The sequence below is a fragment of the Bradyrhizobium sp. SZCCHNR3119 genome (assembly GCF_032487775.1).
Taxonomy (GTDB): domain Bacteria; phylum Pseudomonadota; class Alphaproteobacteria; order Rhizobiales; family Xanthobacteraceae; genus Bradyrhizobium.
On the sequence record NZ_JAUEUV010000001.1, the window covers coordinates 3,518,741 to 3,573,539 of the forward strand.

The 54,799-nt window shown below is 63.7% G+C and carries 56 protein-coding genes, 2 tRNA genes and 1 pseudogene (2 of these 59 cut by a window edge); 33 read left to right on the forward strand and 26 right to left on the reverse strand.

All coding sequences use genetic code 11. The features are described from left to right. Nucleotides 1–582 carry the 3' portion of an NnrS family protein gene (locus tag QX034_RS16375; protein ID WP_315730139.1) on the forward strand. The gene continues 615 nt to the left of window position 1, outside the view, so only the last 582 of its 1,197 coding nucleotides appear in the window; its start codon lies off the left edge, out of view; the stop codon is at nt 580–582. Here the strand turns inward: QX034_RS16375 and QX034_RS16380 are convergent. After that, complete coding sequence (locus QX034_RS16380; RefSeq protein ID WP_316195569.1) at nt 574–3,534, reverse strand: PAS domain-containing protein; 2,961 nt, start codon at nt 3,532–3,534, stop codon at nt 574–576. The two genes, QX034_RS16375 and QX034_RS16380, sit on opposite strands and share 9 nt — an antisense overlap. 399 nt (nt 3,535–3,933) lie before the next feature. Between QX034_RS16380 and QX034_RS16385 the strand changes: the two genes are divergently transcribed. From QX034_RS16385 to QX034_RS16395, 3 genes are all read left to right on the forward strand, one after another. Then, nucleotides 3,934–4,314: a phasin gene (locus QX034_RS16385; protein ID WP_315767481.1), complete on the forward strand. Its 381-nt coding sequence runs from the start codon at nt 3,934–3,936 to the stop codon at nt 4,312–4,314. 207 nt (nt 4,315–4,521) lie between these two features. Further along, nucleotides 4,522–4,956 carry a phasin gene (locus QX034_RS16390; protein WP_315701516.1) on the forward strand — a complete coding sequence of 145 codons (435 nt, stop codon included), beginning with the start codon at nt 4,522–4,524 and terminating at the stop codon, nt 4,954–4,956. Nucleotides 4,957–5,178: 222 nt separating this feature from the next. Next, a tRNA-His gene (locus tag QX034_RS16395) sits at nt 5,179–5,255 on the forward strand. A gap of 232 nt (nt 5,256–5,487) precedes the next feature. On the opposite strand, the gene QX034_RS16400 is transcribed toward QX034_RS16395, so the two are convergent. Both QX034_RS16400 and traA read right to left on the reverse strand, forming a co-directional pair. Beyond that, the gene (locus tag QX034_RS16400; RefSeq protein WP_315744651.1) at nt 5,488–5,739 is read right to left on the reverse strand and encodes an AlpA family transcriptional regulator; all 252 of its coding nucleotides are present in this window, start codon (nt 5,737–5,739) and stop codon (nt 5,488–5,490) included. A 126-nt stretch (nt 5,740–5,865) separates the two neighbouring features. Further along, on the reverse strand, nt 5,866–8,877 hold the full coding sequence (gene traA, locus QX034_RS16405; protein WP_316195571.1) for a Ti-type conjugative transfer relaxase TraA: 3,012 nt from the start codon (nt 8,875–8,877) through the stop codon (nt 5,866–5,868). A 172-nt stretch (nt 8,878–9,049) separates the two neighbouring features. On the opposite strand from traA, the gene QX034_RS16410 reads away from it, so the two are divergent. Both QX034_RS16410 and QX034_RS16415 read left to right on the forward strand, forming a co-directional pair. Beyond that, a complete protein-coding gene (locus QX034_RS16410; RefSeq protein ID WP_315744649.1) occupies nt 9,050–9,376 on the forward strand; it encodes a conjugal transfer protein TraD in 327 nt (108 codons plus the stop codon). 1 nt (nt 9,377) lies between these two features. Next, nucleotides 9,378–9,623 (forward strand): conjugal transfer protein TraD, encoded by a 246-nt coding sequence (locus QX034_RS16415; protein WP_315767736.1) that lies wholly within the window; start codon nt 9,378–9,380, stop codon nt 9,621–9,623. 96 nt (nt 9,624–9,719) lie between these two features. On the opposite strand, the gene QX034_RS16420 is transcribed toward QX034_RS16415, so the two are convergent. From QX034_RS16420 to QX034_RS16430, 3 genes are read right to left on the reverse strand one after another with little or no spacing between them, the layout of a single operon-like run. Beyond that, nucleotides 9,720–10,949 carry a pyridoxal phosphate-dependent aminotransferase gene (locus QX034_RS16420; RefSeq protein ID WP_315701513.1) on the reverse strand — a complete coding sequence of 410 codons (1,230 nt, stop codon included), beginning with the start codon at nt 10,947–10,949 and terminating at the stop codon, nt 9,720–9,722. A 12-nt stretch (nt 10,950–10,961) separates the two neighbouring features. After that, nucleotides 10,962–12,515, reverse strand: coding sequence for an aldehyde dehydrogenase family protein (locus QX034_RS16425; protein WP_315701512.1), 1,554 nt, complete (start codon nt 12,513–12,515; stop codon nt 10,962–10,964). Nucleotides 12,516–12,568: 53 nt separating this feature from the next. Beyond that, nucleotides 12,569–13,972 carry a VOC family protein gene (locus tag QX034_RS16430; RefSeq protein WP_316188762.1) on the reverse strand — a complete coding sequence of 468 codons (1,404 nt, stop codon included), beginning with the start codon at nt 13,970–13,972 and terminating at the stop codon, nt 12,569–12,571. Between the two features lie 154 nt (nt 13,973–14,126). Between QX034_RS16430 and QX034_RS16435 the strand changes: the two genes are divergently transcribed. From QX034_RS16435 to QX034_RS16500, 14 genes are all read left to right on the forward strand, one after another. Continuing rightward, nucleotides 14,127–15,029: a LysR family transcriptional regulator gene (locus QX034_RS16435; RefSeq protein ID WP_315744642.1), complete on the forward strand. Its 903-nt coding sequence runs from the start codon at nt 14,127–14,129 to the stop codon at nt 15,027–15,029. A 101-nt stretch (nt 15,030–15,130) separates the two neighbouring features. Next, on the forward strand, nt 15,131–15,571 hold the full coding sequence (locus QX034_RS16440; RefSeq protein ID WP_315701509.1) for an Lrp/AsnC family transcriptional regulator: 441 nt from the start codon (nt 15,131–15,133) through the stop codon (nt 15,569–15,571). Between the two features lie 190 nt (nt 15,572–15,761). Further along, nucleotides 15,762–17,543 (forward strand): thiamine pyrophosphate-binding protein, encoded by a 1,782-nt coding sequence (locus QX034_RS16445; RefSeq protein WP_315701508.1) that lies wholly within the window; start codon nt 15,762–15,764, stop codon nt 17,541–17,543. Between the two features lie 13 nt (nt 17,544–17,556). Further along, nucleotides 17,557–18,687, forward strand: coding sequence for a saccharopine dehydrogenase family protein (locus QX034_RS16450; protein WP_316175087.1), 1,131 nt, complete (start codon nt 17,557–17,559; stop codon nt 18,685–18,687). A gap of 65 nt (nt 18,688–18,752) precedes the next feature. Continuing rightward, entirely contained in the window at nt 18,753–19,604 is an 852-nt protein-coding gene (locus QX034_RS16455) for a transporter substrate-binding domain-containing protein (RefSeq protein WP_315701506.1), read from the forward strand. A gap of 109 nt (nt 19,605–19,713) precedes the next feature. Beyond that, nucleotides 19,714–20,430, forward strand: a complete 717-nt coding sequence (locus QX034_RS16460; protein ID WP_315701505.1) for an aspartate/glutamate racemase family protein — start codon at nt 19,714–19,716, stop codon at nt 20,428–20,430. A gap of 5 nt (nt 20,431–20,435) precedes the next feature. Further along, the gene (locus QX034_RS16465; RefSeq protein WP_315701504.1) at nt 20,436–21,095 is read left to right on the forward strand and encodes an amino acid ABC transporter permease; all 660 of its coding nucleotides are present in this window, start codon (nt 20,436–20,438) and stop codon (nt 21,093–21,095) included. 36 nt (nt 21,096–21,131) lie between these two features. Further along, a complete protein-coding gene (locus QX034_RS16470) occupies nt 21,132–21,923 on the forward strand; it encodes an amino acid ABC transporter ATP-binding protein (RefSeq protein ID WP_315701503.1) in 792 nt (263 codons plus the stop codon). A gap of 22 nt (nt 21,924–21,945) precedes the next feature. Then, nucleotides 21,946–23,229: an FAD-binding oxidoreductase gene (locus tag QX034_RS16475; RefSeq protein WP_316195573.1), complete on the forward strand. Its 1,284-nt coding sequence runs from the start codon at nt 21,946–21,948 to the stop codon at nt 23,227–23,229. Between the two features lie 263 nt (nt 23,230–23,492). Next, nucleotides 23,493–23,753 carry a hypothetical protein gene (locus QX034_RS16480; protein ID WP_315701501.1) on the forward strand — a complete coding sequence of 87 codons (261 nt, stop codon included), beginning with the start codon at nt 23,493–23,495 and terminating at the stop codon, nt 23,751–23,753. Between the two features lie 359 nt (nt 23,754–24,112). Continuing rightward, on the forward strand, nt 24,113–24,298 hold the full coding sequence (locus QX034_RS16485) for a hypothetical protein (RefSeq protein WP_316195575.1): 186 nt from the start codon (nt 24,113–24,115) through the stop codon (nt 24,296–24,298). Nucleotides 24,299–24,770: 472 nt separating this feature from the next. Continuing rightward, on the forward strand, nt 24,771–25,388 hold the full coding sequence (locus QX034_RS16490; RefSeq protein ID WP_315701498.1) for a DUF5343 domain-containing protein: 618 nt from the start codon (nt 24,771–24,773) through the stop codon (nt 25,386–25,388). Continuing rightward, nucleotides 25,385–25,954, forward strand: coding sequence for a Swt1 family HEPN domain-containing protein (locus QX034_RS16495; protein ID WP_315701497.1), 570 nt, complete (start codon nt 25,385–25,387; stop codon nt 25,952–25,954). Before QX034_RS16490 ends, QX034_RS16495 begins: the two co-directional genes overlap by 4 nt. A gap of 118 nt (nt 25,955–26,072) precedes the next feature. Next, nucleotides 26,073–26,750, forward strand: a complete 678-nt coding sequence (locus QX034_RS16500) for a transposase (RefSeq protein WP_315701496.1) — start codon at nt 26,073–26,075, stop codon at nt 26,748–26,750. Between the two features lie 254 nt (nt 26,751–27,004). Here QX034_RS16500 and QX034_RS16510 read toward each other — a convergent pair whose 3' ends face one another. After that, nucleotides 27,005–27,472 (reverse strand): MarR family winged helix-turn-helix transcriptional regulator, encoded by a 468-nt coding sequence (locus QX034_RS16510; protein ID WP_315701495.1) that lies wholly within the window; start codon nt 27,470–27,472, stop codon nt 27,005–27,007. A gap of 65 nt (nt 27,473–27,537) precedes the next feature. Here QX034_RS16510 and QX034_RS16515 point away from each other — a divergent pair, with 65 nt between their 5' ends. The 4 genes from QX034_RS16515 to QX034_RS16530 all read left to right on the forward strand — a co-directional run bounded on the left by QX034_RS16515 (nt 27,538) and on the right by QX034_RS16530 (nt 30,136). Then, complete coding sequence (locus QX034_RS16515) at nt 27,538–27,828, forward strand: DUF1330 domain-containing protein (RefSeq protein WP_315701494.1); 291 nt, start codon at nt 27,538–27,540, stop codon at nt 27,826–27,828. Nucleotides 27,829–27,873: 45 nt separating this feature from the next. Then, nucleotides 27,874–28,044, forward strand: coding sequence for a hypothetical protein (locus QX034_RS34040; protein ID WP_409977525.1), 171 nt, complete (start codon nt 27,874–27,876; stop codon nt 28,042–28,044). Between the two features lie 766 nt (nt 28,045–28,810). Then, nucleotides 28,811–29,158: a hypothetical protein gene (locus tag QX034_RS16525; RefSeq protein ID WP_315726824.1), complete on the forward strand. Its 348-nt coding sequence runs from the start codon at nt 28,811–28,813 to the stop codon at nt 29,156–29,158. Nucleotides 29,159–29,458: 300 nt separating this feature from the next. Then, complete coding sequence (locus tag QX034_RS16530; RefSeq protein ID WP_315701492.1) at nt 29,459–30,136, forward strand: ParA family protein; 678 nt, start codon at nt 29,459–29,461, stop codon at nt 30,134–30,136. Between the two features lie 121 nt (nt 30,137–30,257). On the opposite strand, the gene QX034_RS16535 is transcribed toward QX034_RS16530, so the two are convergent. The 4 genes from QX034_RS16535 to trxB form a co-directional block, all read right to left on the reverse strand. Continuing rightward, a complete protein-coding gene (locus tag QX034_RS16535) occupies nt 30,258–30,392 on the reverse strand; it encodes a hypothetical protein (protein ID WP_315701490.1) in 135 nt (44 codons plus the stop codon). A gap of 189 nt (nt 30,393–30,581) precedes the next feature. After that, complete coding sequence (gene dapA / locus QX034_RS16540) at nt 30,582–31,496, reverse strand: 4-hydroxy-tetrahydrodipicolinate synthase (protein ID WP_315701489.1); 915 nt, start codon at nt 31,494–31,496, stop codon at nt 30,582–30,584. 423 nt (nt 31,497–31,919) lie between these two features. Beyond that, nucleotides 31,920–32,843: a LysR family transcriptional regulator gene (locus QX034_RS16545; RefSeq protein ID WP_315701487.1), complete on the reverse strand. Its 924-nt coding sequence runs from the start codon at nt 32,841–32,843 to the stop codon at nt 31,920–31,922. Nucleotides 32,844–32,851: 8 nt separating this feature from the next. Beyond that, entirely contained in the window at nt 32,852–33,817 is a 966-nt protein-coding gene (gene trxB, locus QX034_RS16550; protein WP_315701485.1) for a thioredoxin-disulfide reductase, read from the reverse strand. A 287-nt stretch (nt 33,818–34,104) separates the two neighbouring features. Between trxB and QX034_RS16555 the strand changes: the two genes are divergently transcribed. After that, nucleotides 34,105–34,584: an Lrp/AsnC family transcriptional regulator gene (locus QX034_RS16555; RefSeq protein WP_315701483.1), complete on the forward strand. Its 480-nt coding sequence runs from the start codon at nt 34,105–34,107 to the stop codon at nt 34,582–34,584. Nucleotides 34,585–34,736: 152 nt separating this feature from the next. Here QX034_RS16555 and QX034_RS16560 read toward each other — a convergent pair whose 3' ends face one another. The 5 genes from QX034_RS16560 to QX034_RS16580 form a co-directional block, all read right to left on the reverse strand. After that, nucleotides 34,737–35,135, reverse strand: a complete 399-nt coding sequence (locus QX034_RS16560; RefSeq protein WP_316175092.1) for a DoxX family protein — start codon at nt 35,133–35,135, stop codon at nt 34,737–34,739. A 314-nt stretch (nt 35,136–35,449) separates the two neighbouring features. Next, a complete protein-coding gene (gene greA, locus QX034_RS16565; protein WP_315701480.1) occupies nt 35,450–35,926 on the reverse strand; it encodes a transcription elongation factor GreA in 477 nt (158 codons plus the stop codon). A 211-nt stretch (nt 35,927–36,137) separates the two neighbouring features. After that, on the reverse strand, nt 36,138–39,602 hold the full coding sequence (gene carB, locus QX034_RS16570; RefSeq protein ID WP_315701479.1) for a carbamoyl-phosphate synthase large subunit: 3,465 nt from the start codon (nt 39,600–39,602) through the stop codon (nt 36,138–36,140). 227 nt (nt 39,603–39,829) lie between these two features. Then, nucleotides 39,830–39,906: transfer RNA gene (locus QX034_RS16575), tRNA-OTHER, on the reverse strand. 10 nt (nt 39,907–39,916) lie between these two features. After that, nucleotides 39,917–40,681 (reverse strand): class I SAM-dependent methyltransferase, encoded by a 765-nt coding sequence (locus QX034_RS16580; protein ID WP_315769056.1) that lies wholly within the window; start codon nt 40,679–40,681, stop codon nt 39,917–39,919. A 110-nt stretch (nt 40,682–40,791) separates the two neighbouring features. Between QX034_RS16580 and QX034_RS16585 the strand changes: the two genes are divergently transcribed. Next, nucleotides 40,792–41,313, forward strand: a complete 522-nt coding sequence (locus QX034_RS16585) for a DNA starvation/stationary phase protection protein (protein WP_315701477.1) — start codon at nt 40,792–40,794, stop codon at nt 41,311–41,313. Nucleotides 41,314–41,354: 41 nt separating this feature from the next. Here the strand turns inward: QX034_RS16585 and QX034_RS16590 are convergent, their stop codons facing one another. The 4 genes from QX034_RS16590 to QX034_RS16605 form a co-directional block, all read right to left on the reverse strand. Next, nucleotides 41,355–42,152 carry a sulfite exporter TauE/SafE family protein gene (locus tag QX034_RS16590; protein WP_315701476.1) on the reverse strand — a complete coding sequence of 266 codons (798 nt, stop codon included), beginning with the start codon at nt 42,150–42,152 and terminating at the stop codon, nt 41,355–41,357. Nucleotides 42,153–42,242: 90 nt separating this feature from the next. Next, complete coding sequence (locus QX034_RS16595; RefSeq protein ID WP_315701474.1) at nt 42,243–43,136, reverse strand: MBL fold metallo-hydrolase; 894 nt, start codon at nt 43,134–43,136, stop codon at nt 42,243–42,245. Nucleotides 43,137–43,138: 2 nt separating this feature from the next. Further along, nucleotides 43,139–43,600, reverse strand: coding sequence for a DUF6691 family protein (locus QX034_RS16600; RefSeq protein WP_315701473.1), 462 nt, complete (start codon nt 43,598–43,600; stop codon nt 43,139–43,141). Between the two features lie 14 nt (nt 43,601–43,614). Continuing rightward, nucleotides 43,615–44,037, reverse strand: a complete 423-nt coding sequence (locus QX034_RS16605) for a YeeE/YedE family protein (RefSeq protein ID WP_315744637.1) — start codon at nt 44,035–44,037, stop codon at nt 43,615–43,617. Between the two features lie 56 nt (nt 44,038–44,093). Between QX034_RS16605 and QX034_RS16610 the strand changes: the two genes are divergently transcribed. Then, a complete protein-coding gene (locus tag QX034_RS16610) occupies nt 44,094–44,420 on the forward strand; it encodes a metalloregulator ArsR/SmtB family transcription factor (RefSeq protein ID WP_315701470.1) in 327 nt (108 codons plus the stop codon). Here QX034_RS16610 and QX034_RS16615 read toward each other — a convergent pair. Both QX034_RS16615 and carA read right to left on the reverse strand, forming a co-directional pair. Then, a pseudogene (locus QX034_RS16615) lies at nt 44,408–44,934 on the reverse strand (hypothetical protein). The gene QX034_RS16610 and the pseudogene QX034_RS16615 sit on opposite strands and share 13 nt — an antisense overlap. 154 nt (nt 44,935–45,088) lie before the next feature. Next, nucleotides 45,089–46,285, reverse strand: coding sequence for a glutamine-hydrolyzing carbamoyl-phosphate synthase small subunit (carA, locus tag QX034_RS16620; protein ID WP_315701469.1), 1,197 nt, complete (start codon nt 46,283–46,285; stop codon nt 45,089–45,091). A 184-nt stretch (nt 46,286–46,469) separates the two neighbouring features. Here carA and QX034_RS16625 point away from each other — a divergent pair, with 184 nt between their 5' ends. The 3 genes from QX034_RS16625 to QX034_RS16635 all read left to right on the forward strand — a co-directional run bounded on the left by QX034_RS16625 (nt 46,470) and on the right by QX034_RS16635 (nt 49,605). Beyond that, nucleotides 46,470–46,925, forward strand: a complete 456-nt coding sequence (locus tag QX034_RS16625) for a GatB/YqeY domain-containing protein (RefSeq protein ID WP_316175095.1) — start codon at nt 46,470–46,472, stop codon at nt 46,923–46,925. Nucleotides 46,926–47,055: 130 nt separating this feature from the next. Continuing rightward, on the forward strand, nt 47,056–48,663 hold the full coding sequence (locus QX034_RS16630; RefSeq protein ID WP_316196076.1) for an acyl-CoA synthetase: 1,608 nt from the start codon (nt 47,056–47,058) through the stop codon (nt 48,661–48,663). Between the two features lie 159 nt (nt 48,664–48,822). Continuing rightward, the gene (locus QX034_RS16635; RefSeq protein WP_315701467.1) at nt 48,823–49,605 is read left to right on the forward strand and encodes a DUF2189 domain-containing protein; all 783 of its coding nucleotides are present in this window, start codon (nt 48,823–48,825) and stop codon (nt 49,603–49,605) included. 156 nt (nt 49,606–49,761) lie between these two features. On the opposite strand, the gene QX034_RS16640 is transcribed toward QX034_RS16635, so the two are convergent. The 3 genes from QX034_RS16640 to QX034_RS16650 are packed head-to-tail and all read right to left on the reverse strand — an operon-like array spanning nt 49,762 to nt 51,046. Then, a complete protein-coding gene (locus tag QX034_RS16640; RefSeq protein WP_316165997.1) occupies nt 49,762–50,274 on the reverse strand; it encodes an SRPBCC family protein in 513 nt (170 codons plus the stop codon). 3 nt (nt 50,275–50,277) lie between these two features. Beyond that, the gene (locus QX034_RS16645; RefSeq protein ID WP_315701465.1) at nt 50,278–50,739 is read right to left on the reverse strand and encodes an SRPBCC family protein; all 462 of its coding nucleotides are present in this window, start codon (nt 50,737–50,739) and stop codon (nt 50,278–50,280) included. Then, a complete protein-coding gene (locus tag QX034_RS16650; RefSeq protein WP_315701464.1) occupies nt 50,732–51,046 on the reverse strand; it encodes a metalloregulator ArsR/SmtB family transcription factor in 315 nt (104 codons plus the stop codon). The genes QX034_RS16645 and QX034_RS16650 overlap by 8 nt, the downstream gene beginning before the upstream one ends. 125 nt (nt 51,047–51,171) lie before the next feature. Here QX034_RS16650 and QX034_RS16655 point away from each other — a divergent pair, with 125 nt between their 5' ends. The 3 genes from QX034_RS16655 (at nt 51,172) to QX034_RS16665 (ending at nt 53,967) form a co-directional block, all read left to right on the forward strand. Then, nucleotides 51,172–52,614: a hypothetical protein gene (locus QX034_RS16655; protein ID WP_315701463.1), complete on the forward strand. Its 1,443-nt coding sequence runs from the start codon at nt 51,172–51,174 to the stop codon at nt 52,612–52,614. Nucleotides 52,615–52,623: 9 nt separating this feature from the next. Beyond that, nucleotides 52,624–53,196, forward strand: coding sequence for a hypothetical protein (locus QX034_RS16660; RefSeq protein WP_315701461.1), 573 nt, complete (start codon nt 52,624–52,626; stop codon nt 53,194–53,196). Between the two features lie 150 nt (nt 53,197–53,346). After that, entirely contained in the window at nt 53,347–53,967 is a 621-nt protein-coding gene (locus QX034_RS16665; protein ID WP_315701460.1) for a LysE family translocator, read from the forward strand. Between the two features lie 262 nt (nt 53,968–54,229). Here QX034_RS16665 and QX034_RS16670 read toward each other — a convergent pair whose 3' ends face one another. Next, nucleotides 54,230–54,799, reverse strand: the 3' portion of a protein-coding gene (locus QX034_RS16670) for a PhzF family phenazine biosynthesis protein (protein ID WP_315763105.1). The gene runs 279 nt beyond the window's last position; the window shows 570 of its 849 coding nt (coding positions 280–849); its start codon lies off the right edge, out of view — the gene reads right to left on this strand; its stop codon occupies nt 54,230–54,232.

The window sequence follows — 54,799 nt, forward strand, 5'->3', positions numbered from 1 at the left end:
AATCCCGGACGCCTGCCGGTGCCGTTCGGCCGCTTCGATGTCGTGGTCATGCTGATCAGCGCGTTTGCGCTGCTCGGCTGGATCGTGATTCCCGACAGTGCATTCACGGGTGCTGCGCTGGCATTCGCCGGCTTGCTGCACATCGTTCGGCTGGCGCGCTGGGCCGGCGACCGCACCGTGCGGGAGCGGCTGCTCGTCATCCTCCACGTCGGCTATGCTTTCGTGCCGCTCGGCTTCTTGATCAATGCGGCCGCGAGCTTTGGGATCGTGCTGCCGAGCGCGGGCCTCCACGCCTGGATGGTGGGAGCCGCCGGCGTGATGACGCTCGCGGTGATGACGCGCGCAACCCTCGGCCATACCGGCCAGCAATTGACGGCCTCACCCGCGACACAGGCGATCTATGCGGCGATCGTTGTTGCAGCGGTCACACGCATCTGCGCCGCGGTGGCGCCGGCGCATGGCGAGATCGTGCTATACGTCGCAGCCTTCGCCTGGGTCCTCGCCTTCGCCGGATACGCGTTGGCCTATGGTCCGTTGCTGCTCGGGCTGAAGCGGCGCGCGCTTGCAGTCCATTCAGCCTAGGCTCTGATTCCGCGCCATCGCGCGCGAGAACACCACTTCCATCAGCGTGCCGGATTTCGGCGCTGGCTTGATGTGGAATTGCGCGCGGTTGGCTTCGACCAGCGCCTTGGTCAGCGACAGGCTGAGACCGGACGTCTCGGACGCCTGATCCGATGGCGGGCGCGAACGGAACGGCTCCAGCGCTGCCGCGACCTCCTGGGCGTTGAGTGCGTGGCCGGTGTCGCGCACGCGCAGGACCACCTCGCCGAAATCGGAGAGTGCGGTGGAGACGATGACCTGGCCGCCGGGATTGGCCAGCGAAATCGAGCTTGAGATCAGGTTGAGCGAGATCTGGCGCAGCGCGCGTGCATCCGCCACCACCGGCGGCAGCGCATGCGACAGCGAACTGCGGATGATGATGCGGGCCCGGTTGGCCTGGGGCTGCATCACGGCGACGCAATTCTCGACCAGTTCGTTCAGATTCTGATTGCTGAAGCTGAGCTCGATCCTGCCGGTCTCGACGCGCGAGAGTTCGAGCATATCGTCGATCAACGCAACCACCCGCTCGCCGGAAGTGCGGATGTCCTTCAGATAGTCGACGTAGCGCTTGTTGCCGATCGCGCCGAAGCGCTCGCCGATCATCACTTCGGCAAAGCCGATGATCGCGTTCAGTGGCGCGCGGACCTCGTGGCTGATCCGTGCCAGCATGTCGGCCTTGGCGGTGGCCGCGCGGTCGGCGAGCCGGCGCGCCTGCAACAGTTCGTTCTCGCCGCGGCGGGCCTGCGACAGATCGCGAACCACGGCAAAGAAATTCGGGCCGTCAGGCCGCGTTCGCCCGATGGTCATCGTGAGCGGAACGATGCCGCCCTGGCGGAGCCGCCCAAGCACCTCGCGCGGCTGCTCCAGGACGGTGGTGGCGCCGGCTTGGCGCACTCCGTCCAGATAGTCCAGCACCAGCCGCGTGCTGTCCGGCGCAAACAGTTCAATGAGATTGCGACGCACGAGTTCGGGGCCGTCATAACCGAACAGCGCCTCCGCGCTGCGGTTGCAGGCGTGGATGTTGCCGCCGGCATCGAACATCAGCACGCCTTCGGCCGTGACGTCGAGAATGGCGCCGAGATCTTCCGCATCCGCATGGCCGGCCTCGGGCGGCGTCATCACCAGCGGAGGCGGCGGCGCCGGCGCAGCTGGCGGTTCGACCGGTGCGGTGTTCTGGGGCGGCGGAGAGTTCGCAGGCGGCGCAAAAACCAGGGCGTGCGCGATATCGCCATCCCAGGCGATCGTGAATAGCCGGGCTGCGGCTTTCTGTCCCTCGCTCGCCGGCCCGTCGGCGACCGAGATCGTCACCGGCGTGCCGGCCCCGGCCGTGCTCGCGCTCGGCGATGCGCCCAGCTCGACATAGAGCGCATCGAGCCCGCCGGCTTGCTCCAGCGCAGCCAGATCGGGATAACCCATCTGCGCGAGAAATGCGCCGTTGGCATAGAGCAGCCGGTCGAGCCGATAGATCAGGACGGCGGTCGGCAGCAGGTCCAGCAGGATGCGATCGCGCTGACTGTCGCCTTGCACCGGCGGCGGCTCAGGGCTCAGCCAGTCGGCGTGGCTATCGGCCGCGCGCGCGTCGGCTGCGAACGGATCGAGCGGGGAGGTGTCACCCGATGACTCGAAAGGCGGCTCGCTCACGCGCTGGCTGCTCTCCATCTCGGACATTGCCGTGAGCAGTTCCGTGGGCGCCGCGCGCATTTCGCCTTCGAGCCGGGCCGACAATTGCCGTGCAAGTTCATGGAAGGCATTGTTCTCCACCGCTGTCAGCGCCGGAAACCTGCTCTCGCCGGGCGGCCGGAACGGCACGACGTTGCCGGCCGGCTCCGCGCCATTGTCAGTGGTTGCCGAAATGGCCGGCGACACTTGGTCGTGGGGCGCACCGACCAGGGTGGACGGCGAGGACGGCACATCTTGGGCGGAGGCGTGTTCGGCTTCCGCGGCAACGATTTTGCTCGAAGGGGCAGGTGCCTCGACATCTGCCGCACCCGAATGTTGGTCGGTATGACCGTCGCCGATCGGATTTGGCTCGGCCGCGGCCTCGATCGAATTCGCCGCGTCAGCAGGCGCCGCCGCCTCGGCGGCGCGATCGATCAGCAGGACTTCGGACGGCGCCTCGTTGGAGAGCTCGGGTGCTTCATAAGCCGGTGGGGCCGGCGTCTCGTCGCTTGTCATCGTGCTTGTAAGCTCGCTCGCTTCTTCCGGCATGGCAGCCGCGTCGTTCGTTTGCGGCAAGGGCGGCTGCTCTGCATCCGCCAGCGGATGCGCGTGCGGGGTTTCGCTCCTGCCGGGCGTCCGCGCCAGGACGAGCCCGATCTGCTGGCCGCTGCCGACGCGGTACAGCACGGCCCGCGCAGGACCGAACTGAACCTCCGCCTGGCCGTCGGCAATCGCCAGGTCGCGCGCGCCCGCAAGACCCCCGTCGGCAAGATCGCGATAGCCGAACATGAGCCGACCGGCGGTACTGGCGCCTGCGAACAGACCATCCCGCGTGAAAGCGATCAGCGCGGCCTCGCTGTGCGCGACCAGCCGCTGCAGGCGCTCCACCAGCGGGATGCTGCGGCCGGCATTGTCGGTGCTGGTGATCAACACGGCATGGGAGCCGTCGGGGAGGTCGATCCTGGCGCAGCCGCAGGTCGCCAGCGTGCCGAGCGGAGCGCCGAAGCCGCGCAATCGCTCGAGCCGCATCGCGCCGTTCTCGGGCAGTCGGCGCCACAGCTGGACGATCTGACGCCGATGCACGTCGGCCGGGCCGAACGACCTCGCGGCCAGGGCCGTGGTGTCCGTCGCGCCGAATGCCTTGGCGCCGATCGGATTGGCCCACAGCACCCGGCGGCCATCGGCCGACCACAGCCACGCGGGCAGCGCGCCCACGGCATGAACGGCCAGCCGGGGATCGCTCAAGCCGAGCAGCTGGAGATCGGTTTGACTCATATCGGTCGTCGAACGGCTCTTTGGGGTGGTCGAAACGGACGCCGCGGACGGCAAGCTTAACGAAAGGTTACTATCGCCTGTTTTCGGAGGCGAGGTCCACGGCCGGGCCGCCGGCAGGTCCGGCGAAACCTTGGATAACCTTAACCTGTCCCGGATGTTCCGGCGGTACGGCCTTGCGCCCGGGCACTTCCGCAAAAGTTGCATGTTGCAATTTGACCCCGGACGTCCACCATGCCGAGGGGAGGCACGTCATACCGGCGCAGCGATCGCAGGGTAGATTGGTACTGGTCCGCTCGGAGCGGGCAAGCTCCGCGGATATCAGAAGGCGGGTCGGCGGGCCGGAGGGGCGTAGCCGGCCGATCCGAGTACAGCAGAAGTCCAGCAGAGAGGAATGGGACGATGACTGAAAATGGTCGTGCATTCGAGATGCCCAAGGAAATGCGGTCGATGGCCGAGGCGAGCTTCGAGCAGGCGCGCAAGGCCTTCGAGAAATTCCTCGCCAGTGCGCAAGCCACCGCCGGCACGTTGGAAGAACGTGGTGCCACCGTTCGCGCCGGAGCCAAGGATATCGGCGCCAAGGTGATCTCCTATGCGGAGAAGAACGTGCAGTCCTCGCTGGACTACGCGCAGTCGCTCCTGCATGCGAAGGATCTGGCCGAGGTGATGCGGCTGCATAGCGAGTTCGTCCAGGCCCAGATGCGGGCGCTCGCGGAGCAGGCGAACGAGATGGGCCAGGCGGTCAGCAAGGCCGCGATGGATGTGGCCAAGCCGAAATCTTAAACTGTATCAGTGGCTTGGGAATTCATCCAAGCGCTCCCAGTTCGATGCCTCTGTGCAGCGCCATAAAATTGCTTTGCGTTGCACAAAAACGACATTATCTCTTTCTACGGGAGGTTGCTCTCAGGGGCACTTCCTCTGCGTGATCCGATTCGACCACCCGGCCAACCGGCCGGGCAACCGTGCTGATTGCTTCGAAGGATACATGCCATGACCAACGCCACCGATCCGTTCTCTGCCTCCATCATTCCGTTCGAGGTCCCTGAGCAGATGCGTGCATTTGCTGAAAAGGGCGTCTCGCAGGCCCGCGAGAGCTACGCCAAGTTCAAGGACGCGGCGGAAACCCATAACAGTGCCATCGAGGCCTTTTTCGCCAACGCCAGCAAGGGCGCCGGCGAATATTCGGCCAAGGTGATGGAATTCACGAAGGCCAATACCACCGCGAACCTGGACTTCGCCCAGCAGCTGCTCGGCCTCCGCTCGCCGTCGGAAGCGTTGGAGCTGTGGAGCTCGCATGCGCGCAAGCTGGTCGAGACGTTCGCCGTCCAGGCCAAGGAACTCGGCGAGCTCGGCCAGAAAGTGGCCACCGAGGCCGTCGAGCCGATCAAGGAAAGCGCCTCGAAGCTGTTCAAGACGGCCGCCTGAGCCTGCGATCCGCGGTCCCCGGCATCGGGACCGCAACGCATGAATCGAGCCAAAGAATCAACCCGAGCCCGGGCTCTCCGCCTGGGCTCGGTCGTTCCGGAGAGCGGTTGAAAAATCGCTTCCCTAGGCGGGGGACTTTGCTTCGCCCGGCCTTGCCAAAGCCGCGCATTGCACCTAGTTTCCGCCCCGTTCGGCGCCCCTTTGCAGGCGCCAATTGCGGATGCAGTTGTAGCTCAGTTGGTTAGAGCGCCTGTCTGTGGAACAGGAGGTCGGTGGTTCGAGCCCACCCAACTGTACCAGTTAAATCAATAGCTTACGCGAAATTCGGTTAGCAGGCTGTTCGAGCTAGCTACCATCTAGCAACCACAGGCTAGCGAACCATCGCCGTGGCAAAGTCCGTCGAAAAAAATTTCGGACACATGATCCGAGCTTCGCAGCAACCGCTCGGTCTGCGGGCCATAGGCGGCGAACCGCAATTGTGGGATCGGCACGCCCGCCGGGGGCACGTATCTGGATTACACTCGGTCCCAGCTATTTCGTGTTCATCACGAACTCGAGCTTCTGGTCGTGGCCGGAGTTGAGGAATCGGTCTTTGGGTCGCCATCCGACCGGATCTTCAATCCAGCGGCTGACCTCAGATTCATGCCAGCCTGAGCCGTTGCTGCTGATCTTGAGCTGGGCCGGGAACGTGCCCTCGGCGATCTTACGGTAGATGGTGGACCGGGACAGCCCGGTCCTGGCGAGGACGGTTTTCAACCTGATGATACGGTCTGGCTCGCGCATGGCCGTGATGCCCCTCGCTGGTCGCTTCTGACGTCTGGCGGGACCAGAGGCCAAACAGGTGCAGGCGGACAATAGGAGTTTGCGCGTTGCCAGGTGTGGCGTAGAGCCGGCGGCAAACGGGATGGGTCAAATTCCAAGGCCTCTGCCTCTGCCGAGATCGATGCCATGGACGAAGGCCAGATCCTGGCCGAGCCGGCGGCCTGATTCGAATGCGACGCCGAGATCGTTCTTGCGGCCGGCGAGGATGGATTCCAGTTGCGGGTCGCGTTCGAGGCTTTTGGCCATGTCGCCCATTGCCGAGCGCGTGGCCTTGTAGCCGGACAAGTCGCCCGCCTGGTATAGGCGATGGCTGGTCTGGTCGAGCTTCCGCCATCGCTCAACGAAATGGTCGGCGCGACGGCCTGGATCGCTTCGGAGTTCGGTTTCGAGCTGGAGCGCGCGGATGGTGCGATTGACCCGGCCGTCCGCCGCTTCGCGGGCGAGTTCCGGGTTCTTCTTGTAGGCGGCCTCGGCGTCGTGCGAGCCAAACGGGCGCACCTTTTCGAAGGCTTGGCGCGCTTTCTGCAGCTCTTTCACCTGCTCGGGACTGGCTCTCCCGCCTGTCTCCTGCGCCTCGAAGATTGCGTCCACCGCGCGGGCATGGCGCACGAGCGCCCGGGTCCTGACCTGACGCGCTACGGCTTTGGGATCTTGCGCCACGTTCGTCGCCGCCAATTCGGATTCGCGGCGGTCGGCTGCCGTACCGCCGCCTTCCCTTTCGGGAGTCGCCAACTCGGGCCTCCGTCGGCCATCCCGATCGGGCACCTCGCCAGGGCCGCGAAGGCCGTCGAACATGTCACGTAGCTTTTCCGGCACGATCCTGCGCACGATCTCGGCCACGCGCTCGCGGAAGGTGATCCCGCGCCGTTCGGCGTAGCTCCGAACCGGATCGACGCTCTCGTAATCCGACGCCATGTCCTTGGCGCGGTCACGCGACAGGGGGCGGGCGAGCCGATCCTGATTGGCAAAATCGTTGCGGCCATAATGCAGCTTCACCCCGTCTCGGTGCCGCGACAGGGCGACATAGCTGCTGTGGGCGTCCATGCCCGGCGTCGCCAGCACATGGACGCGGTCCACAGTCATGCCCTGCGCCTTGTGGATCGTCGCGGCATAGCCATGGTCGATCCGGTTGTAATCCTTGAGGTCGAAGCGCGCGTATCGGCCATCGCCGGTCTGCATGGTCATGGATTGAGCGCTGACCTTCTCAATGGTTCCGAGCGTGGCGTTCTTCACGCCAAGACCGCGCTCGTTCTTCAGGAACATGACGCGATCCCCGGTTGCGAAGGATCTCGCGCCGCGCTCGACCGTCACGCGCACCTCGTCGCCCAGATCGCCCGCAGCCCGCATCCGCTCGCGCGCTGCCTCATTGAGCATGCGAACTTCGTCATTGGTGTGAGTGAGAATGATCCGGCCCCGATCCGGTGATGCCTGCCGGTCCCGGTCCCAGCGCTCGATCAGATCGCTGCGCGCCTGCTCGCGAGTCGCGGCCTCATGGACCACCCCGTGGGCGCGGTAGGCCTCGAGCGCATGGCCGACTTTGCCGGTCGCCAGATCGCGCGTGGCGTCGCGTTGCCAACCCTCGCGCTGACGGCGCACCTCGCCGATTTCCACGCCGCCGTGACGCTCATAAATCGATCGGAATGCCGCGCCCGCCTCTATTGCCTGCAGCTGCTGCGGATCGCCAATCAGCACCACCTTTGCGCTAGCTCCGGCAGCACGGGACAGCACGCGTTCGAGCTGGCGCGTGCCGACCATGCCTGCCTCGTCGATGACCAGCACATCGCGGGAAGTGAGCGCGTCGCGTCCCTGTTCCCAACCATGCTCCAGGCTGGCAATGGTGCGCGACGAAATGCCCGATCCGCCTTCGAGGTTTTCCGCCGCAATACCGGACAGCGCCACGCCCCGGACCTCGTAGCCTGCTGCCTCCCAGGTCTCCCGCGTCACCCCCAGCATCGCGCTCTTTCCCGTCCCGGCATGGCCGACAACGATACTGAGATCGCGCCCGTCCGTGACATGCGCCAGTGCCTCGGCCTGCTCGCCCGAAAGCACCAGGCCGCGCGCTTCCGCTCGCGCCAAAGCGGCTCGGCGGTTCACGTCGCGAACCTGATGGCGCTCCCGTTCCGCCATCCGTTCAGCAGCCCGGTGTAGCCACTGTTCGGCTTCGATCATTCCGCGAGTGGTGAACCGATCCTCGCCGCGGGCGTCCTTGCCGAGTTCGACCAAATCCGGTGCTCCCTGCATCGCGCCCATGACCTCGTTGAACTGGTCGAGTCCGTCACTGTGCCGGTGCGCAAACCTTGCTAGGTCGCGGCGTGTGAAGGTCGATTGCTGCTGGGTGATGGCGTCCAGTCCAAGCGAGGGATCGGCGATAATCCGCGCGCCATTGTTCCGTGCGATCTCGCGGTGCATCTCGGCGCGGTCGGCTTCCACCCGTTCGCCATCAATGCCCCCAACCTCGATGCGTTTGGCGGGCGCGCCGATCTGGCTTTGCGGCTCCAGTGCGATGCCCTGGGCTTCCTGACTCCGATGGTCGATCCGCGCATCGATGTCGAGCTCGGCTAGCCGCTCATTGGCGAGCTCGGACCAGCGTTCGCGCCAGCGCTCGACCATCTCGGTGCGGTTCCAGTCCCGCACCTTCCGGCCAAAGCCGTTCTCGTCGACCGAGCGCATGGTCAGCATGACATGGGCATGGGGCTTGGGCATGCCATCCTCGGCCCTGTCCCAGTGCACATTGAGATCGGCGACCATGCCGAGACCCACGAACTCGCTCCGAACGAAGTCCTGAGCCAGCTCGATGCCCTGCGCCTTACTCATCTCGCGCGGAAGCGCGAATTCGAGCTCGCGGGCAAGCTGGGCGTCCTTGCGGACTTCGAACGCTTCGACATCGTTCCAAAGCCGTTCGCGATCGCGCCATGCCTCGGGAGCACTCTCAGGCAGAATCACCTCGGAATGGACGACGTCGCGCTTTCCGGAAAAATCCTGATCACGGCCAATCCGCTCGTCACGCAGCCGCGAGCCCGAACGGTAGGCCGCCGATGCCACCGCACTGCTCCCGGCCTTCCGGCCAATGACCTTGACGTGAAGGTGATAGATCGCCATCGCGATCCAATCACTGGCACAGGGAAGCGCACGTCGGAACGACGTATAAGCGCGCCCTCCCTCGAAAAAATCTCGGGAGGGATCGCACCGTCCCAGCTCGTCCTGATGACCCTACAGCATTGTCCTGGCTGCCTAGCTATCATTTTCTCCATCAACACTCATGGAGACAATCATGCGCAAACCAAGAGACTTTGATGCGGACCTGAAGGCACTCGAAGACAAAGCGCGCGGACTGAAAACTCGCAAAGTGCGTCAGCTCGGCGAACTGGTTATCGCGACTGGAGCCGACACCCTCACTGCTGAAGAACTGGCTGGCGCGCTGATTGTGTTAGCCGAGACGAAAGATGCCGGAAGGAGGGAGGCATGGGCCAAGCGCGGGGGCGCGTTCTTTCAGAGCCGGCCGCGGCGAATTGCAGCAGCAACTGATCGCAGCATGGACGGCGCTCCAGCGCCACCGAGCGGCGCGCAACCGGCATCAGGCCGCAAAGGCGCGGCATGAAATGCGCAATTGGCAGGTCGAACGCCGCAAGCGCACGCGGCATCTCATCGAGCTCGGTGGACTCGTCGTCAAAGCCGGCATCGTAGGGCTCACCGGGGATGATCGGGCGACGATCTTAGGGGCATTGCTCTGGGCAGCCGATAAGCTCCGCAGCGACAAAGGCGAAGAGGCCCGCAAGCTGTGGGCGACAAAAGGCCGGCCCGAATTAGAGGCGATCGCGGCAAAAGGTCACGAGCGAACTGTGTAACCAGTTCGTCGCTGATGCAACGCGATATCTCATTGCGTCAGTATTCGCGCAAGAAAATGGGTGAAATGCGAGCGGCTCACAAGTGTTCCGCGCAATCTACAAAAGTCGAGCCGATGCGGCAGCGATGCGCTGGCAGGCGTCGCGAAGCTCGGCCGCTGAGGTGGCGTAGGAGATCCGGAAATAGGGCGCGAGGCCGAAGGCCGAACCCGGGATGACGGCAACGCCGGCGGTGCGCAGAAGATAGTCTGCGAACAGGGTATCGTCTTCCACGACGCGGCCCTCCGGCGTGGTCTTGCCGATGAGGCCTGCACAACTCGCGAACGTGTAGAAGGCGCCCTCGGGGACGCGACAGCTGATGCCTTCGATGCTGTTCAACGCGTTGACGACGAGGTCGCGCCGCTGCTGAAACGAGCGGCAGCGGTCGGCGATGACATCCTGCGGTCCTGTCAGCGCCTCGATTGCGGCGGCCTGGCTGATGGACGAGGGGCAGGAAGTTGATTGGCTCTGCACGACGGCCATGGCCTTGATCAGCGCGCTGGGGCCGGCGCCGTAGCCGATGCGCCAGCCGGTCATCGCATAGGCCTTTGAGACCCCGTTCACCGTCAGCGTGCGGTTGCGCAGCGCCGGCTCGATGGCGACTGGCGTCACGAAGCGAAAGCCGTCGTAGACGATGTGCTCGTAGATGTCGTCGACCATGAGCCAGACATTGGGATGCTTCAGCAGAACGTCGAGGATCGGCCGATACTGGTGCTCCGAATAGGCCGCTCCCGACGGATTCGACGGCGAGTTCAGCATCAGCCAGCGCGTCCGCTGCGTGATGGCGCGTGCAAGATCCTCGGCCGAGAGCCGAAACCCGTCGGCTTCCGAGCACGGCACGAGAACGGGCGTCCCGCCGGCGATCGCCACGATGTCGGCGTAGGTCACCCAGAATGGCGTGGGGATGATGACTTCATCGCCGGGGTCCAGCGTTGCCATCATGGCGTTGAATAGCACCTGCTTGGCGCCGGCCGAAACCGTGATCTCGTCCTGCGCGAAGTCGAGTCCGTTGTCGCGCTTGAACTTGGCACGGATGGCGGCCTTCAGCTCGGGCGCGCCGTCGAGAACGGTGTACTTGGTCGCGCCGTCCCGCATCGCCCGCGCCGCGGCCTCCTTGATCGGCTCGGGCGTGTCGAAATCAGGTTCGCCCGCGCCGAGGATGATGACATCCCGCCCCTCGCGCTTCATCTGCGCGGCGAGCCCGCTGATCTTCAGAATCTCCGACACGCCGATGGTGGACAGCCGCTGGGCCGGCTTGAACGGAGATGGCGACTTGGCGATCACGTTCACGGGCGGCTCCTCTCAGGCGATATCGAACTTGACACCCTGGGCGAGCGGTAGCGTGCGTCCGAAGTTGATGGTGTTGGTCGCGCGCCGCATATAGGCTTTCCAGGCGTCCGAGCCCGACTCGCGTCCGCCGCCGGTCTCCTTCTCGCCACCGAACGCGCCGCCGATCTCGGCGCCGGAGGGGCCGATGTTCACGTTCGCGATTCCGCAGTCGGATCCGCGCGCTGACAGGAAGGTTTCCGCCTCGCGTAGATCGTTGGTGAAGATCGAGGACGACAGACCCTGCGGGACGTCATTGTGCAGCTCGAGCACCGCGCCGAGATCGCGATAGGTCATCACGTAGAGAATTGGCGCGAAGGTCTCGTGCCTGACGGGACCGGTCTGCGCGGACATCTCGACCAGCGCCGGGCGCACATAATAGGCCTCGTCGGCTCCCGCCAGCGCAACGCGCTCGCCGCCGAGCACGTGGCCGCCAACGGCACGCGCCGCCTCGAGCGCTTTCTGCATCGCCGAATAGGCCAGTTGATCGATCAACGGCCCCACGAGAGCGTCGGTCTGGAGCGGATTGCCGACCGTCACGCTCTGATAGGCCCGCTTCAGACGCGGTACGAATGCGTCGTAGACCGTCTCGTGGACGAAGAGACGCCGCAGCGTCGTGCAGCGCTGGCCGGCCGTCCCCATGGCAGCAAAGGCGACGCCGCGCAGCGTCAGATCGAGGTCCGCCGTCGGCGTCACGATCGCGGCGTTGTTGCCGCCGAGCTCGAGGATCCCCCGCGCAAATCGATTGGCGAGCCGCGGGCCGACTGCACGGCCCATGGCTGTCGATCCCGTCGCCGAGACCAGCGGGACCTTGGCGTGATCGACCAGGATCTCTCCGATGTCACGCCCGCCGAACAACACCACGGACAGCGCGTCGGGGGCTGATCCGCCATCCCGCCTGAAGCGTTCGAGCGCGCGCGCGAACAGCGCCTCGGTGGCGAGGGCGGTCAGCGACGTCTTCTCCGACGGCTTCCAAACGATGCTGTTGCCGCACACCAAAGCAAGCGCCGCATTCCAGCACCACACCGCCACGGGAAAATTGAACGCGGAGATGATGCCGGTCACACCGAGCGGATGCCACGTCTCCATCATGCGGTGCGCGCTGCGCTCGGTGGCGATGGTCAGGCCATAAAGCTGGCGCGACAGGCCGACAGCGAAGTCGCAGATGTCGATCATCTCCTGGACCTCGCCCAGGCCCTCCGAGGCGATCTTGCCGACCTCGATCGAGACCAGCCTGCCGAGCGCCTCCTTGTTGGCGCGCAACTCCTCGCCGAGCAGCCGCACGAGCTCACCGCGCTTCGGCGCAGGGACCTGCCGCCATTCCAGAAAGGCGGCGTGCGCCTTGTCGATCTCGACGGCCGCCTGGGCGGCGCTGACCTCGTGCACGCGCCCGGTGATCTCGCCAGTGATCGGAGTTCGTGCCACCAGCGTGCCGCCTGTGTGCCGACTCGGCTCGACGCCGAGCTTGGCGAGCAATGCGTCCACTTCGCCGGCGAGCGATGTGATGGAACGAGACGGCGTATCGGTCATGGCAAACGGCCTTTGAACGGTAGATTGGATGAGTTGTTGCGATCTGCCCGCTGCTAACCGGCGACCGCCGTGCGTCCGAGATTTGATGATGTCAGCTGCAGCAGAGCCTGCTGCAGCGAATCCTGCTCCGCCCTCGCGTATAGCTCCATTTCATCGCAAACCTTGGCGCCGAGAGCGGCCTCGAATGCGGACCGGTTGGCGTTGGACGCGTAGGTCTTCTGGTCCTCGGAGCCGAGATTCGACTGGAAGATGCCCGCGGCGCTCACCGGCAGAAAATCCTCGTAGACGATCGGATCGAAGCGCAACAGCCCCTCGGCAATTAGATCAGCGACGGAGGACGTCCGAGCGTGGCCCGATCCGGCCCCGGCCTCGGTCACCGAATAGCGGAAGAAGGCCAGGCCTTCGCGTCGCAGCGTTGCCCAGTCGTCGGGAAACGCCTCAAAACGTTCGGCCAGTCTTTCGGAGTAGCTGCGCGGGCTCGCCTCGCGGCCGCCAGTCTCCCGTGCCGACGCAAGCAGCGCGTCGTAGAGCGCGCGTCCTTTCGGCGTCAAGGCCACGCCGCGCTGCTCGATCTCGCCGAAGCGCGCGGTATGTGTTCCGGGCGCGGATGTGCCGTCGGCTCGCTTGAAGATGATAGGTTCCTCAAGCGCCTTGAAGCTGGTCTGGCGCAGCAGGATCGGGCAGTTGCGGCGCGGCGGGCCCTCGATGACGGCCTTCGGGGCGATGCCGCGTCCCGGCATTGCGGCCTGGACGGCATCGATGTCGAGCGTGCGCGGCGTCAGATGATTGATGTGGGGACCCCTGAAGCTCACCACGTCGGCAATCAGCCGATGCGCATCGTGCAGCTGCTCGTAGACGTCGAGGCTGACCGTCGCCTCGCTGTGCCAGCGGAAGGTCTCCAGCGCTTCGCCGACGAACTCCTCGGCCTGCGCGACGGTCAGGTAACCCCGCGTCTCGAACACGTCCACGAGGTCCAGGGTGCGCGGCGTGAAGATGCTGCGCTCGCCAAGGATGCGCTCGGCGTCCGCGCGTAGCGCGTCGTCCTCGATCAGCTCCAGGCGCAGCAGCGAGGTGAAAACCCGAAACGGATTGCGGCGCAGAGCTGCATCGTCGATCGGGCGAAACGCCGTCGCATGCACCGGCACGCCCGCGGCCGACAGGTCGTAGTAGCCGACCGGGTGCATGCCCATCACGGCAAACACGCGGCGCACGTTGAACAACTCCTCCGCGCGTCCCAGGCGGATCGCGCCGTGACGCTCGAGGCTCAATCGCTCGAGTTCGTCGCTCCGCTCGAGGCTCGCGCGCAACTGCTCGCTCTCTTGCAAGGTCGCCCGATTGACCTCGCTCACCAGCTCCATCAGGGTTCCGTATTGCGGCACCTCGGCGCGGTACATGTCCGACATAGCGCGCGAAAACAAGGTGCGGATGTCGTCGGCGTCCGCGTGCAGTGCTCGCATCGGAGATCTCCAGTGGGGCCGGACCAGCCTGATCGTGCGAGGCCCTGATCGCTCAGTCATGCAATTTGATCATGACATCTGCAGATTAGACTTGCCGCTGGGGCCGGTTCAAACAATGTTTGCTCAGAAGATCATTCTGAATTGGAATGACCAAATGAGCACCCAGACACCTCGCCGCTTCCTTCCCTCCACCGCGGTTCTCGCCGCCTTCGAGGCGACGGCCCGCACCGGCAGCATGACCATGGCGGCGCAGGAGCTTCAGCTGACGCAGAGCGCGGTCAGTCGGCAGATCAAGATCCTGGAGCAGCAGCTCGAGGCCGAGCTCTTCATTCGGGAACGTCAGACGGTGCGGCTCACCTCCGCCGGCGCGTCCTATGCGCGCGAGATCCGCGACGCGCTCCACAAGATCAGCTCCGCCTCGTTGAACCTGCGGGCCAATCCGGGCGGGGGAACGCTCAACCTCGGCATTCTCCCGACGTTCGGGACGCGCTGGCTGGCGCCGCGGCTGCCGCAATTTCTCGCGGCCAATCCCGGGATCACGATCAACCTCGCGACGCGGCTGTCCTATTTCGATTTCGGCGCGGAGGCGCTGGATGCCGCGATCCATTTCGGCCAGGCGGAATGGCCGGGCGCAGAAATGGCCCTCCTGCGCTCCGAGCAGGTCATTCCGGCGTGTAGTCCCGGCCTGAAACGGGAGTATCGCTTTCGTGCCGCGGGCGATCTCTGGCGGGCGCCGCTGCTCAGCATCTCGACTCGTTCCCAGGCCTGGACGCGCTGGTTCGCGATGCACGACGTCGCAGCGCGGCCCACTCAGGGAATGGTGTTCGATCAGTTTGCCACCGCGGCGCAGGCCGCGATGGCCGGCCTGGGCGTGGCCTTGTTGCCGACGTTCCTGATCGAGGAGGAGCTTGCGAGCCGCAAGCTGGTCCGGGCCATCAATCTGCCAATGGAAAGTCCCGAGCGCTACTACCTGGTCTGGCCGTCGGAGCGTGCGGCCTATCCGCCGCTTCGAGCGTTCCGGGAGTGGCTCATCGCGGTGACCGCGCCTGATCGATAGACAGGCCGGGGCTGACTGGAAGAAGTGCTGGACCGTTTTGGCCAGAACGTAATAATTTCCCTTCGTTCTGCTCAGAAACGATCAATTCGGAGAGGTAAGATATGGCCCGCCCCGCGGACGCCAGGAAGGATCAGGACCTCATCAACATCCTGATGGTGAACGCGCGGACCTCCATTTCCGATCTTGCGAAGGCGCTCGGCGTGTCCCGGGCGACCGCGCAGGGGCGATTGGCAAGATTGGAAAAGGACGGAACGATCGCCGGCTACACCGCGATCCTGGGCAAGCAGGCGCATGTGACCTCGATCTCGGCGATCATCCTGATCGAGCTGGAGGTGAGGCAGCAGGGCAACGTCATTGCCGCGCTGCGCAAGAAAGCTGAAGTCGTCGACTGCTACACGCTGAGCGGCCCGTTCGATCTTTTCGTCAAGATCAACTGCGCGACGTCGGCGCATCTCGACGAAATCATCGACTGGATCGCCGAGATGGAAGGTGTTCGACGCACCACGTCATCGATTCTTCTCGCCAGAAAATTCGAAAGGTGAACAAGGCCTGGGCAAAGCCTGCCTCATTGCCGTCCTTCTTGCTTCGATTGTTAGCAAGATGTCTCGTTTCCCGTCGAAACGAGTCTTAGTCCGGCGGTTTGCAACTATATTCTTCGTATAACCGGCGGTTTGGATATTTATGCCGCGCCTATGCTCCTGAATAACAACTGAGAACAAGGAGCATTTGAAAATGAACGGTGCAACCGCGCTGGTGAGCATGCTGTCCGGATATGGCGTCGACGTCATCTTCGGCGTCCCGGGCGATACCAATGTCGCGCTCTATGAGGCTCTCAGAACGACGAAGGGCGCGCCCCGCCACATCCTGTGCCGTGACGAACGTTCGGCGGTGTTCATGGCGGACTGCTATGCGCGCCTGTCCGGAAAGCCGGGAGTCGCGGAGGTGCCGAGCGGGGCCGGTGCGCTGTACGGTCTGCCCGGCGTCGCCGAAGCCAACAAATCGTCGGTGCCCCTCATCCTGCTGGTCAACGACATTCCGCAGCCCGGCGTCGGGCGCGGCACCCTGACTGAGCTGCCCGTCCAGGATCTGTTCAAGCCGATCAGCAAGCGGGCCGAGACGCTCGCTCATGTGCGCAAGCTGCCCGAGGTCGTGCGCCGCGCCTTTCGCGAGGCGACTGGCGGTCGGCCCGGCGCCGTCGTCCTCGCGCTGCCGGAGGACATTCTCTACCAGGATCTGCCCAGCGAGGGCGTCTCGCTGCATGTCGAGCCGCAATGCAGGCAGGCGCCGTCCTACAGGAGCAGGCCCGCCGACGCCGATCTCGACAGCGCGCTGGGCGCCATCCTCGCCGCCGAGCGTCCGCTGATCGTTGCGGGCGGCGGCGCCAATCGATCCGCAGCGGCGGAAGCCATCACCGCCTTTGCCGAGCGTCTCGGCATTCCCGTCGTCACGACGATCACCGGGCAAGGTGTCATTCGCGACGACCACAGGCTCGGGATCGGAATCATCGGCGACAACGGCTTCCATCCGCACGCGGTGTGGGCGCTCGGGCGTGCCGATCTCGTGATCTATGTCGGCTGCCGCATGGGCTCGGTGGCCACCATGAATTGGCAGTGGCCGGTGCCAAACGGGGAGACCAGGATCGTTCAGGTCGATCTCGAGCCGGAAATCATCGGCAATACCTACGCCATCGATTTCCCGCTGGTGGGCGACGCGCGCGCGGTCGTCGAGGCCCTGATCGCCAAGGCCCCCGCCGATCGTGCGTCGGTGACCGCCGGGTGGGTCGACGACATCAACAACCGTCGCGCCGAGTTCTGGGACGTGATGGCGCCGCATCTGCAGAGCGACGAGGTACCGCTGCGGCCCGAGCGGGTGATCGAAACGCTCAACCGGTGCCTGCCGATGCCGTGCAACGTGGTGTCGGACGCCGGTACGCCGACGCCCTATGCGACGCGCTTTCTCCGCCTGCGCGATCCGCAGTCCAAGCTCGTGATCCCCCGCTTCTATGGCGGCCTCGGCTACGCCATTCCGGCGGTGATCGGCGCCTACTTCGCAGCGCCCCATCTGAAGCCCGTCGGCCTGTTCGGCGACGGCTCGCTCGGCATGTCGGCCGGCGAGTTGGAGACGCTCGCGCGCCTGCAAATTCCGGCTGTATTGATCCATTTCAACAATGCCTGCTTTGGCTGGATCAAGGCCCTGCAGCGGGTCGTCGATCGGGATCGCGCCCGCAAGGCGTCCGCGCCGGGCGCGGCCGTGCCGGCCAACGACCCGACATTCAGCGTCGACTTCGGCAAATACGACATGAGCCGGCTCGCGTCCGTCTACGGCATTCGCGGCTTCCGGGTCGAAACGCCGGTGCAACTGGAGGCGGCGCTGCGCGAGGCGTTCCAGCTGAACGAGCCGGTCTTCATCGACGTTGCGGTGGAATCCATCGCCGATCGCCTGCCGCCGGTATTCTCATGGCTGAAGAAGGTCGGGGCCGATCCGGCGGCCGTCGGCGTCCAGGCTGCTCTCTAGGAAGGGGTTCGATATGGCTCAATCATCGCGAAACATCGCCGTTCTCGGCGCCGGGCAGATTGGTACCGTGATCGCCGGCATGCTGGCGGAGCAGGGGCACAAGGTGACCCTGGCGGACGCATCGGACGCGCAGCTCGGCTTGAGTGCCGGACGCATCTTCGCTACCACAGTTGTGGATGCCGGAGACGTTGCTGCCCTCCGCGCCTTTCTGAAGGACCAGGAGATCGTCGTCAGCGCATGTCCGTATTTTCTCAACCGTGGCATTGCGCAGACCGCCGCGGAGACCGGCACCCATTATTTCGACCTCACCGAGGACGTCGCCACGACCGCCTATATCAAGGACATCGCAGCGGGCGCGGACGTGATGTTTGCGCCGCAATGCGGCCTGGCGCCGGGCTTCATCTGCGTGCTCGGGGCGGAGATGGCATCGCGGTTCGATAGCGTGAAAACCATCAAGATGCGCGTCGGTGCGCTGCCGCTCTATCCGACCAATGCCTTGCGGTACAACGTGACCTGGTCCGTCGATGGGTTGATCAACGAATACTGCAACCCCTGCGAGATCGTGTTTGACGGCAAGCCGACGGCGGTGCCGGCGCTGGAGGGGGTCGAGGGCGTGATGATCGATGGCGTCGCCTATGAGGCTTTCAACACCTCAGGCGGGCTTGGCACTTTGACCGAGACCTTGGCGGGCAAGGTTCGCGACATGAGCTACAAGACCTTGCGCTACCCCGGACATGCCGAGATCATGAAGTTGCTGTTGCAGGGACTCGGGCTTGCGGACGACCGGGAGACCATGCGCCGCATCCTCAATCGCGCAGCTCCATTTACGCGCAAAGACGTCGTTGTGATCTTCGTCACCGGCATCGGTGAGCGCGACGGCCGCATGGAGGAGGACAGCATCGTCCTGCGCTACGATGGCCGACCCGAGCTCGGGGCGATCCAGCTGACGACGGCCGCGGGCTGTGTCGCGATGGTCGAGCTGTTTCTCGCGGGCAAGCTGCCGGCAAAGGGCTTTGTGCGCCAGGAAGATGCAAGCCTGTCCGACTTCCTGTCGACCCGTGAAGGTAGCCGGCTGGCCAGGGAGGCCCGTAGCACCGAAACGAGTGACTTTGTCGCACGGTTTGCTAGCAAAAGGGCGGCATGAGTGTGTCCGACCTCGCGGCATCGCAGTCCGGGGTCAAAAAATCAACTTTAAGAGGGGGAGTTTGAATGGTCAATCGTCGTGAAATCGGATCGCTTGTGGGACTTGGCGCGGCGGCCGCTGCGATCGCAGCGAGCTCGGCGGTGTCGCCGGCCCTTGCGCAGTCGCAACCGGAGAGCACGTTCGCGCAAATTCGCAGGACCAAGAAGCTCCGTATCGCTGGTATCGTCGGCACCGAGCCCTATTACCACAAGGACATCGCGACCGGACAATGGTCGGGCTTCTGCGTCAGCATGGCGACCGAGCTGGCCAAGGCGATGGAAGCCGAGATCGAGATCATCGAGTCGACCTGGGGCAACTCGGTGTTGGATCTCCAGGCCAACAAGATCGACATCATGTTCGGACTGAGCCCGACGCCGTCGCGGGCTCTGATCGTTGAATTTACCCGCCCGATCATGAACAACACGTTCACCATCATCGCGAAGCCCGGCTTCGAGCCGAAATCATGGGACGACCTCAACAAGCCGGAGGTGAAGGTGGCCGTGGATATCGGATCCACGCACGATCTCTATGCGCGGCGGACGCTGCCGAAGGCGACGCTGGTTGCGCTGAAGTCCCCGGATGAGGCCGTGCTGGCGGTGCAGTCGGGCCGGGCGGACTGCCTGATCCAGGTGGCGATGCTGTCGCTGGTGACCGTCAAGAAGAACGCGAAGGTCGGCAAGGTCATCATCCCGACGCCGGTTGCCGCGCAGCCGACCTGCTGCGGCGTGCGTGTCGATTCCGATACCCGCTTCCGCACCTATGTCGACAACTGGCTGGAATATAGCCGTGCCCTCGGCGCGCTGCGCGAATGGATCCTGGGGAGCCTTTCGCTCGTGAACATCCAGGAGCAGGACATTCCTCCGGGCCTCCAGTTCTGATGCTGTCGATCGATCTGCCCGCGTCCACGCATGACGCGGGCAGTTTTGCATCAGGGCTCTCCTGATTGCATCGCATCGTTGAAGGAATCGATGTTTGAAGGGATACGGCTTGACGCAGAATGATCGACACCCTCCGCTCGGCATCATTATGCTCGATGCAGCGATCCACCGTCCGCCAGGGGACGTCGGCAATTCCGCAAGCTGGCCGTTCGATGTGATCTTCAAGATCGTTCCAGGAGCATCCGCGCGTAAGATCGTCGGTGGCGATGACGCCGACCTCATGGATGCGTTCGTTAAAGCCGGTGACGAGCTGCATGCGGAGGGGGCCATCGGACTCACGACGTCGTGCGGCTTTCTGGCCGCACGACAGTGCGAGCTTTCCGCGAGGATGAAGCTGCCGCTCGCAACCTCGAGCCTTTTGCAATTACCCATCGTCGAGCGCTGCCTGTCGGCGGGCCGCCGAGCGGGCGTCGTCACCTACGATGCGAAGGCTTTGACCGAGAGGCATTTCGTTGCCGTCGGCGCCGACCCGGGCACGCCGCGAGTCGGGCTTCCTGCTGATGGCGCGTTGCGCGCGCATATCGAAGGCGATCGCCCCTATGATCGCGAATGGCTGCGGCGGGACGTTTTCGCAGCCGTCCAAACGCTTCTCTCCGGCGATCCGAGCATCGGTGCCATCGTGTTCGAATGCACCAACCTGCCACCGTTTTCCGACGAGGTGTCGCGCGCCTTCGGATTGCCGGTCTATGACGTCATCACACTCGGGCGCTGGTTCTATTCGGGGCTGACCCAGACCGCCTATTCGCAATCGTTTGGTATGGGGTAGGCGAGATGCATTACGAGTGGAGCTTCGGCTTCCTTCTGCAATACAGCAAGCTGATCGGCGTCGGTACGGCCTATACGATCGGCTTCACCATTCTCACCGCGATCGCCGGCTTCGTCGTCGGCTGCATCGTGGCGATCGCAAGCCTGTCCAACATACGGCTGATCTCGTCACCGCTGGTGATGCTCGTCGAGATCTTCCGCTGTACGCCGGTGCTGGTTCAGCTGGTGTGGATCTACTACGCGCTCCCGGTCCTGATCGGCGTTGAGCTGTCGCCTGCGGTGGCGGCCTTCATCTCCCTGAGCCTCTATGGCGGCGCGTTCTATTCGGAGATCATTCGCGGCGGCATCGTGTCGATCGATCCCGGCCAGTGGGATGCCGGGCGCGCCCTCGGCATGCGCCGCTTCGACCTGATGCGGCGCATCGTGATGCCGCAGGCGTTGAAGCGGATGATTCCGCCGCTGGTCAATCAGGCCGTGCTGCAGCTGAAGAACACCTCGCTTCTCTCCGTACTGGCGGTGCCGGACCTGCTGTATCAGGGGCAGTTGATCACGTCGGCGACCTACCGACCGCTCGAGACCTACACGATGATCGCTGTGATCTACTTCATCATCCTGTTCCCGATGACCCGTGTCGCGCGCGTGCTGGAAGCGCGCCTCGCGCATTGAGGTGGGCCGATGTCAACGAGCGAGGCGAATGCTCCCATGTCCGATGCCGCGATGATCGAGCTCATTCACGTGAAGAAATCCTTCGGGGCCGTGAGCGTGCTCAAGGACATATCTCTGCGCGTTCCGCGCGGGGGCGTCGTCGCGCTGATCGGGCCCAGCGGTTCGGGCAAGTCCACGCTGCTCAGGTGCCTCAATCTGCTGACCCTCCCGGAAAGCGGAGTCATCCGCGTCGGTCGGAGCACCATGGACTTCACGAATGGACATCAATTGCCTCGCGACAAGGATCTCGCAGCGTTTCGCGCGCGGACCGGCATGGTGTTCCAGAACTTCAACCTGTTTCCGCACATGTCGGTCATCCGAAACGTGATGGAGGGGCCCGTCACCGTCCTGAAGGTTCGGCCGGACGAGGCACGCCAGACGGCGCTGGCGCTGTTGGACAAGGTCGGATTGAGGGACAAGGCCGACGTCGCCCCGGACAAGCTGTCCGGAGGGCAGAAGCAGCGCGTGGCGATTGCCCGTGCACTCGCGATGAAGCCGGAGGTGATGTTGTTCGACGAAGCGACCTCGGCGCTCGATCCCGAGCTCGTCGGCGAAGTGCTGGCGGTCGTCCGCCAGCTCGCGGCCGAAGGAATGACGATGGTGCTCGTGACGCACGAAATGGCATTTGCGCGCGAAGTCGCCGACACCGTGGTGTTCATGCGCGATGGTGTCGTGGTCGAGGACGGACCGGCGCGACAGGTGATCGACACACCGCAGCAGTCGGCGACACGCGCCTTCCTCAGTCATTTCCATGGCGGCCGCTTGCCGGCCGCTGCGGCCACCGCGTGAAGACGCAAGGACGCAGCTCCTCATGGAACAGAGTCAGACGCCGCTGCGCATCGCAGTGATCGGCGCCGGCATCGTCGGCGCCGCCACGGCCTGGGAGCTGATCAAGGACGGACATGCCGTCACGCTGATCGAGCCGGATGAGCCCGGCGGACCCCAGGCGGCGAGCTTCGGCAACGGCGCCTGGATCAGCCCCGCGTCGATCATCCCGATGTCGATGCCCGGTCTCTGGCGCAAGGTGCCGGGCTATCTGCTCGATCCGAGCGGACCGCTGGTGCTGCGCTGGGCGGCCCTGCCTTCGCTGGCACCGTGGCTGTGGCGCTTCCTCGCAGCCGGTTGGACCGTGCAGAAGGTCGAGCATACGGCGCGCGTGCTCGCATTGATCCTGCGCGATGGTCCGCAGCGCCATGCCCTGTTGGCGGAGGAGATCGGACGGCCCGATCTGATCCGTCGCACCGGCCTGCTCTATGCCTATCGGGACCGCAAGGCGTTCGAAGAAGAGGCGCTCGCCTGGCGGCTTCGGAGCCAGAACGGGCTGCGTTGGGTCGAGCTCGACGCCGACGAGTTGCGTCGGCGTGAGCCGGACTTGAGCCCCGGCTACCGGTTCGCGGCCTTTGTCGAGGAAGGCGCGCATTGCGCCGATCCAGGCGCCTATGTGTCGGCAATCGTGGCGGCCGCGCTTGCGCGCAGCGCTGATCTTCGTCGCGCGCGAGCGACGGGGTTTATCATGGCCAATGGCCGCCTTGAGGCCGTGGCGACCGACCAGGGGCGGGTCGACTGCGATCGCGCCGTGATCTGCGCCGGCATCTACTCCAAGGCGCTCGCTCGGGCCGCTGGCGATCGCGTCTCGCTTGCTAGCGAGCGGGGCTACCACGGCGTGATCACATCCCCTCGCGCCGGCCCGCGGCTTCCTATCATGCCGAGCGATGGAAGAATGGCCAACACGCCCACGGCTGCCGGCCTCCGGCTCTCGGGACAGGTCGAGCTTGCGCATGTTGACGCCAAGCCGGATTGGGCCCGCGTCGAGATTCTTGTTCAGCATGCACTGAAAACCTATCCGGGCCTCGGGTCGCGTGGACGTCTGGCGATAGAACGCTGGATGGGGCACCGGCCATCGACGCCGGACGGTCGTCCAGTCATCGGTCCGTCCCCGGCGTCACCGGATATCTTCCACGCGTTTGGACACGGACATATCGGTCTGGCTTCGGGCCCGCTCACCGGACGGATCATCGCCGACCTCGTCTCGGGCAAGGACGCACCGATCGACATTCGGCCGTTCGCCATATCGCGATTCGGCCGGTCTAGGTAACGGATGACGTCGGGAGCGACATGAAGCTGCGATGGGCGCGCAACCGGGCTTTCGATTCCGGGGCACGGCGAGCGCAGTCAAACGCCGTCAAATTGCCACCGCCAGCGGATGTCGTTATCGGTGGTGCCTCCCCGAAACCACCGATGAGAAAGTCCTGTGTGACACCGGCTTGATCGCTCGCGGTGCGGGCGCGGCTGGTCGCGCGTGCCCAGGATTGGACTTGGTCGAGCACGCGTGCGCATCTGCGCGGCAGGGACGACGGCGTGACCGCACGCGAGTCGGTGCGAGAGATTTTTCCTGATGTTGCCGGGCTGCTGACGAACTCACCGGACGATGAGGATGATCTGTTCTCGAAACTGCGCGCCGCCGAGAGCATCGGCCGGCCGCTTGGAAGCGACCGCTTCCTGGCCCGGATCGAGAAGCTGACGGGACGGGTGCTCAAGCCGGCCAAGCGCGGGCCGAAGCCGGCGGAATGGGAGGAGGGAAGAGGGCGGCGATGCCCGGCGCAGTGCCGTCGTAATTAAGTGCACTGTCACCGAAATCCGGGGCACAATTTTGCGTTGCAGCACAATTTTCGGAGAGGATGGGGGCGCTGTTACGGCTGTAACGAAAAAGCGATCACCGGAAATCGTTCTTGAACGATGTGAGCGCGAGGGCTGAGCGGTGCGTGTTGGAACCCATCTTGCCCGCAGAAAACTGAGGTTCCGCTTATAGGTCGCCGGTTTGGCGAACCCCAAAGGGAGCTAAGCCGAGAGGTACTGACCGGAACGCCTGTCAGCAGGAGATGTCGAAAGTCCATTGTGGAGAACGGCTCGTTGGCTCGCGTGCGACAACTGGACGGCTATGATGCAGCCCTTGGTTGACCTCTGGAAAGGAGAAATCAATGGCAAAAATGGCGAAGAAGTCAGGCGGCGGGAAGCGCTATGAAAACCCACCGCCCAAAACGTCGCGTCCGGTCAAACATCTCGCGGGTGAAAAACTCGAAGGCGGCACGAAACCTGAGAGGACGCTTGCCGCATCCGTCGAACGACACATTGAGCCAAGAAGGTCTCCCCGCAAAAAACATTAGCTACCCATGCAGCGCTTCATGGACGCGACCGAGGTCGTCATGCGCCACGTACGGGCTCATGGCGGTTTCGTGGTTCGCCAGCTTCTTTGAGATGCCGTTGATGAGCCGGGTAAATCGCCGCTCGCTCATGCCTATGCCGAAATCTTGGTGCTCGCCATAGGTGGTCGAGACGTCGCCCGGTCATTCGCTTTCGACCTCTCGGCTTACCGATACTACCTCAGCACGGCCATAGGGCGGACTACCGTTAGCGTATCCGCCATTTTCATAGCGACGACGGGGGGACGGCCGCCACTCGAGTTTAGTTTGGCAAAATTGAAGTGGCGCATCACGCGTCGTCGATCCGCTCTACGCGCTATGTTCAGTAGGCTTTTGTCCGCATGTGAAAAGGTGGAATACGGCAACCTCCGAGCGATTGACGGGAGGAGCGCGTGTTAAAATTGGCGTTGGCTGATTCGCTGAGGAGCGCCTATCTATGCCCGTCCAGTTGCCGTACTTGAGCAGCTACAAGAACGTCAGTACCCTTTTCGAGAAAATCAATAGCGCGAAGATCCCAGAGACCTTCAATCATCAGTTCATGCAGGACACGATAGGCTTGAAGTCAACGGGCGACCGTCCTCTTATTCCATTTTTGCGTAACCTCGGTTTCATCGATACGGCGAATAAGCCAACGCCCAAATATAGCTTGCTGAAAGGGTCGGAGGACCAACGCAGGACCGCAATAGCGGAGGGCCTGCGCAAGGCTTATGGACCGCTGTTCGACTCTGACGAGAGGGCTTGGGAGTACACGGGCGAGAAGTTGCGGAGTCTGGTCTCACAAGTTGCAGGTACCGATGAGGACATGACGGCCCGTATTGCGAATACTTTTGCGGCGGTCGCGAGGCTCGGCGATTTTAAGTCGGCCTCAAAAGAGGAGCCCAAAAAGGAAAAGGAGAATAGCCCGGAGGTGGAAGTCGAGGACCACGGGGCCGGCCGGAAAGTAAAGGGCTTGAGAACGGAGTTCCATTACAACATTCAAGTTGTCCTGCCATCGAACGGCTCGGAGGAGGTGTATCTCAACATCTTCAACGCCATCCGCAAGACGTTCCAATGACGATAGATTCTACCGCGTCGCTCTTTGTGATGCTCGGTCAGACGGCTGAGAAGACGGTCGCCAAAATCGACAACGTCGTGCCCAAGGAGACGCTTCTGATTTCCAAGGAGCAGGACCTAGCCGCGGTTGTTCCGGACATTGTTCGCAAGGCGGTCGAGGCATCTGAGCCGTACAAGCTCTTCTTTTTCTTTGAGAGTTATCTGCGTGACCTACTGGTCGAGGTGCTGTCGAAGGAAGGGACGGTTCCCAATTGGTACGAGAAAGTACCAAAGGACGTGCAAGATGAAGTCGAAAAGCTAGAAGCGACCGAGGAAATGAAGAGTTGGATGTCCTTAGGTTCGCGCGACAAATCGGCACTCCTGACGCTGCCTCAACTCTTGAAAGTGATCGAGCAGAACTGGAAAGAGGGCTTCGATGATCTGATCAGGGATAAAGGACTAATTCAGGAAGCTCGGCTGCTCGTGCACCTGCGCAACACGATCTGCCACATGAGCATCATTCCTGCTGAGGAGGTCGAGCGCATCAAGCAGACAATGCGGGACTGGTTTAGAGTCGTTGCCCCATAGTGCTGCAGGTAGAGTGCTTAGGCAAATTGCGCGGCACAGTTGGCTGAAATTTCGGTGACAGATTTCGGTGACAGTGCACTTAATTGACACCTGCGAACGGCACATGGCAGGATGAGCCATGGCCCGTCTTGCCCGCGTCGTCATTCCCGGTCTGCCCCACCATGTGACCCAGCGTGGCAACGGGAGGGCGCGTACGTTCTTCGGCGACGACGATTACATGCTCTATCGCGATCTGCTCGCCACACATTGTCTCGCCGCGAAGGTTGAGGTGTGGGCATGGTGCCTGATGCCCAACCATGTGCACCTGATCCTGGTGCCGTCGGATGCTGACGGCCTGCGGCGGGCGCTATCGCGCGTGCATCGCATCTATGCGGGGATCGTCCAGGCGCGCCGCAAGCGCAGCGGGCATTTTTGGCAGGGACGGTTCGGCGCGGTGGCGATGGACGAGGCGCATCTCGCCGCAGCGTTGCGTTATGTCAGCCTCAACCCGGTGCGGGCGCGGCTGGTCGCGCGCGCCCAGGATTGGGCTTGGTCGAGCACGCGTGCGCATCTGCGCGGCAGGGACGACGGCGTGACCGCACGCGAGTCGGTGCGAGAGATTTTTCCTGATGTTGCCGGGCTGCTGACGAACTCACCGGACGATGAGGATGATCTGTTCTCGAAACTGCGCGCCGCCGAGAGCATCGGCCGGCCGCTTGGAAGCGACCGCTTCCTGGCCCGGATCGAGAAGCTGACGGGACGGGTGCTCAAGCCGGCCAAGCGCGGGCCGAAGCCGGCGGAACGGGAGGAGCGATGAGAGCGGCGGCGCCCGGCGCAATGGCGTCGTAATTAAATGCACTGTCATCGAAATTCGGTGATCGACCGTCAGCTCAACCGCGAGGTGTGGGGCATCGTGCAGGGCGGATCGGTGTCTTGGCAGATGGGGCGACAGCGGGGGCTACAAGTTTAGGCTATGATGGAAGCCTAGCGTCGGAAGTAGCCAGGATGAACTGGCGCGCGAGCGATTGGCAATGCAACACTGACGGCGCCCCAGCGGAACCGGCGGGCGGTTCATTCAGAGCTTTCCGATGCGGCGGTCTGAGCGGCCTGAGTAAGCCGAGACATGATGTTACGCGCAACGTGTGACGCTTCCTCACCGAGAATGTCTGTCAATCTAGCTCTAGCTCGCTCCCAAACGACGATGGCTGCCTCCATCAACCTGCGACCTTCGTCGGTAAGCACCAAGCGCTTCCCGGCGCGACCGAGACCTCCTTGGCTGTATACGAGACCCCTTTGCTCAAGACTCTTGACGTTGCGGCTGAGAGTGGTGGCGTCCACTCCCGCTCGCGCGGCCAGTTCCGCGAGCGTCGGCTCGTGGCTGCCACCAATTCCTACCAGAAGGCTGAACTGCTCAGCGGTGATCCCCAGCGAGCGGAAGCAAGCATTGTAAAAGCGCGTGACCGCTCGTGCGGTCGCTCGCGCCTGGAATGCCGGGCATTCGGTTTCGATGAGGCGATAGAGATCTGAATCGTCCGTCATATGTCGGCCTCGACAGGCTTCGAGAAAGAGAATAATGTATATGCATTATTTCTAGGAGAAGCGCGATGCCAGCCTATGTCCACGTCAACCTCCGGGTTAAGGATGCAGCTAAGCAAGCGGATTTGGCCCCGCACTTTCAGGCAGCCCTCACAGCCGCCGGGGGGCGCATCCTCCATTTCGGACCTGTCGCTCGGGTGTTGGAAGGAAACGTGGAGCCGCTGCCTCTAGCCGGCATTTTTGAGTTTGCGACGTTGTCCGACGCTCTTGCATTTTACAACTCGTCAGAATACGCGCCGATCAAAGTCGAGCGCGATGCGGCTCAAGAGGCGCGCATGTTTGTCGTCGATGCAGGCTGACGGGCGTCAAGGTCATGAGCCGAGCGCAAAAATCGCGGTAAAGCGATGCCCGGCATCCTGGACACGACGCCATCCATGATCCAACTCACGTTGAGCCTCTACATGGTGATGCTCGGCGAGTGGCAGGGCGCGCGCCTCGTCGATTCGGTCTGGATCCGCTTCATGGCGACGCCCCAGACGTATTGCGGTGACAGTGCATTTATCTTTGGGCTGTGAGATGTGCGGTGGCCTGCAGGTCCATCGCTCATAGTTCGATTACGCCGTCGCGCCGGTCTATGACGCTTATTCCGATTTTCAGAAATCACCTTGACTCCACCCCCAAATCAGTGGTTTCATCCGCGACATCCCGCCTCGATGCTGAGGGGCGTACGCGCGATCGTCACGATACGTGAGGCGGGGATGCGGTGGCCGCGGCACATCAGGCGCTATTGCGCGACGACTGATGGCGCTTGCGGGCGGTGAAGTCGTGTGGTCCTGGCGCCCCGGTGCTGGCGTTACGTTGGCGACGATGCTTGGCATCGCGCCGACAACGGGGACAAAAGAGCCGGTCCCCGGGGAGAGCACGTATAAGCCGTAAGCCCATCGCGCAGGGAATGCCGGTTGATCGGCTTGACCTGTGGTGACTGCCGCCTGCTTTTTTTCTGCAGGCGGGCCATGGGTGAGGCCTTCACCCGGCATTCCCTGCGCCCTCGCGCTTTTGGAGAGAGGGCCTGTTGCAGCCAAACTCGGGCATCTGGTGCCGCGAGACCGTGAGCGTGCGCCCGCATGGCATCTGGGCAGAGTTGCGATGAAGAATTCATGTCAGGCGGTGCAATTTCGGACATTGCGAGATGCAGGGCGGCGGGCCGGCAGCGTCCGGGAGTCCGTCGACCTCCGTCCTTGAGGCCCCGCATGAACGATGAGGCGGTCAGTCCTCTCTATCGCAGAGCTTGCGAATCTTTCATATTTCAATCAGAGTTTGCAATCACGAGGGGAGGGGCGCATGACCGTGAACGGGTGGGGAGGCATCGGCGCCGTATTGCTCCTGTCGGCGGTGGCGACGGCGCATCCGGCGACCAGCTATGCCTACACGCCCGAGCAGCAGCAGGCCTGCACCGACGACGCACTCCGGCTGTGCAGCTCGGAGGTCCCCGATGTCGACCGCATCACCGCCTGCATGGTCCGGCACAAAGCGGAGCTGTCGCCGTCATGCCGCGCTCAGTTCGGGCCGGAGCCGGGCGAGACTGCGACCTCCGCGACCGGTAAGCCGATGAGCATCCGGCCTGTGGCGAAGAAGCCGGCCGGCAAGAGAACGCAAGGGAAGAGATCCGCAAAGTCCGAGGCGAGTTGAGCGGAGGTTCGGCAGGACGGATGCAAATCCGAGCAGTTCGACGTGAGCAGTCCGACGCTTTGCGTTCGGACACGTGGATTGCTGTTGAGCGAGTTATCATCGGGGAAGGCGTTTGCAGCCCGATGTTCAACGTTGGATAGGTGATCGGCGTTGCTCGATCGTGCGCTGGCCGCGGGGTGTGACTCAAAACCAACGCGAATCAGCAATCAGGAGTTACGCCATAACAAACACTAAATTTTTCTTCCGCGAATCAGCCCGCTGATTCATTTTTGTTTCCGGGGTCAATCTGGAGGCCGAAGTATGAACGTTATTGTTTTCGCATCGCGTAAGGGGGGCTCGGGCAAGAGCACGCTCGCTGCCCATCTCGCTGCGCAGATCAAGTCGAGCAAGTCTTGTCTGCTCATCGATGCCGACCCGCAGGGGTCGCTGACGCTCTGGCACAAGCTGCGCGGCACCAACGAGCCGCCGATCAAGACCGCGGTGAATTCGGTGAGCGGGATCGTCGCCGCCGCCCGCCGCGAGGGCGTCGAATGGGTGTTGATCGATACGCCGCCGACCGTTTCGGCCGTCGTCGAAGACGCCATCAAGAACGCCACCATGGTCATCATCCCGGCGCGTCCGGGCGTGTTCGACGTCAACGCGGTGCAGGAGACGATCCAGACCTGCCGGGCGGCGCGCAAGCCCTATGCCGTCGTGCTGAACGGTGCGCCGGCGCGCCGCGACGAGTCCGAAAGCCCGATCGTCACCATCGCCCGCGAGGCGCTTGCCAAGTTCAGGGCGCCGGTCTGGGGCGGTCAGATCACCAACCGCGCCGACCTGCTGATGGCGCTCGGCCAGGGCGAGGGCGTGCGCGAATATTATGCCGAGGGTCGTGCTGCGGCCGAGATCGCAAGGCTGTGGGCTGCGATCGAGCGTTCGGTGCGGGCGATCCGGGGCACCGTGTCGGCGAACGGCGCGATGCACAAGCAGGCGGCTTGATCGCGTCCCGAAGTCAGGAGCGTACAACGCACGGCTCCCGCGCGTTGGTTTAAGTGGTCAAAGATCTCAGAGCCGTGCGGCGGCGCGGCTTGATCTTCCCGACCTCCAGCCGGCAACCAGGCTAGACGACCATCAGGAAATAGACCGCGATCGCGGGCGTCAGGGTCAGGATGACGGACCAGATGCCGATCGCCCAGAGAATGTCTTCTCGAGTGAAGCTCTGCTGCGCAGAGTAGGGATGATGCTGTAAAGCCACGACGCCCCCGCGTTCTTGCTCTTCGCGAGTTTGATATTGGAATAGTTTTAAAAGCCGGTTGCGATTTCGCTTCCATTTGTTCGCTTCGATTTGCTCGCGGGGATTAGTTTGCATTTAACTCGATGGCAGCCGATCGGCATCGGTTCGCGGCATGCCGCGCCGGGTCAGCGGCGCGGCCATACAGGTCCCTCATGCAGGTAACAGGACGCCGTGCCGGTGCGCGATCAGCTGGTCGAGACGGGCGGCGAGCTCGACGCTCACCTCCACCATCGGCAAACGCAGCTCGGGGCTGGCAATGACGCCGGTGCGGGCGAGCCAGTACTTCGCCGGGGCCGGGCTCGGCTCGGCGAACAGCAGCCGCGTCAAGCTCTCGACGGCATCCCAGCAGGCGGCTGCGCTGTCATGACGGCCGGCCGCGATGTGAAGCTGGATGTCGGCGAAGGTCTCGGTCTCGATATGCGCCGAGAGCAGGATCGCGCCATCCGCCCCGGCCTGAAGCGCGTCGAAGCTCTGCGCGTCTTCTCCCGTCATCACGCGGAAGCCGTGCGGCCGCTTTTGCAGGAGTTCGCGGGTCTGCGCGCGGTTGGCGCAACAATCCTTCAGGCCCACGATCTTGGGGTGCTCGGCGAGCCGCAGCAGCGTTTCGTTGTCGAGGCCGACCGCGGACCGGTAGGGGATGTTGTACAGGATGATCGGATGCGCGGTGCGTTCGGCCAGCGCCAAGAAGTGCTGCAGGAGCCCGCGTTGCGAGGGCCGCACGTAGAACGGGCTCGAGATCAGATAGCCGTCGATCGGCCAGGTCGCGGTCCGATCAAGCGCCTCCGCCAGCTCCGCCGTGGCCGCGGCGCAGAGGCCGAAGCAGATCGGCAGGGTTCGGCCGGTCGCCGCCAGTTCGGCGCGCACGATCCTGACCAGGCGCTCACGCTCGGCCCACGACAGCGCCAGGCCTTCGCCGGAGGTCGCAGCCAGGATGAGGCCATCGATCGGCTTGGCCGCATAATGCCTGACAAGGCTGCGCAACGACGGCTCATCCAGCTCGCCGTCACGGAACGGGGTGATCAACGGCAGCCAGAGGCCGTGCAGTTGGGTGCGCAGGTCGGTCATGGTCCATCTCCTTGTTTCGAGCCGGGAGACGGAGCCAACAAAAAACCCCGTCCTAGCGGCGGGGTTTTGCGAAGCGGCGGATCAGAAATTCAGCGCGCGCGTCCACACCTCCCCCAAGGGGGAGCTTTTTTCGACGACAGCTTGGCGTGCGACGACGTGGACATGGCTCCTACATGCGTGGAAGCGGCCGTACTGTCAACGACAGGTTGCCTTAAGCGCAAAAAAATAGCCGGGCCCAATGAGCCCGGCTGGAGGTTTGGCCATGTGAGGCCGACACAATCACCTTCCAAGAGGGATTCCTGAACGCCCGCGCCACTGGAGGAGGGGGACAAATGCGCAACGCGAGCACTCAGTACGGAGTTATTATGGTACCCGCCACCGCTACCCAGCAACCATGCGAGCCGCATGTCAGACATGCACAAATCAGGACGGCCAGCGCTGCGCTTTGCTCACGACAAAGTCACGGAACACCTGCACGCGCGCCACCGTCTTCAACTCTTCGGGATAGACAAAGTAGGTGTCGAGCTGGATCGAATCCGACTCGCCGAAAAGTTGCACCAGGCGGCTGTTTTCTTCGACCAGATAATCCGGCAGCGCGGCGATGCCGAGCCCCTGCTGACAGGCGCGCACCAGCCCCAGGATGTTGTTGACCTTGAAGTAGGCCTCGCGCGGTCCGGAGCCGTTGCGGCCGGCCTCGACCAGCCAGTTGCGGTTCTGCAGATGCGGAGCGACCTGGCCGTCGGCCAAGGTGATGATGCGATGGCTGTCGAGTTCGTCGAGGGTGCGCGGCGTGCCGAACCGCTTCACATATTCCGGCGAGCAATAAGCATGGAAACCCATCGCGAACAGCTTGCGTTGGATCAGGTCGGGCTGGGTCGGCTTGCGGGTGCGGATCGCCACGTCGGCCTCGCGCATCGAGAGGTCGAGCTCCTCGTCGGTCACGATCAGCGAGATCCGGATCTCTGGATAGAGCGCTGTGAACTCGCCGAGCCGCGGGATCAGCCAATTGATGCCGACCCCCGGCGTGGTCGTGACCTTGAGGTCGCCGCTCGGCCGCTCCCGGCTGTCTGTCAGCTTGGCGCGCGCCGCCTGGAGCTGCATGAAGACGTCATGCGCGGTGCGGAACAGGAGATCGCCTTGTTCGGTGAGGATGAGGCCACGTGCATGGCGGTGGAACAGCGAAACCGACAGCTCCTGTTCGAGCGCGCTGACCTGGCGGGACACCGCCGATTGCGACAGCCCGAGCTGCTCCCCGGCATGCGTGAAGCTCCCTGCTTCCGCCGCTGCGTGAAACACCTTCAGCTTGTCCCAATCCATATCCGTAAATCCGTCGCGAGTTCGTGCCATCGTTGAGTTCATTCCGCAGCCGCGCGTTCGCTCGCGGCATGCGCAAGGAAGCGTTCGGCCTCGAGCGCAGCCATGCAACCCATGCCGGCTGCGGTGATCGCTTGGCGGTAGGTTTCGTCGGCCACGTCGCCGGCCGCGAACAGGCCGGGGACGGACGTCGCCGTCGAATTCGCCGCGACCTCGACATAGCCGGAGGGTTTCAATTTCACTTGGCCGGCGACGAGGTCGGTCGCGGGCGCGTGTCCGATTGCGATGAAGACGCCGTCGGCCCGGAGCTCGGTCAGCGCGCCGGTCTTGATGTTCTTGAGCCGGACATGGGTGACCTTGGCGGGCGAGCTATCGCCGCAGACCTCGTCGAGTGCACTGTCCCACACCACCTTGATCTTGGGGTGGTTGAACAAGCGGTCCTGCAGGATGCGCTCGGCGCGGAAATGATCGCGCCGATGCACGACCGTGACCGATGCCGCAAAATTGGTCAGGAACAACGCCTCCTCGACCGCTGTGTTGCCGCCGCCGACCACGACGACGTCCTTGCCTCGGTAGAAGAAGCCGTCGCAGGTCGCACAGGCGGAGACGCCGAATCCCTTGAACTTCTCCTCGGAGGGGATGTCGAGCCAGCGCGCCTGGGCGCCGGTTGCTAGGATCACGGTATCCGCGAGGTAGGTGTCGCCGGAATCGCAGGTCAGCTTGAACGGCCGCCGCGACAGGTCGAGCTTGGCGACATAGTCCGTCTTGATCTGGGCGCCGACATGCGCCGCCTGCTTCTCCATCTGTTCCATCAGCCAGGGCCCCTGGATCACGTCTGCGAAGCCCGGATAGTTCTCGACGTCTGTGGTGATCGTGAGCTGACCGCCCGGCTGGATGCCCTGGATCAAGATCGGCTCCAGCATTGCCCGCGCTGCGTAGATGGCTGCCGTATAGCCGGCTGGGCCGGAACCAATGATGACGACCTTGGCGTGGAGCGGAGCTTGCATGGGGCGGATTTCTCGTCGGGCGGGGGATTTTCGCGATGTGGCAAGCGGAATGTGCCGGCACACGCCCCGGCCGCCCATCGAAAGTGTCAAATCCAAGTCTAAGGCATCTGGCTAGCCATGCAAGAATTGCAACGCATCTCAGCGAATTTTCCCTTCACGAGCCGGTCATTGGCTGGAAAAGGCGTAATAAAATTGCGCAAATGAGCCGGCCTGCGCTAAGACAGTTCCGTCCCCTCGGGGTGACCGACCGGTCATCCGCCGCAGCTTCCGCCAGGACCAATATCCCCGTGTCGAAAAATCTTGACGAGATAGACCTCAAAATCCTGAGCGAGATCCAGGCTGACGGCCGGATCACCAATGTCGAGCTGGCAAAGCGGGTCGGCATCTCTCCGCCGCCCTGCCTGCGGCGGGTACGGACCCTGGAGGAGGAAGGCTACATCACCGGATATCGGGGCCTGCTCGATCCACGCAAGCTCGGCTTCGATGTGACGGTGTTTGCTTCCGTCCATCTCTCCAGTCAGGCGGATGCGGACCTCAAAGCGTTCGAGGAGTTCGTGCGTGCCGAGCCGCTGGTACGGGAATGCTGGATGTTGTCGGGCGAGGTCGATTTCATCCTGAAATGTGTGGCGCCCGACATGGCGACCTTCCAGGAATTCGTGACGCACCTGACCGCGGCACCCCATGTGCGCAATGTCAGGACGTCGCTCGTGCTGCACAACTCGAAATACGAGGCGGCGGTGCCGCTCGACGTGAAGGGACGGGATTGATCGTCCCGTCATTCTGGGGCGATGCGACCATCAAAGCTCAAATGGGCAATTGCACATCTGGGAATCTCAAGCTTGCGATTCGTCCCTTCCGCGCAAAATGGCTTTGCCATTTTGTCGCGGAGGCATCCCACAATGACCACGAATTGATGTGATTACATCTTCTTCCGGATCACCGCGTCCAGGCTGATCGGGCCGCCGCCCGAGGTCATCAAATAAAGGCATGCGAAGCAGAGCGCGATCGCGAGCGAGCCGCCATTGACGACGGGAAAGAAGTTCTTCGGAAAATGGCCGATGAAATAGGCAAACGCCATTTCCCCCGAAAGAGTGAAGGCGACCGGCCGGGTGAAAAGGCCGAGCATCAGGAGAGCACCCAGGATCAGTTCGATCGAGCCTGCTGCTCCGTACAGGGACATGATCTGGACTTTGGCGAAAGGCGAGTCTGGCGGGAAGTGAAGGATCTTGGCCACGCCAAATTGAAACAAGAGCAGCCCGGCGATGAAGCGAAACAGGCTAAGCGCCGCCGGTTGCCAGGATGAGAGCATCTTCTCCATATCGATCTTCCCCAGTCAAAACGAGCAAAGCTCCAAACGGACAAAGCCGGCCGCGGCGAGCGGAGGCTGCCGCGATCGCATGCCTTCTCCCCGAGAAGGAGGGACGCCGCAGCCCGTGTTTGCCCCTATCGGATATGCTCTATCGCAACGGCCCGCGTCCGTCACTGGAATGTGTTCGCGTTGTCGATGAATTGACTTAGCTAGCTAACAGCTCGCCTGGTCGTGCTCGGGGTCTTACAATCAGTAATTGCAGCGCAACAAAAAAGCCGCGCAGCATGCGCAGCTTTTTGTAGGGCGGAAGTGGCAGCCGTGGGCTAGCGCCACTCCACCTTTGCAATTTCATAGGATTTGGCGCCGCCCGGCGCCATCACTTCGACGGAGGTGCCCTTCTTCTTGCCGATCAGGGCCCGCCCCAGCGGCGAGGTGATGGAGATCTTGCCTTTCTTGGCGTCGGCCTCGACCTCGCCGACGATCTGCCACACCGCCTTCTTCTCGGTGTCCTCATCGATCAGGGTCACGGTGGCGCCGAACTTGATGGTGTCGCCGGACAGCTTGGTGACGTCGATCACATCGGCGCGGGCCAGCTTGTCCTCGAGCTCGGCGATGCGCCCCTCGTTATGCGATTGCTCCTCTTTCGCAGCGTGATACTCGGCATTTTCCGAGAGGTCGCCATGCGAACGCGCTTCCGCAATGTGTTCGATGATGCGCGGACGGTCCACCGATTGACGCTGCTTCAGTTCGGTCTCCAGCGCGGCGTAGCCGACCGAGGTCATGGGAACCTTTTCCACCATCTCTTCTCGTCCTTCAGTCGTGCGCGCAGGGGCCCGCACGAGTCATACGTTCAGATTAAGCTTTTGCGGCTCAAAGCAAAGCCCGAAAGCCCGGCATGCTCGCCCCCTTTGAGGGCCGAGACAACAGTCAGACGAGGCGGCGGGTTCCTGCGGAGCGTATTATTGCCGAAAATTGCCAATCGCTTAGCGGGCGCTCTGGCGCCGGCAGCGATCAGTTTTCGGAAAAGTAGCTCTGCAGGGTGCGGACCTCAAGGTCCCCGCCAAGATAGGCGCGGATGCCCTGTGCTGCCGCCACGGCGCCGGAAAGAGTGGTGTAATATGGCACTTTATGCAAGAGGGCAGCGCGCCGCAGAGAACGGCTATCGGCCAGCGCCTGCGGGCCTTCGGTAGTGTTGAAGACGAGCTGGATGTCGCCGTTGGTGATGGCGTCGACGATGTGCGGCCGCCCCTCCAGCACCTTATTGATCTTCTCGGCCGGCACGCCGTGATCGACGAGGAAGCGCTGGGTGCCCGACGTCGCCAGTACCTTGAAGCCCAGTGAGTGCAACATCCTGACCACCTCGGTGATCCGATGCTTGTCACTCTCGCGTACCGAGACGAACACGGTGCCACGCCGCGGCACGCGGGTGCCGCCGCCTAATTGGCTCTTGGCGAAGGCGACCGCGAACGAACGATCGACGCCCATCACTTCGCCGGTAGAGCGCATTTCGGGACCCAGCACCGTATCGACACCGGGGAAGCGCGCGAACGGGAAGACGGATTCCTTGACGCCGACGTGCTTGAGCTCGCGCTTCTTCAAGTCGAAATCGGCGAGCTTCTCGCCGGCCATGATTCGCGCTGCGATCTTCGCCACGGGCGTGCCGACGACCTTGGCGACGAAGGGCACCGTGCGCGAGGCGCGCGGGTTGACCTCAAGCACATAGATATCGCCGTCCTTGATCGCATATTGCACGTTCATCAGCCCGACCACGTTGAGCCCGAGCGCGAGCTCACGAGTCTGCCGCTCCAGCTCAGCGATCATGGTCGCATCCAGTGAGTAGGGCGGCAGCGAGCAGGCGGAGTCGCCGGAGTGAATGCCGGCCTCTTCGATGTGCTCCATGATGCCCACGACGAAGGTATCCTTGCCGTCGGAGAGGCAGTCGACGTCGACCTCGGTCGCGTCGGACAGATAGCGGTCGAACAGCAGCGGGTTCTTGCCGAGTACCGTGTTGATCTGGCCGGTCTTGTCGTTCGGATAGCGGGCCTTGACGTCGCCGGGGACCAGTTCCGGCAGGGTGCCGAGCAGGTAATCGCCGAGCTGGTTGTCCTCACGGATGATCTGCATGGCGCGGCCGCCGAGCACGTAGGATGGGCGCACCACCAAGGGCAGACCAAGATCGGACGCGACCAGCCGCGCCTGCTCGACCGAATAGGCGATGCCGTTCTTCGGCTGCTTCAGGTGCAGCTTGTCGAGCACCCGCTTGAAGCGGTCGCGGTCTTCGGCGAGATCGATCGCCTCGGGCGAGGTGCCGAGGATCGGCACGTCGGCAGCTTCCAGCGCGTGTGCAAGCTTGAGCGGGGTCTGGCCGCCGAACTGCACGATCACGCCATGCAGCGTGCCGTTCGTGCGCTCGGTCGCGATGATCTCCAGCACATCCTCGGCGGTGAGCGGCTCGAAATAGAGCCGGTCGGCGGTGTCGTAGTCGGTCGACACCGTCTCCGGGTTGCAGTTGATCATGATGGTCTCGTAGCCGACGTCGGCAAGCGCAAAGCAGGCATGGCAGCAGCAATAGTCGAACTCGATGCCTTGGCCGATGCGGTTCGGTCCGCCGCCGAGAATGATCACCTTTTTCTTGTTGGATGGCGCGCTTTCGTCGGCGAGTTTGCCCGCAAACAGCGCTTCATAGGTCGAGTACATATAGGCCGTCGGCGAAGCGAACTCGGCCGCGCAGGTGTCGATCCGCTTATAGGCCGGGCGCACGCCGAGAGCGCGGCGCTTGGCGGCGACTTCGGCCTCGGTCGTATTGGCGAGTACCGCAAGACGGGCGTCGGAGAAGCCCATCGCCTTCAGGCCGCGCATGGCGGACGCATTCGGCGGCAGGCCGTGCTTGCGGACCTTGTCCTCCATCTCGACGACGCCGCGCATCTGCGCCAGGAACCAGCGGTCGATCTTGCAGGAATTGAAGATCTCCTCATCCGACCAGCCGAGCCGCATCGCCTGCGCCACCTGCAGGATGCGGTTCGGCGTCGGCGTGCCGAGGGCAGCGCGGATGGCGTTCTTGTCGTCGCCGCGGCCGAGCCCCTCGATCTCGATCTCGTCGAGGCCGGTCAGGCCGGTCTCGAGACCGCGCAACGCCTTCTGCAGGCTTTCCTGGAAGGTGCGGCCGATCGCCATCACTTCGCCGACCGATTTCATCGACGTCGTCAGCGTGGACGAGGCGCCCGGGAATTTCTCGAAGGCAAAGCGCGGAATCTTGGTGACGACGTAGTCGATCGTCGGCTCGAACGACGCCGGGGTGGCGCCGCCGGTGATGTCGTTGGCGATCTCGTCCAAGGTGTAGCCGACCGCGAGCTTGGCCGCGACCTTGGCGATCGGAAAGCCGGTGGCTTTGGAGGCCAGCGCCGAGGAGCGCGACACGCGCGGATTCATCTCGATCACGACCATGCGGCCGTCGACCGGGTTGACACCGAACTGCACGTTGGAGCCGCCGGTCTCCACCCCGATCTCGCGCAGCACCGCCAGCGAGGCGTCGCGCATGATCTGATATTCCTTGTCGGTCAACGTCAGCGCCGGTGCGACCGTGATGGAATCCCCGGTGTGCACGCCCATCGGATCGAGGTTCTCGATCGAGCAGATGATGATGCAGTTGTCCTTTTTGTCGCGGACCACCTCCATCTCGTATTCTTTCCACCCCAGCACCGATTCTTCGATCAGCACTTCGTTGGTGGGGGAGGCGTCGAGCCCGCGCTCGATGATGTCGAGATATTCTTCCTTGTTGTAGGCAATGCCGCCACCGGTGCCGCCCATGGTGAAGGAGGGGCGGATGATCGCCGGCAGTCCGATCTCGGACAGCGCCATCAGCGCTTGGCCGAGCGCGTGTTCCTGGTAGCGCTTGCGACGCTCGTTCTCGCCGAGCGTCCATTGCCGATCGAGCTCGTCCCGCTCGGCGCCCGACAGCTTCTCGCGCTCGGCGAGATATTTGTCGCGATATTGCTTCTTCAGCGCCGAGGCGTTGGCGAGACGCGATTTCGGCGTCTGCAGCCCGATCTTCTCCATCGCGTTGCGGAACAGCTGGCGGTCTTCCGCCTTGTCGATCGCATCAGCGGTCGCGCCGATCATCTCGACGTCGAACTTCTCCAGCGTCCCCTGGCGCCGCAAGGACAGCGCGCAGTTCAGCGCGGTCTGGCCGCCCATGGTCGGCAACAGCGCGAAACCGCCCGGAACGACGTAGCGTTCCTTCTCGATGATCTTGCCGACGATCTCCGGCGTGATGGGCTCGATATAGGTCGCGTCCGCCAATTCCGGGTCGGTCATGATGGTGGCCGGATTGGAATTGACGAGGACGACGCGATAGCCCTCTTCCTTGAGCGCCTTCACCGCCTGCGTACCGGAATAGTCGAATTCGCAGGCCTGGCCGATCACGATCGGACCGGCGCCAATGATCAGGATGGTGGAGATGTCGGTTCGTTTCGGCATTCAATCTCGCGGGCAGGAATTAGGCACAAAAAAAGGGCGCGCGTGACGCGCGTCCCCGAAGGCCAAGGCGCGACCAGACCTCGCGCGCGGGCGGTTCTTAGACCAGTTTCCCAGCATCGGAAAGGGTTTTGGGCCGAAATCAACGGCCAATTTGGCCGGATCCTGCGATGAGGCGGCTTTTAGGGCGAAACCGGCTTGCCCAGCCGAAACGCCAAAGGCGCGCAGGCTGGAGGCCCGGCCTGGACTTGAACCAGGTTCAAGAGCGTTGCACCGCTCTTCGCGTCGAAGCTTCCGCCACCGGGCCAAGGGCGATCTTACCGTTCACGGCTCCCGAAGCTACCCGATGCTTCAGTTAACCCTAATTCGGCTTCGGCCTGCGGCGCGCCCGGCGCAGGGCTCGCCACGAAGGTCATGCGCCAGGGATTGTGGCCGATATTCTTCGGCGCGCGCACCGCGCTGAAGCCCGCCTGTTTCAACTTGGCGAGCATGTCGGCCTCGCCGTAGCGCTGCAGGCCGATCTTGGTCCGCAGCTGGCGGTAATCCGACAGCGCGGTGGCGGCGAGACCGACCAGGGCGTCCTTCAGGAACCCATGGGCGCCGGCAAAGCGCAGAAGGGCGATCACATCGCGGGCCATGCCGACATTGGGGCGCAAAATGTCGCCTAGTACCAAGCGGCCGGTCGGCTTCAACAGCCGGCGAATGACGCCGAGCGCCGCGTCGAGCTCGGCCGCGGTCATGTATTGCGCCACCGAGTTCATCACGACGAGGTCGACGGAGGCTTCCGGCATCCCGCGCAACTCGTCGGGCGAGCGTACCCGGATCTTGGTGTTGGGGGCATAGCGGGCGATCAGCCGCCCGCGCACGCCGGGAGCGGGTTCGGCCAGGATCAGCATGGCGCAGGCGTCGGCCACCTTGCCGGCCGACAGAGCCTCGCCGCAGGAATAATCCAGCACGACCGCATCAGGCGAGCTGATGTAGCCGATGATGTCCCGCGCGATCACCTCGAAGTGGAGGTCACGATGCCGCTTGCTCGCGTAAATCGTGTGCGTGGAATCGTAATAGTCGATCCAGTCGTCCATGGTCCCGCGAGCTTCGAATTGAGTTCCTGTGACGGAACCGGGGAGGCCAGCGAGCGTTAACGGGTCCCGTCACCCCTGTCCATGGCCTGCTTTAACAGGAAGGTACCACCGTGAGTAAAGCAAAGACTGACAAAAGCGATCTCGACACCCCGACGGATCTCGCGCCCGACGCGGTCAACAAGATCTCGGCGGCACTGAACACGTTGCTGGCCGACAGCTTCGCGCTGTACCTCAAGACCAAGAACTTCCACTGGCACGTCAGCGGCCGCCACTTCCATGATTATCACCTCATGCTGGACGAGCAGTCGGACGCGATCTTCGCCACCACCGACCAGCTTGCCGAGCGGGTGCGCAAGCTCGGCGGCACCACGCTGCGTTCGATCAGCGAGGTGAGCAAGCTGCAGACCATCAAGGACAACAACGAGGAGTATGTCCCGCCGCGCGAAATGCTGCGCGAGTTGATGGAGGACAACAAGCACATCGCCGCCGCGATGCGCAAAGCCCACGAACTCTGCGACGACAATGACGATCCTGCCACGGCGGGCCTGCTCGAAACCTTCATCGACGAGACCGAGCGCCGCACTTGGTTCCTGTTCGAGGCAAGCCGCCAGGAGGGCAGCAACGCGGCCTGACAGTCAATGACCGGCGTAGCGGGTGCTTCAAGCGCCCGCTGCTATGCTGCATGGCCGAGCGCCGTCCAGCTCCGATACATCATGTAGGCGGCGACCGCGAAGATCATGATCGCGAAGATCTTGTTGAGTGCGCCGCGCTTGGCCGACAAGTTGGTCGCAAGCCGCGCGCCCACCAAGCCGCCGACCACGCCCGCGGCGAGAAACACGAGGGCGAGCGGCCAGTCGATCAGGTCCGAGGCGGCGTAGTTCGCCGCCGTCGTCAATCCGAACGCTGTGACGGATACCAGCGAGGATCCGATCGCGAACAGGATCGGCATTCCAGTCGCGAACATCAGGGCGGGCACGATCAGGAAGCCACCACCGATGCCGAAGAAGCCCGACAAGGCACCGCCTCCGAAGCCAAAGGCCAGGAGCGGAACGAGGTTGTCGCGGTTCAACACCACCGACAGATTTCCGTCCCCGCTGCGCCTGCGCAACATCAGTATGCCAATGATGATCATGACCAGCGCAAACAGCAGCAGCAGTTTCTGGCCATCGATCATCTTGCCGAAGGTCGAGCCGGCAAAAGCGCCGACGATGCCGGCTGCCGCGAACACCACCGCGCAGGGCCATTTCACGTGCCCAGCCCGGGCGTGGTTGGCGAGATTGGCAGCAGCATTGACCGCGACCGCGACGGCACTGGTCCCAATAGCGACATGCGGGCTGCTGACCCCGACCAGATAGACCATCAGTGGCACCGCCAGCACAGAGCCTCCACCGCCGATCAGCCCCAGCGTGAAGCCGACCAAGGAGCCGGAGAGCGAGCCCAGGGCGAGCTGAGCGGCGGGCAGGGCAATCATGAGGATACTCCAACGTTGCGCAAGCAGGCGCCGCCGCTTTGGCGGGAGCAAGTGCACCGATAGGGCTGCGGGGCGCGCAGCCGGTCAAGTTTACAAGGTATCGAGCGGAACTTTGAGGAATCGCCGCCCGCCGCTGTCGGCCACCGGCAGCTGCCCGCCTTTCATGTTCACCTGCAGCGAAGGGATGATGAGGGTCGGCATCGCCAGCGTCCGGTCACGTGCTTCACGCATCGCCACGAATTCGTCCTCGCTGATGCCCTCGCGCACATGGATGTTGTGGGCACGCTGGTCGGCCACGCTGGTCTCCCAACGGGCGGCGCGGCCGTTCGGTCCATAATCATGGCACATGAACAGACGGGTCTCGGGTGGCAGCGCCAGCACCCTCCGGATCGAGCGGTAGAGCTGACGGGCATCGCCGCCGGGGAAATCCGCCCGCGCCGAACCGCCATCGGGCATGAAGAGCGTGTCGCCGACGAACGCCGCGTCTCCGACCACATGGGTCATGCAGGCCGGCGTGTGACCCGGCGTATGTATCGCGAAGGCTGTCATCCCGCCGATCTGGTAGGTGTCGCCATCCTTGAACAGCCGGTCGAACTGGCTGCCGTCACGCTGGAATTCGGTGCCTTCGTTGAAAATCCTGCCGAAGGTCTCCTGCACGATCCTGATGTTTTCGCCGATGCCGATCCTGCCGCCAAGTTTGGACTGGATGTAGGGCGCGGCCGACAAATGATCGGCATGGACATGGGTCTCGATCAGCCACTGCAGCTCAAGCCCACGCCCTTTGATGAAGTCCACGATCGCGTCGGCAGATCGATGGGCGATCCGGCCCGAGGCATAGTCGATGTCCATCACAGAATCGATCACGGCGCAGGCGCGTGAGGTGGGGTCCGCGACGACATAGCTGACGGTGTTGGTGGTTGGGTCGAAAAATGGCGTAACCTCCGGTTTCACGGAGAGATCAACGGGGTGGGGGATCTCGAACATCTTCATGCTCCGTTACTCAAAGCGGGAGTTGCCGCCGTGACACGACGAGCTGCCAGAGTCCGCGCGGTCGCCATGCCAACCAACATCGCGATCGCGAAGAGAATCGCCTTGGCTGAACCGTAGCCGAGATCGACAAAGGCGGGACCCGGGCAGATGCCGGCGAGCCCCCAGCCGACGCCAAAAATGGCCGCTCCCGCCACGAGGCGCCGATCGAGCCCGCGCCTCGGAGGCAGCAGGTGGCTGCTTGCCAGAATCGGGCGCGGCCGCCTCAGGACCAAGCGGAATCCGGTGAACGTCACCGCGATGGCACCGATCATCACGAATATCAGACTGCCGTCCCACGCCCCTTTGTCGATGGCCGCCAGATCGAGGAAATTCAGAACCTTCGCGGGGTTGGAAAGGCCGGACAGCAGCAGCCCCAGCCCGAACAGCAGGCCGACGAGGAATTGGATCAAGATTGTCATGTGACACTTGACGCTTAGATCGCATGCCGAATGATGAAGACCGTCGCAAATCCCATGCCCATGAAGACCAGCGTGGCCACCATCGAGCGACGCGATAGGCGTGAGATTCCGCAGATCCCGTGTCCCGATGTACAGCCGTTGCCCCAGACTGCGCCGAAGCCGACCAACAGGCCCGCAGCCACCAACGCGAGGTTGCCGGCCCCGATGACGAGTGGGGGCAGAGCCCCACAGGCCAGCCGAAGGACAAGCGGAGCGCCGACGAGGCCCGCAATGAACGCCAACCCGCTGGCAGCATCGCTGCTCATTGGACCCAGCAGCCGTGCGGCGATGCCGCTCACGCCGGCAATGCGGCCCAGGAAGGCCATCAGGATCACGGCCGACAGTCCAATGAGGACACCGCCTGCCAAGGAGGCGCCGGGGGTGAATGGAGTGATCATCTGGAACAAGTACATCCGCTTAAATTCGTATCTTCGAATATGATAAAGTAAGCGGCATGAAAATGCAAAGCAATCGCAGCCGCAAGGGTTCACATCTAGGCGAGCTGGAAAGCAAGGCCGAGGAAGTCGCAGGCCTGCTTGCGGCGATGGCCAATGCGCGGCGGCTCGTTGTGCTCTGTCAGCTGATCGACGGCGAACGGTCGGTCGGCGAGCTGGCCGGGAATGCGGGCTTGAGTCCGGCCGCACTGTCGCAGCACCTCAGCAAGCTGCGTGCTCTCGGCCTGGTGGCGACCCGTCGTGACGGGCAGACCATCTATTATCGGCTGGTGAGCCCGGAGGTCCGGGCGGTGCTGCAGACGCTGTACGGGCTTTATTGTACGTGAGTGCGCTGCCACAACTTTGTGAGCGGGCCGTCCTTTCCCATCGGGTCGGTCTTCGGCAGCGGCACCTGCGGAATAGTCTTCAGCGCCTTCGCGTGATCTTCCGGCGTCGGCCGGGTGATCTGCATCTTCGGCCCCGGCGGATAGGCGCCGACCACGGAAAAATCATCGCTCGCGGACATGCATTGATGGCCGGTGCCGGCGGCCAGGATGGCGACATCGCCGGGCGCGAGATCGAAGTCCTTGCCGTTGTCGCCGCCGAAGCGCACCCGCGCCGAGCCACGCCGAGTGCCTCATGTACGGTCGAATGGTAATGCAGATAATCGAAGATACCATTGCGCCACATGTCGCCCCAGCCGTTGGCGCCGAACAGCTGCTCGATCGTCTGCTCGGGATCGTCGCCGCCAATGGCCACCGCGCCCTTATAGACCAGGAACGGCATCGGATTGTTCGGCACCAGGCCGTCATCCTCGAAGACGACGGTCAGCGGTTCGATCTTCTCCTTGATCGCAGACATGCGGGGCCTCCGGACGATCCAAGCCTAAGCTCGGATCAACCGAGGTCAGATCGGCACGTTCCACTCGCGTGCCGCGATCACAAAAGCAAACGCCCGGGAACGGGCCCGGGCGTTACCTGAAATCTGCGTTGCCTGAATCTACGATGGGGGCGGCTTACGCGCGGGCGCGCTTCTTCTCCCGCATCAGCTCGGCGAAGCGTTGGAACAGGTAATGCGAGTCGCGGGGACCGGGCGAGGCCTCGGGGTGGTACTGCACCGAGAACACCGGCTTGCCCTCCAGTTGGATACCGCAATTGGTTCCGTCGAACAGCGAGATATGGGTCTGGGTGGCGCCCGCGGGCAGCGTCGCCTGGTCGACCGCGAAGCCGTGGTTCATCGAGGTGATCTCGACCTTGCCAGTGGTTTCGTCCTTCACCGGGTGGTTGGCGCCGTGATGGCCCTGATGCATCTTCTTGGTCTTGGCGCCGACGGCGAGCCCCAGCATCTGGTGGCCGAGGCAAATCCCGAAGGTCGGCGTGCCCGAGGAGATCACCTGCTGGATCACCGGCACGGCATATTTCCCGGTCTCGGCCGGATCGCCGGGGCCGTTGGAGAGGAACACGCCGTCCGGCTTCATCGCCAGGATGTCCTCAGCCGAGGTCGTGGCGGGGACGACCGTGACCTTGCAGCCGACGCCGGCCAGCAGGCGCAGGATGTTGCGCTTGATGCCGTAATCGATCGCGACCACGTTGAATTCGGGCGCGGTCTGGCGGCCGAAGCCTTCGTTCCACACCCAGGGCGTCTCGTCCCAGGTGAAGCGCTGGGCGGAGGTGACCATCGGCACCAGGTCCATGCCTTCCAGGCCCGGCCATTCCCGCGCTTCCTTCTTCAGCGCATCGAGGTCGAACTTGCCGTCCTTGGCGTGCGCGATCACCCCGTTCGGCATGCCCCTGGAGCGGATCAGCGCCGTCAGCGCGCGGGTGTCGATGCCGGACAGGCCGATGATGCCGCGGGCGCGCAGCCATTGGTCGAGATGGCGGGTGTTCCGGTAGCTCGAGGGATCGGTGATCGCGGTGCGCAGGATCACCCCGCGTGCACCCGGCGTCGCCGCCATGTTCACCGTCTCGATATCCTCGTCGTTGGTGCCGACATTGCCGATATGCGGGAAGGTGAAGGTGATGAGCTGGCCGGCATAAGAGGGATCGGTCAGGATCTCCTCATAGCCGGTCATCGCGGTGTTGAAGCAGACCTCGCCCACGGCGTGGCCTTCGGCGCCGAGGCCATGGCCTTCCAGCACCGTGCCGTCGGCGAGCACGAGGAGCGCGGTCGGCTTGGGGTCCGACCAGGCGGCGTCAGTATCGATCTGTGTCATGAGGCCTCTACATAGTCTCCCGGCACGGCCGCGTCAAAGCAGGAGACGGCGGTTTTCCGCACGTCTTCCGCGGACTTGGCCGGCAAATTGGCATGCCAGATCGGCAGAACGCCTCAGGAACCGAGTTGTTTCGAGGCTGCGAACCGCCTAGATCAGCCCGAACGATCTTGAAGAGGGCACGATCATGCTGCGCGACGACATCAACACCGCGGTCAAGGAGGCGATGAAGGCCAAGGACGAGCGCAAGCTCTCCACCCTGCGCATGGTCAATTCGACCTTGAAGAACGCCGACATCGCCGCGCGTGGCGAAGGCAAGCCGCCCTTGACCGACGCCGAAGTGCTCGCGGTGCTGCAGAAGATGATCAAGCAGCGCCAGGAATCGGTCGAACTTTATGAGAAAGGCGGGCGCGCCGAGCTCGCCGCCCAGGAGCGCGAGGAGATCGCTGTCATTTCGGCCTATCTGCCGAAGCAGATGAGCGAGGACGAGGTGAGGGCGGCGATATCAGCTGCCGTCGCCGAGACGGGGGCAGCCGGCATGAAGGACATGGGCAAGGTCATCGCGGCCCTGAAGGCCAAGTACACCGGGCAGATGGATTTCGCCAAGGCGAGTGCTCTGGTGAAGGCCTCGCTGGCGGGATAGTCGCTCCCAGCCAAAAGCCTGAACTGTTTCCAAACCGCCATGCCCGGGCTTGTCCCGGGCATCCACGTCTTTAGAGTTACGAGAAAGAACGTGGATGGCCGCGCCAAGCGCGGCCATGACGGAGGAAACGGTGCTCAAGGAAACGTCCGACTACGACCAGCTCTACCGTGATTTCCGCTGGCAGATTCCGGCGCAGTTCAATATCGCGGTGGCCTGCTGCGACCGCCACGCCGACGGCTCGGGCGGGCTCGCGCTGACGGTGGTCGAGGAGGACGGCCGCGCCCGGCGCGTCTCCTTCGACGAATTGCGCGCATTCTCCAGCCGTTTCGCTCATGTGCTGAAGGCCGATGGTCTGGCGCAAGGCGACCGCGTCGCGGTGTTCCTGTCGCAATCCCTGGAATTGCCGATCGTCCATCTTGCGGCGTTCCGCGCCGGCCTTGTTTCCGTGCCGCTGTTCACCTTATTCGGCGAGGACGCGCTGCAATTCCGATTGGCGAACTCCGGCGCCAAGGTCGTCGTCACCGACAGCGGCGGCTTTGCCAAGCTGGCTGCGATCCGCGACCGGCTGCCCGAGCTGAAGGTGATCTATGTCACCGATGGCGGCGGCGCGGGCGCCAAGCCGTTCTGGCCGGCACTCGAAGCTGCTTCGGACCGCTTCCCGACCGTCGCGACGTCATCCGACGATCCCGCCATCATCATCTACACCTCCGGCACCACGGGGAATCCGAAAGGCGCCTTGCATGCGCATCGCGTTCTGCTCGGACATTTGCCCAATGTCGAGATGGTGCACGGCTTCCTGCCCAAGCCCGGCGACGTGATGTGGACGCCGGCGGACTGGGCCTGGATCGGCGGCCTGTTCGATGCACTGTTTCCGGCCTGGTATCATGGCGTACCGGTGGTCGGCTATCGCGCCAGGAAATTCGAGCCTGACGCAGCGATGCAGCTGATGGCCGATCATGCCGTGCGCAATGTCTTCCTACCGCCGACCGCACTGAAGCTGATGCGGCAGGCGAACGTCAAGCACGAGGGCGTGAAGCTGCGCAGCATCCTGACCGGCGGCGAGTCGCTCGGCGCCGAGCTGCTGGGTTGGGTGCGCGCGACCTTCGGCATCGATGCGCACGAGATCTACGGCCAGACCGAGTGCAATCTCGTGGTCGGCAACAACGCAAAACTGTTTCCGATCCGCCCTGGCTCGATGGGCAAGGCCACGCCGGGCTTCGAGGTCGTGATCGTCAACGACAGGGGCGAGGAGCTGCCGCGCGGCGTCAGGGGCATCATCGGCGTGCGCCAGCCCAACCCCTGCACCATGATCGAATATTGGCGCAATCCGGAAGCCACGGCCAAGAAGTTCGCCGGCGATGTGCTGCTGACCGGCGATCTCGGCACCCAGGATGAGGACGGCTATTTCTGGTACGCGAGCCGCGAGGACGATGTCATCACCTCGGCCGGCTACCGCATCGGCCCGTCGGAGATCGAGGACACCTTGCTCAAGCACCCGGCGGTGGCGCTGGCCGCCGTCGTCGGTATTCCCGATCCAGTCAGGACCGAGGCGGTGAAGGCCTGGATCGTGCTGCGGCCCGGCTTTGCCGGCACGGATCAGCTTGCGCGCGAGATCCAGGACTTCGTGAAGGTGAAGCTCGCAGCCCACGAATATCCGCGGCACGTGGAGTTCACGGACACCCTGCCGATGACGGCGACCGGAAAGGTGCTGCGGCGCGAGTTGCGCGCGCGGGGCTAGTCTTCAGCGTCACCCGCGCGCATTTTTGGTGCGCGTCGGCCGCGAGCCGAGGGAAAAAGCGGCCGCGGGACGCCTCCATCCGCCTTACAAGTTCAAATTGAAATTGCACCGCATCCGCTGCTAGCATCCTCCAAAATAAACATAGGGGAGGGCAGGCCGATGACAGCATCCGTCTCAGGCAAGGTCGACCCCGTGGTGCGGCGCATCACCACGGCCGACATCGCCGAAGCATTGACGCAAGGATTGCGCGATTTCCAGGCGCAGCCGTTCTACGGACTCGCCTTCGGCGGTCTCTATGTTCTGGGCGGCATCAGCATCCTGATGTGCCTGACCGCGTTCGGCATGGTCTACCTGGCCTATCCGCTCGCGGCCGGTTTTGCGCTGATCGGCCCGTTCGTTGCGATCGGACTCTATGAGGTGAGCCGCCGCCGCGAAGCCAAGCAGCCGATCTCGCTCGGCGCAATCTGGCGCACCATCACTTCGCGGGCCGAGATCGGCTGGATGGCGTTCGTGACGCTCTTTTTCTTCGTGGTCTGGATGTATCAGGTGCGGCTGCTGATCGCGCTGCTGCTCGGGCTGAACGCCTCGTTCTCGAGCATGCGCGAATTCCTGACGGTTGTGCTGACCACGAACGAAGGCCTCTTGTTCCTCGCGATCGGCAATCTCGAGGGCGCCGCGCTGTCCCTGATCCTGTTTTCGCTGACGGTGGTCTCGTTCCCGCTGCTGCTGGAGCGCGAAGTCGACTTCGTCACCGCGATGATCACCAGCGTGCGCGCGGTGGTGACGAGCCCGGTGCCGATGATCGGCTGGGCCGCGATCATCGTCGTCTTGCTGATCGTCTCGGCGCTGCCTTATTTCCTCGGGCTGCTCGTCACCTTGCCGGTGCTCGGCCACACCACCTGGCATCTCTACCGCCGCATCGTCGCGCCGGTGGCGGCCTGATACTCTGTCAGCGATCTCACTGTCGCCCCGGCGAAAGCCGGGGCCCATAACCACAGGACGGGGTCGTTTCGCGAGATATCAGTTGCGACGTTCTTGGCGCTAGCTTGTCCGCGGCGTTTGGGTCCCGGCTTTCGCCGGGACGACCCGCAGAGTACGTCATGGCACCGCGATCCCCATCGCCTTCAGCGCCGCCAGCATTTTCGCCGGCGGGGCCATCTTCACCGCCAGCGGCCGACCGGTCTCGAGCAGGCTCTTCAGGCTGGACAGGATCGCCGGCCAGCCCTGCCGGCCGCCTTCGAGAATGTCGTCGGGGAGCGGCCGCTCATGCGATTCGATCATGGTGAGACGGACGGCGTCGCCGGCCGGCTCGATCTCGTATGTGACCAGCGTCTGTCCGAGCGCCTCGATCAGCGCTGGCCAATTGACGTTGAAGGTGACGGTGAGCTTACGCGGCGGATCGCATTCGATCACCTCGCCGCTGATATGCAATGCGCCGTCCGGTGTCCGCACGATATAGCTGCCGCCGATCTTGGGATCGATTTCGACGGCATTGCCGAAGAAATATTGCCGGCTGAACTCCGCCGAGGTCAGCGCCTCCCACACCTTCTCGGGCGTGGAGGCGATGTAGATCGTGTAGACGGTGGCGGGCTTGAACTTTGCGATATCCATGGCTCAGCCTTTCTTTCCGAGCGCCGACCGCGGGATTGCCAGCGCGGTGCCGGTTTCCAGCAAACTCTTCAGGCTCGATAGAATCGCCGGCCAGCCGTTGGAGATCGCATTCAGCAACTTGGGCGCGCCGTCGAAGCCTTCATGGGTCAGCGTCAGCTTGACGAATTTGCCGTGCTGCTCGATCGCGAACACGACCTTGGTCGGTCGCTCGTTGCGAAATTCGTCGCTCAGCACGTGCTGGAAGGTATAGGAGAGGCGGCGCGGCGGGTCGAATTCCAGGATCTCGCCGATGTCGCTGGTCGTGCCGTCCGTCACCAGCGCAAAGGGCGAGCCGACGCACCAATCGGATCGTAGCTCGGTGCCGAACCAATAGGACTTCGAGAACTCGCTTGATGTCAGAGCCTGCCAAAGCCTGTCCGGCGTGGTCTCGATATAGGTGACGTAGACGAATTCCGGCCTACTCATGGCGTTTCTCCAATTGCCGTTTCAACTCGCTGAGCGCTGCCAGCTTGCCGCGCTCGAATTTCTTGATCCAGCGTTCGCCGATCTCGTGGATCGGGACCGGGTTGAGATAGTGCAGCTTCTCGCGGCCGTGCCTGATCGTCGTAACCAGATTGGCCGCTTCCAGAATCGCAAGATGCTTGGTCACGGCCTGTCGCGTCATGTCGAGGCCGTCACAGAGCTCGTTCAGGGTCTGGCCGTTACGGGCATGAAGCCTGTCCAGCAGCGACCGCCGCGATGCGTCCGCCAGTGCTTTGAAGACCTCATCCATGCGTTTCAAAATAGGCAACCATTCGGTTGCATGTCAAGAGCGTGTGTTCGGTGCCGGTTCTTGCCGTGTTAGACTTCGGATCCAGCCGGCGATCAGACCGGTGACGAAAAGAAGGGTGGACGCGCATGCGGAACGGCGTCGGCTTGGCGGTCTTGGTTCTCAGCTTCGTGGTGCCCTTTGCCACCTCAGCCCAGCAGGTGATCGGAGCGCCGCCGGAGGCGTCGAACATGAAGCTGGTCGGCTTCAATGACCTGCAGGCGCGCGGCGCCTATCAGCCGACCATCCATCATCAGGGCGACCGTTGGATCGCCTATATCGGCCATCACGGCGGCACCGATGCCGTTCCTGATCCGGTCAATCCGCTGACGGGCAAGGCCGAGCCGAACGGCACCTCGATCGTCGACGTGACCGATCCCGCGCATCCGCGCTATCTGCACCATATTCCGGGGCAGGAGGGCAAATATGAAGGCGGCGGCGCGCAGATGGTGCGGGTCTGCGATGGCAAGACTTTGCCGAAGGGCGATCGCAATGCGGTCTACATGCTGCGTACCTTCGGCAGCGAGGCGCACGAGATCTGGAACGTTGCCGATCCCGCAAATCCGGTGTTGGTCACGCGCATCGGTGGGCTGAAGGACACGCATAAGAGCTGGTGGGAATGTGACACCGGCATCGCCTTTCTGGTGTCAGGCGCCCCCGACTGGCGCGTGCGGCGCATGACGCAGGTCTACGACCTCTCCGACCCCGCGCATCCGGTCAAGATTCGCGACTTCGGGCTGCCCGGCCAGGAGCCGGGTGCGACGGGCGCGGTGCCGACCGAATTGCACGGGCCGATCTCGCTGGGGCCGCAGGGCAACCGGGTCTATTTCGGTTACGGCACCGACAAGGGCGGCATGCTGCAGATCGTCGATCGCGACAAGCTGTTGAACGGGCCGAAGGAGCCGACCCCGGAGAATTTGCGTTATCCCGAGATCGCGCGCCTGCCGATGTCGGCTTTCAACGGCGCACATACCACGTTCCCGATGAAAGGCATGCCGATCGCGGAATACGCCAGGGACAAGGATGGTCAAAGCCGGGACATCGTCATGATCGTCGACGAGGCGATTCAGAACGAATGCGGCGAGCCGCGGCAGATGGTGTGGTTCGCCGACGTCACCACGGAGACGCGGCCGATGATGATCTCGAGCTACACGGTGCCGGAGGAGAGCGGCCATTTCTGCAGCCGCGGCGGCCGCTTCGGCTCGCATTCCTCCAACGAGAGCATGGCCCCGGTCTTCTACAAGAAGCTGGCCCTCATCGCCTTCTTCAATGCCGGCGTGCGTGCGCTCGACATTCGCGACCCCTATCATCCGCGCGAGGTTGGCTATTTCATCCCCTCGATCACCGACAAGACCGATAAGCGCTGTGTCACCATCGAGGGCGAGGAGCGCTGCAAGGTTGCGATCCAGACCAACAATGTCGAGACCGACGACCGCGGCTATATCTATGCCGTCGATCGCGCCAACACCGGCCTGCATATTCTCGAGCTGACCGGTGAGGCGCGCGCCATCGCCGGCCTGCCGCCGCAATAGCGGGCCGCCATGCGACCGCAACCGCTCCTCGTCATCGCGTTGCTTGCGATCAGCGTCGCCTGGGCTGCGTTCGTGTTCGAGATGGTGCAGTCGCGTGCCGCGCGGCATGACGATGTTGGAATGGGCAAGCTCGGCTGGCGCGAGATCGCCTGGCCGTTTCCGCGCGATGGCTGGCCGGCGGGACGCGCCTTCCGCTGCCAATCTTCATCCTGCGTTCCCGACAGTGAAATCTATCTTCGCGCCAAGCTCGGCTTCTGCAATTGCGACACCGGGGTGGCCGATGATGACGAAGTGGATCGCGTCGCCGACATCGACCTGATCAGCCCGCGTTTTGTTGCGCATGAAGCCGGCCGCGCGGTGCGCGTTGCCGAGCTCAGCGGGCGTGCGCGAAGTTATGATCTCGAAACCGGCGGAGCATCTCACGGTGCGGTCGGCTTCGCATTGTCGCACCGTTGCGACCTGATGGTCGCGGTGATCGAGGGCAGGGCGGCTCAGCCCTTGCTGCAGGATGCCGCGCAGCAGTTCCTGGCCTCGCACGAGGTGCGGCGCTGGATGATGGCGGCGCTGGGCGGCGGGAAGTAGCCCTCAGCCCAACCCTCCCGGCGCGAGCGATGCTCGTCGCATCCCCGTAGGAACGGGAGAGGGGAGCGCACCGCGCGCCGCACTTTCCTCCACGCCTGCATCATGCATTAATATGCAATATGCGCCTCATCACAACATCGAGCCCCGCCCATGTCCCTGCAAGCCTATCTCGCTTTCGTCGCCGCGTGCATCGCGCTGGCGCTGCTGCCTGGTCCCGTTGTCACGCTGCTGATCGCCAATGGCTTGCGCCACGGCACCCGCGCGGCGCTGGTCAACATCGCCGGCGTGCAGACCGGGCTCGCGATCGCGATTGGCGTCGTCGCGATCGGCCTGACCTCGCTGATGGCCACGATGGGCTATTGGTTCGAATGGGTGCGGTTGCTCGGAGCGGCCTATCTCGTGTGGCTCGGCGTCAAGCTGATCCGCACGCCGATCGAAGGCCTTGCGACGAGTGATGCGCCGCCACCACCGCCCCGCGGGGGCTTTTTCCTGCAGGGGCTTCTGGTGCTGTTGTCCAATCCGAAGATCATGGTGTTCTTCGGCGCGTTCCTGCCGCAGTTCATGGACATGAACCGCGATCACGTCCCGCAGGTCGCCCTCCTCGGCGTCACCTTCATGATGATCGCAGGCCTTACCGATGGTGTCTATGCGCTGCTGGCGGGCCGTGCGCGCAAGCTGTTCTCGGCGCGACGCACGCGGCTGGTGTCGCGCATCTCCGGCGGCTTCATGATCGGCGGCGGCGTCTGGCTCGCGCTGACGCGGTCGCGTTAGCAGAGAGGCGTAAGACATTCACAGCTGTCGTCCCGGACAAGCGCTTGTCCGCCGAAGCCTAAAAGGCGAAGGCGGAAGCGCAGCGAGGGCGATCCGGGACCCATACGCCGCAGCGGAAATTGTTGCGATGAAAGATGTCACGGGCATCTCGCATCGAACGCCGGCCGATGGTTATGGGCCCCTGCTTTCACAGGGGCGACAAGCGAACGTATTGGGTCAGTATCGGCCCCAACACGTGCTGACCTGTTCCGCAACGTCGTTCCTAGACTCCGATCGTCCCCTTCACGCAGATCGTGACGTCGCCGCCGATCCAGATCGTCTCTCCGTCCTGCGCCACGTGCACACGGCCGGCGCGGCCGAGCACGGTGCCCTGCGCGGCGACATATTGCCTCGGTGCAATTCCGGCCCCGATCAGCCATTGCGCCAGGCTTGCATTGAGACTGCCGGTCACCGGGTCCTCGCCGCCACGGCCCATGAAGCCTCTGACCTCGAACTGCGCATCGGTGCCGTCACTTGCCGGATCCCACAGAGCGACAACCCCGAGCGACTGGTTGGGGAGAATGCTCGCATCGTGCTTCAGCGCCAGCACCTCGCTGCGTGAGCCCATCAGCACTGCGACCCAGCCCGGGCCGTTGTCGACCCACTGCGCGGCCCGGAATGAACCTTCGGTCACCCCGAGCGCTTGCGCAATGCGGGCCTTTAGCTCGGGCTCGACCTCGCCGGAGCGGCGCTGCGGAGGCGCCGCGAACGCCAGCCTTGTATTTTCCTTTGCGCCATCGCGCTTGATCCGCACAAGGCCTGCCCCGCATTCCTGCACGACGTGCTCGCCCTT

Coding starts and splice junctions, on each gene's coding strand:
- QX034_RS16380 (WP_316195569.1), bottom strand. CDS start 3,534: ATGAGTCAAACCGATCTCCAGCTGCTCGGCTTGAGCGATCCCCGGCTG.
- QX034_RS16385 (WP_315767481.1), top strand. CDS start 3,934: ATGACTGAAAATGGTCGTGCATTCGAGATGCCCAAGGAAATGCGGTCG.
- QX034_RS16390 (WP_315701516.1), top strand. CDS start 4,522: ATGACCAACGCCACCGATCCGTTCTCTGCCTCCATCATTCCGTTCGAG.
- QX034_RS16400 (WP_315744651.1), bottom strand. CDS start 5,739: ATGCGCGAGCCAGACCGTATCATCAGGTTGAAAACCGTCCTCGCCAGG.
- traA (WP_316195571.1), bottom strand. CDS start 8,877: ATGGCGATCTATCACCTTCACGTCAAGGTCATTGGCCGGAAGGCCGGG.
- QX034_RS16410 (WP_315744649.1), top strand. CDS start 9,050: ATGCGCAAACCAAGAGACTTTGATGCGGACCTGAAGGCACTCGAAGAC.
- QX034_RS16415 (WP_315767736.1), top strand. CDS start 9,378: ATGCGCAATTGGCAGGTCGAACGCCGCAAGCGCACGCGGCATCTCATC.
- QX034_RS16425 (WP_315701512.1), bottom strand. CDS start 12,515: ATGACCGATACGCCGTCTCGTTCCATCACATCGCTCGCCGGCGAAGTG.
- QX034_RS16430 (WP_316188762.1), bottom strand. CDS start 13,972: ATGCGAGCACTGCACGCGGACGCCGACGACATCCGCACCTTGTTTTCG.
- QX034_RS16435 (WP_315744642.1), top strand. CDS start 14,127: ATGAGCACCCAGACACCTCGCCGCTTCCTTCCCTCCACCGCGGTTCTC.
- QX034_RS16440 (WP_315701509.1), top strand. CDS start 15,131: ATGGCCCGCCCCGCGGACGCCAGGAAGGATCAGGACCTCATCAACATC.
- QX034_RS16445 (WP_315701508.1), top strand. CDS start 15,762: ATGAACGGTGCAACCGCGCTGGTGAGCATGCTGTCCGGATATGGCGTC.
- QX034_RS16450 (WP_316175087.1), top strand. CDS start 17,557: ATGGCTCAATCATCGCGAAACATCGCCGTTCTCGGCGCCGGGCAGATT.
- QX034_RS16455 (WP_315701506.1), top strand. CDS start 18,753: ATGGTCAATCGTCGTGAAATCGGATCGCTTGTGGGACTTGGCGCGGCG.
- QX034_RS16465 (WP_315701504.1), top strand. CDS start 20,436: ATGCATTACGAGTGGAGCTTCGGCTTCCTTCTGCAATACAGCAAGCTG.
- QX034_RS16470 (WP_315701503.1), top strand. CDS start 21,132: ATGTCCGATGCCGCGATGATCGAGCTCATTCACGTGAAGAAATCCTTC.
- QX034_RS16475 (WP_316195573.1), top strand. CDS start 21,946: ATGGAACAGAGTCAGACGCCGCTGCGCATCGCAGTGATCGGCGCCGGC.
- QX034_RS16485 (WP_316195575.1), top strand. CDS start 24,113: ATGGCAAAAATGGCGAAGAAGTCAGGCGGCGGGAAGCGCTATGAAAAC.
- QX034_RS16490 (WP_315701498.1), top strand. CDS start 24,771: ATGCCCGTCCAGTTGCCGTACTTGAGCAGCTACAAGAACGTCAGTACC.
- QX034_RS16495 (WP_315701497.1), top strand. CDS start 25,385: ATGACGATAGATTCTACCGCGTCGCTCTTTGTGATGCTCGGTCAGACG.
- QX034_RS16500 (WP_315701496.1), top strand. CDS start 26,073: ATGGCCCGTCTTGCCCGCGTCGTCATTCCCGGTCTGCCCCACCATGTG.
- QX034_RS16510 (WP_315701495.1), bottom strand. CDS start 27,472: ATGACGGACGATTCAGATCTCTATCGCCTCATCGAAACCGAATGCCCG.
- QX034_RS16515 (WP_315701494.1), top strand. CDS start 27,538: ATGCCAGCCTATGTCCACGTCAACCTCCGGGTTAAGGATGCAGCTAAG.
- QX034_RS34040 (WP_409977525.1), top strand. CDS start 27,874: ATGCCCGGCATCCTGGACACGACGCCATCCATGATCCAACTCACGTTG.
- QX034_RS16525 (WP_315726824.1), top strand. CDS start 28,811: ATGACCGTGAACGGGTGGGGAGGCATCGGCGCCGTATTGCTCCTGTCG.
- QX034_RS16530 (WP_315701492.1), top strand. CDS start 29,459: ATGAACGTTATTGTTTTCGCATCGCGTAAGGGGGGCTCGGGCAAGAGC.
- dapA (WP_315701489.1), bottom strand. CDS start 31,496: ATGACCGACCTGCGCACCCAACTGCACGGCCTCTGGCTGCCGTTGATC.
- QX034_RS16545 (WP_315701487.1), bottom strand. CDS start 32,843: ATGGCACGAACTCGCGACGGATTTACGGATATGGATTGGGACAAGCTG.
- trxB (WP_315701485.1), bottom strand. CDS start 33,817: ATGCAAGCTCCGCTCCACGCCAAGGTCGTCATCATTGGTTCCGGCCCA.
- QX034_RS16560 (WP_316175092.1), bottom strand. CDS start 35,135: ATGGAGAAGATGCTCTCATCCTGGCAACCGGCGGCGCTTAGCCTGTTT.
- greA (WP_315701480.1), bottom strand. CDS start 35,926: ATGGTGGAAAAGGTTCCCATGACCTCGGTCGGCTACGCCGCGCTGGAG.
- carB (WP_315701479.1), bottom strand. CDS start 39,602: ATGCCGAAACGAACCGACATCTCCACCATCCTGATCATTGGCGCCGGT.
- QX034_RS16580 (WP_315769056.1), bottom strand. CDS start 40,681: ATGGACGACTGGATCGACTATTACGATTCCACGCACACGATTTACGCG.
- QX034_RS16590 (WP_315701476.1), bottom strand. CDS start 42,152: ATGATTGCCCTGCCCGCCGCTCAGCTCGCCCTGGGCTCGCTCTCCGGC.
- QX034_RS16595 (WP_315701474.1), bottom strand. CDS start 43,136: ATGTTCGAGATCCCCCACCCCGTTGATCTCTCCGTGAAACCGGAGGTT.
- QX034_RS16600 (WP_315701473.1), bottom strand. CDS start 43,600: ATGACAATCTTGATCCAATTCCTCGTCGGCCTGCTGTTCGGGCTGGGG.
- QX034_RS16605 (WP_315744637.1), bottom strand. CDS start 44,037: ATGATCACTCCATTCACCCCCGGCGCCTCCTTGGCAGGCGGTGTCCTC.
- QX034_RS16610 (WP_315701470.1), top strand. CDS start 44,094: ATGAAAATGCAAAGCAATCGCAGCCGCAAGGGTTCACATCTAGGCGAG.
- carA (WP_315701469.1), bottom strand. CDS start 46,285: ATGACACAGATCGATACTGACGCCGCCTGGTCGGACCCCAAGCCGACC.
- QX034_RS16625 (WP_316175095.1), top strand. CDS start 46,470: ATGCTGCGCGACGACATCAACACCGCGGTCAAGGAGGCGATGAAGGCC.
- QX034_RS16635 (WP_315701467.1), top strand. CDS start 48,823: ATGACAGCATCCGTCTCAGGCAAGGTCGACCCCGTGGTGCGGCGCATC.
- QX034_RS16640 (WP_316165997.1), bottom strand. CDS start 50,274: ATGGATATCGCAAAGTTCAAGCCCGCCACCGTCTACACGATCTACATC.
- QX034_RS16645 (WP_315701465.1), bottom strand. CDS start 50,739: ATGAGTAGGCCGGAATTCGTCTACGTCACCTATATCGAGACCACGCCG.
- QX034_RS16650 (WP_315701464.1), bottom strand. CDS start 51,046: ATGGATGAGGTCTTCAAAGCACTGGCGGACGCATCGCGGCGGTCGCTG.
- QX034_RS16655 (WP_315701463.1), top strand. CDS start 51,172: ATGCGGAACGGCGTCGGCTTGGCGGTCTTGGTTCTCAGCTTCGTGGTG.
- QX034_RS16660 (WP_315701461.1), top strand. CDS start 52,624: ATGCGACCGCAACCGCTCCTCGTCATCGCGTTGCTTGCGATCAGCGTC.
- QX034_RS16665 (WP_315701460.1), top strand. CDS start 53,347: ATGTCCCTGCAAGCCTATCTCGCTTTCGTCGCCGCGTGCATCGCGCTG.